Origin of the sequence: Pseudoalteromonas sp. A25 (assembly GCF_009176705.1) — a bacterium.
Classification (GTDB): domain Bacteria; phylum Pseudomonadota; class Gammaproteobacteria; order Enterobacterales; family Alteromonadaceae; genus Pseudoalteromonas.
Genome location: NZ_AP021846.1, coordinates 3,322,501 through 3,380,171 on the forward strand (window position 1 = coordinate 3,322,501; position 57,671 = coordinate 3,380,171).

General features: G+C 42.0%; 56 protein-coding genes (2 of these 56 only partly in view). 13 read left to right on the forward strand and 43 right to left on the reverse strand.

The window, feature by feature from the left end; genetic code table 11:
- From GDK41_RS14330 to GDK41_RS14340, 3 genes are all read right to left on the reverse strand, one after another.
- A protein-coding gene (locus tag GDK41_RS14330) for a methyl-accepting chemotaxis protein (RefSeq protein ID WP_152087047.1) crosses the window boundary here: on the reverse strand, positions 1-703 show its 5' end (the start). Its footprint begins 1,178 nt before the window's first position; 703 of the gene's 1,881 nt are visible here — the first part of the coding sequence; the start codon lies at positions 701-703; the stop codon falls past the left edge of the window.
- A 319-nt stretch (positions 704-1,022) separates the two neighbouring features.
- A complete protein-coding gene (locus GDK41_RS14335; RefSeq protein WP_152087048.1) occupies positions 1,023-2,075 on the reverse strand; it encodes an MJ1255/VC2487 family glycosyltransferase in 1,053 nt (350 codons plus the stop codon).
- Positions 2,072-2,596 carry a phosphatase PAP2 family protein gene (locus GDK41_RS14340; protein ID WP_152087049.1) on the reverse strand — a complete coding sequence of 175 codons (525 nt, stop codon included), beginning with the start codon at positions 2,594-2,596 and terminating at the stop codon, positions 2,072-2,074. Before GDK41_RS14340 ends, GDK41_RS14335 begins: the two co-directional genes overlap by 4 nt.
- 160 nt (positions 2,597-2,756) lie before the next feature.
- On the opposite strand from GDK41_RS14340, the gene rraA reads away from it, so the two are divergent.
- Positions 2,757-3,257: a ribonuclease E activity regulator RraA gene (gene rraA / locus GDK41_RS14345; RefSeq protein WP_152087050.1), complete on the forward strand. Its 501-nt coding sequence runs from the start codon at positions 2,757-2,759 to the stop codon at positions 3,255-3,257.
- A gap of 5 nt (positions 3,258-3,262) precedes the next feature.
- On the forward strand, positions 3,263-4,318 hold the full coding sequence (locus tag GDK41_RS14350) for a formimidoylglutamase (RefSeq protein ID WP_152087051.1): 1,056 nt from the start codon (positions 3,263-3,265) through the stop codon (positions 4,316-4,318).
- On the opposite strand, the gene GDK41_RS14355 is transcribed toward GDK41_RS14350, so the two are convergent.
- Together GDK41_RS14355 and hutI are read right to left on the reverse strand one after the other, a co-directional pair.
- Complete coding sequence (locus GDK41_RS14355; protein ID WP_152087052.1) at positions 4,315-6,084, reverse strand: bifunctional diguanylate cyclase/phosphodiesterase; 1,770 nt, start codon at positions 6,082-6,084, stop codon at positions 4,315-4,317. The genes GDK41_RS14350 and GDK41_RS14355 overlap by 4 nt on opposite strands.
- Positions 6,085-6,106: 22 nt before the next feature.
- A complete protein-coding gene (hutI, locus tag GDK41_RS14360) occupies positions 6,107-7,333 on the reverse strand; it encodes an imidazolonepropionase (RefSeq protein ID WP_152087053.1) in 1,227 nt (408 codons plus the stop codon).
- A gap of 109 nt (positions 7,334-7,442) precedes the next feature.
- On the opposite strand from hutI, the gene hutC reads away from it, so the two are divergent.
- Positions 7,443-8,162, forward strand: a complete 720-nt coding sequence (hutC, locus tag GDK41_RS14365) for a histidine utilization repressor (protein ID WP_152087054.1) — start codon at positions 7,443-7,445, stop codon at positions 8,160-8,162.
- Positions 8,163-8,199: 37 nt separating this feature from the next.
- Here the strand turns inward: hutC and GDK41_RS14370 are convergent, their stop codons facing one another.
- The 3 genes from GDK41_RS14370 to ompR are packed head-to-tail and all read right to left on the reverse strand — an operon-like array spanning position 8,200 to position 11,024.
- Complete coding sequence (locus GDK41_RS14370) at positions 8,200-8,967, reverse strand: NADP-binding protein (RefSeq protein ID WP_152087055.1); 768 nt, start codon at positions 8,965-8,967, stop codon at positions 8,200-8,202.
- A gap of 24 nt (positions 8,968-8,991) precedes the next feature.
- A complete protein-coding gene (gene envZ, locus GDK41_RS14375; RefSeq protein ID WP_152087056.1) occupies positions 8,992-10,296 on the reverse strand; it encodes a two-component system sensor histidine kinase EnvZ in 1,305 nt (434 codons plus the stop codon).
- Positions 10,297-10,304: 8 nt separating this feature from the next.
- Positions 10,305-11,024 carry an osmolarity response regulator transcription factor OmpR gene (gene ompR / locus GDK41_RS14380; RefSeq protein WP_152087057.1) on the reverse strand — a complete coding sequence of 240 codons (720 nt, stop codon included), beginning with the start codon at positions 11,022-11,024 and terminating at the stop codon, positions 10,305-10,307.
- Between the two features lie 192 nt (positions 11,025-11,216).
- Between ompR and greB the strand changes: the two genes are divergently transcribed.
- Both greB and GDK41_RS14390 read left to right on the forward strand, forming a co-directional pair.
- On the forward strand, positions 11,217-11,690 hold the full coding sequence (gene greB, locus GDK41_RS14385; RefSeq protein ID WP_152087058.1) for a transcription elongation factor GreB: 474 nt from the start codon (positions 11,217-11,219) through the stop codon (positions 11,688-11,690).
- A gap of 93 nt (positions 11,691-11,783) precedes the next feature.
- Complete coding sequence (locus GDK41_RS14390; RefSeq protein ID WP_152087059.1) at positions 11,784-14,102, forward strand: Tex family protein; 2,319 nt, start codon at positions 11,784-11,786, stop codon at positions 14,100-14,102.
- Between the two features lie 36 nt (positions 14,103-14,138).
- Here GDK41_RS14390 and GDK41_RS14395 read toward each other — a convergent pair whose 3' ends face one another.
- From GDK41_RS14395 to bioH, 3 genes are all read right to left on the reverse strand, one after another.
- The gene (locus tag GDK41_RS14395; RefSeq protein ID WP_152087060.1) at positions 14,139-15,038 is read right to left on the reverse strand and encodes a putative metalloprotease CJM1_0395 family protein; all 900 of its coding nucleotides are present in this window, start codon (positions 15,036-15,038) and stop codon (positions 14,139-14,141) included.
- 14 nt (positions 15,039-15,052) lie between these two features.
- Positions 15,053-15,361 (reverse strand): hypothetical protein, encoded by a 309-nt coding sequence (locus GDK41_RS14400; RefSeq protein ID WP_152087061.1) that lies wholly within the window; start codon positions 15,359-15,361, stop codon positions 15,053-15,055.
- Positions 15,362-15,463: 102 nt separating this feature from the next.
- A complete protein-coding gene (gene bioH / locus GDK41_RS14405; protein ID WP_152087062.1) occupies positions 15,464-16,201 on the reverse strand; it encodes a pimeloyl-ACP methyl ester esterase BioH in 738 nt (245 codons plus the stop codon).
- Between the two features lie 72 nt (positions 16,202-16,273).
- Here bioH and GDK41_RS14410 point away from each other — a divergent pair, with 72 nt between their 5' ends.
- Positions 16,274-16,948 (forward strand): ComF family protein, encoded by a 675-nt coding sequence (locus GDK41_RS14410; protein WP_152087063.1) that lies wholly within the window; start codon positions 16,274-16,276, stop codon positions 16,946-16,948.
- Here GDK41_RS14410 and GDK41_RS14415 read toward each other — a convergent pair.
- On the reverse strand, positions 16,925-19,465 hold the full coding sequence (locus GDK41_RS14415; RefSeq protein ID WP_152087064.1) for a M14 metallopeptidase family protein: 2,541 nt from the start codon (positions 19,463-19,465) through the stop codon (positions 16,925-16,927). The genes GDK41_RS14410 and GDK41_RS14415 overlap by 24 nt on opposite strands.
- A 147-nt stretch (positions 19,466-19,612) precedes the next feature.
- On the opposite strand from GDK41_RS14415, the gene nfuA reads away from it, so the two are divergent.
- Positions 19,613-20,188, forward strand: coding sequence for a Fe-S biogenesis protein NfuA (nfuA, locus tag GDK41_RS14420; RefSeq protein WP_152087065.1), 576 nt, complete (start codon positions 19,613-19,615; stop codon positions 20,186-20,188).
- A gap of 3 nt (positions 20,189-20,191) precedes the next feature.
- Positions 20,192-20,467 (forward strand): hypothetical protein, encoded by a 276-nt coding sequence (locus GDK41_RS20395; RefSeq protein ID WP_152087066.1) that lies wholly within the window; start codon positions 20,192-20,194, stop codon positions 20,465-20,467.
- Here GDK41_RS20395 and dinF read toward each other — a convergent pair.
- Positions 20,412-21,743, reverse strand: a complete 1,332-nt coding sequence (gene dinF, locus GDK41_RS14430; RefSeq protein WP_152087067.1) for an MATE family efflux transporter DinF — start codon at positions 21,741-21,743, stop codon at positions 20,412-20,414. The genes GDK41_RS20395 and dinF overlap by 56 nt on opposite strands.
- Between dinF and GDK41_RS14435 the strand changes: the two genes are divergently transcribed.
- Positions 21,723-22,757, forward strand: a complete 1,035-nt coding sequence (locus GDK41_RS14435) for a polysaccharide deacetylase family protein (protein ID WP_152087068.1) — start codon at positions 21,723-21,725, stop codon at positions 22,755-22,757. The two genes, dinF and GDK41_RS14435, sit on opposite strands and share 21 nt — an antisense overlap.
- Positions 22,758-22,760: 3 nt before the next feature.
- Here GDK41_RS14435 and GDK41_RS14440 read toward each other — a convergent pair whose 3' ends face one another.
- The 13 genes from GDK41_RS14440 to GDK41_RS14500 all read right to left on the reverse strand — a co-directional run bounded on the left by GDK41_RS14440 (position 22,761) and on the right by GDK41_RS14500 (position 35,135).
- Complete coding sequence (locus GDK41_RS14440; RefSeq protein WP_152087069.1) at positions 22,761-23,789, reverse strand: protein-glutamate methylesterase/protein-glutamine glutaminase; 1,029 nt, start codon at positions 23,787-23,789, stop codon at positions 22,761-22,763.
- An 8-nt stretch (positions 23,790-23,797) separates the two neighbouring features.
- A complete protein-coding gene (cheD, locus tag GDK41_RS14445) occupies positions 23,798-24,415 on the reverse strand; it encodes a chemoreceptor glutamine deamidase CheD (protein ID WP_152087070.1) in 618 nt (205 codons plus the stop codon).
- The gene (locus GDK41_RS14450; RefSeq protein ID WP_152087071.1) at positions 24,408-25,229 is read right to left on the reverse strand and encodes a CheR family methyltransferase; all 822 of its coding nucleotides are present in this window, start codon (positions 25,227-25,229) and stop codon (positions 24,408-24,410) included. Before GDK41_RS14450 ends, cheD begins: the two co-directional genes overlap by 8 nt.
- A 58-nt stretch (positions 25,230-25,287) precedes the next feature.
- Positions 25,288-27,966: a methyl-accepting chemotaxis protein gene (locus GDK41_RS14455; protein WP_152087072.1), complete on the reverse strand. Its 2,679-nt coding sequence runs from the start codon at positions 27,964-27,966 to the stop codon at positions 25,288-25,290.
- A gap of 22 nt (positions 27,967-27,988) precedes the next feature.
- Positions 27,989-28,495, reverse strand: a complete 507-nt coding sequence (locus GDK41_RS14460) for a chemotaxis protein CheW (RefSeq protein ID WP_152087073.1) — start codon at positions 28,493-28,495, stop codon at positions 27,989-27,991.
- On the reverse strand, positions 28,495-30,588 hold the full coding sequence (locus tag GDK41_RS14465) for a chemotaxis protein CheA (protein WP_152087074.1): 2,094 nt from the start codon (positions 30,586-30,588) through the stop codon (positions 28,495-28,497). The genes GDK41_RS14460 and GDK41_RS14465 overlap by 1 nt, the downstream gene beginning before the upstream one ends.
- A gap of 16 nt (positions 30,589-30,604) precedes the next feature.
- Complete coding sequence (locus tag GDK41_RS14470; protein WP_070990989.1) at positions 30,605-30,967, reverse strand: response regulator; 363 nt, start codon at positions 30,965-30,967, stop codon at positions 30,605-30,607.
- A gap of 9 nt (positions 30,968-30,976) precedes the next feature.
- Entirely contained in the window at positions 30,977-31,249 is a 273-nt protein-coding gene (locus GDK41_RS14475; protein ID WP_152087075.1) for an STAS domain-containing protein, read from the reverse strand.
- A 139-nt stretch (positions 31,250-31,388) separates the two neighbouring features.
- Entirely contained in the window at positions 31,389-32,003 is a 615-nt protein-coding gene (locus GDK41_RS14480; RefSeq protein WP_152087076.1) for an SCO family protein, read from the reverse strand.
- Positions 31,991-32,893 carry a heme o synthase gene (gene cyoE / locus GDK41_RS14485; RefSeq protein WP_152087077.1) on the reverse strand — a complete coding sequence of 301 codons (903 nt, stop codon included), beginning with the start codon at positions 32,891-32,893 and terminating at the stop codon, positions 31,991-31,993. The genes GDK41_RS14480 and cyoE overlap by 13 nt, the downstream gene beginning before the upstream one ends.
- Positions 32,890-33,906: a COX15/CtaA family protein gene (locus tag GDK41_RS14490; protein ID WP_152087078.1), complete on the reverse strand. Its 1,017-nt coding sequence runs from the start codon at positions 33,904-33,906 to the stop codon at positions 32,890-32,892. The genes cyoE and GDK41_RS14490 overlap by 4 nt, the downstream gene beginning before the upstream one ends.
- A 9-nt stretch (positions 33,907-33,915) precedes the next feature.
- On the reverse strand, positions 33,916-34,416 hold the full coding sequence (locus tag GDK41_RS14495) for a transmembrane cytochrome oxidase associated protein (protein WP_152087079.1): 501 nt from the start codon (positions 34,414-34,416) through the stop codon (positions 33,916-33,918).
- Positions 34,413-35,135, reverse strand: coding sequence for an SURF1 family protein (locus tag GDK41_RS14500; RefSeq protein ID WP_152087080.1), 723 nt, complete (start codon positions 35,133-35,135; stop codon positions 34,413-34,415). The genes GDK41_RS14495 and GDK41_RS14500 overlap by 4 nt, the downstream gene beginning before the upstream one ends.
- Before the next feature lie 11 nt (positions 35,136-35,146).
- Between GDK41_RS14500 and GDK41_RS20470 the strand changes: the two genes are divergently transcribed.
- Positions 35,147-35,449, forward strand: a complete 303-nt coding sequence (locus GDK41_RS20470) for a DUF2909 family protein (protein ID WP_152087081.1) — start codon at positions 35,147-35,149, stop codon at positions 35,447-35,449.
- On the opposite strand, the gene GDK41_RS14510 is transcribed toward GDK41_RS20470, so the two are convergent.
- Genes GDK41_RS14510 through coxB form a run of 4 tightly spaced genes read right to left on the reverse strand, consistent with a single transcriptional unit; the run spans position 35,355 to position 39,495 of the window.
- Positions 35,355-36,227 carry a cytochrome c oxidase subunit 3 gene (locus GDK41_RS14510; RefSeq protein ID WP_152087082.1) on the reverse strand — a complete coding sequence of 291 codons (873 nt, stop codon included), beginning with the start codon at positions 36,225-36,227 and terminating at the stop codon, positions 35,355-35,357. The two genes, GDK41_RS20470 and GDK41_RS14510, sit on opposite strands and share 95 nt — an antisense overlap.
- Before the next feature lie 9 nt (positions 36,228-36,236).
- Positions 36,237-36,788, reverse strand: a complete 552-nt coding sequence (locus GDK41_RS14515) for a cytochrome c oxidase assembly protein (protein ID WP_152087083.1) — start codon at positions 36,786-36,788, stop codon at positions 36,237-36,239.
- The gene (ctaD, locus tag GDK41_RS14520; protein WP_152087084.1) at positions 36,788-38,371 is read right to left on the reverse strand and encodes a cytochrome c oxidase subunit I; all 1,584 of its coding nucleotides are present in this window, start codon (positions 38,369-38,371) and stop codon (positions 36,788-36,790) included. Before ctaD ends, GDK41_RS14515 begins: the two co-directional genes overlap by 1 nt.
- Complete coding sequence (gene coxB, locus GDK41_RS14525) at positions 38,368-39,495, reverse strand: cytochrome c oxidase subunit II (RefSeq protein ID WP_232056570.1); 1,128 nt, start codon at positions 39,493-39,495, stop codon at positions 38,368-38,370. The genes ctaD and coxB overlap by 4 nt, the downstream gene beginning before the upstream one ends.
- 585 nt (positions 39,496-40,080) lie before the next feature.
- Here coxB and GDK41_RS14530 point away from each other — a divergent pair.
- On the forward strand, positions 40,081-41,229 hold the full coding sequence (locus tag GDK41_RS14530) for a M23 family metallopeptidase (RefSeq protein WP_152087086.1): 1,149 nt from the start codon (positions 40,081-40,083) through the stop codon (positions 41,227-41,229).
- A gap of 27 nt (positions 41,230-41,256) precedes the next feature.
- Here GDK41_RS14530 and GDK41_RS14535 read toward each other — a convergent pair whose 3' ends face one another.
- The 6 genes from GDK41_RS14535 to queA form a co-directional block, all read right to left on the reverse strand.
- Positions 41,257-41,793: a hypothetical protein gene (locus GDK41_RS14535; RefSeq protein ID WP_152087087.1), complete on the reverse strand. Its 537-nt coding sequence runs from the start codon at positions 41,791-41,793 to the stop codon at positions 41,257-41,259.
- A gap of 203 nt (positions 41,794-41,996) precedes the next feature.
- Positions 41,997-42,941, reverse strand: coding sequence for a protein translocase subunit SecF (secF, locus tag GDK41_RS14540; RefSeq protein ID WP_152087088.1), 945 nt, complete (start codon positions 42,939-42,941; stop codon positions 41,997-41,999).
- Between the two features lie 9 nt (positions 42,942-42,950).
- The gene (gene secD, locus GDK41_RS14545; protein ID WP_152087089.1) at positions 42,951-44,810 is read right to left on the reverse strand and encodes a protein translocase subunit SecD; all 1,860 of its coding nucleotides are present in this window, start codon (positions 44,808-44,810) and stop codon (positions 42,951-42,953) included.
- A gap of 30 nt (positions 44,811-44,840) precedes the next feature.
- The gene (gene yajC / locus GDK41_RS14550) at positions 44,841-45,179 is read right to left on the reverse strand and encodes a preprotein translocase subunit YajC (protein ID WP_152087090.1); all 339 of its coding nucleotides are present in this window, start codon (positions 45,177-45,179) and stop codon (positions 44,841-44,843) included.
- A 31-nt stretch (positions 45,180-45,210) separates the two neighbouring features.
- Positions 45,211-46,335, reverse strand: coding sequence for a tRNA guanosine(34) transglycosylase Tgt (gene tgt / locus GDK41_RS14555; RefSeq protein WP_152087091.1), 1,125 nt, complete (start codon positions 46,333-46,335; stop codon positions 45,211-45,213).
- Positions 46,336-46,536: 201 nt separating this feature from the next.
- Positions 46,537-47,577, reverse strand: a complete 1,041-nt coding sequence (queA, locus tag GDK41_RS14560) for a tRNA preQ1(34) S-adenosylmethionine ribosyltransferase-isomerase QueA (protein WP_152087092.1) — start codon at positions 47,575-47,577, stop codon at positions 46,537-46,539.
- Between the two features lie 251 nt (positions 47,578-47,828).
- On the opposite strand from queA, the gene GDK41_RS14565 reads away from it, so the two are divergent.
- Positions 47,829-50,339 (forward strand): EAL domain-containing protein, encoded by a 2,511-nt coding sequence (locus GDK41_RS14565; protein ID WP_152087093.1) that lies wholly within the window; start codon positions 47,829-47,831, stop codon positions 50,337-50,339.
- 152 nt (positions 50,340-50,491) lie between these two features.
- Positions 50,492-50,689, forward strand: a complete 198-nt coding sequence (locus GDK41_RS20405) for a hypothetical protein (protein ID WP_152087094.1) — start codon at positions 50,492-50,494, stop codon at positions 50,687-50,689.
- A 2-nt stretch (positions 50,690-50,691) separates the two neighbouring features.
- On the opposite strand, the gene GDK41_RS14575 is transcribed toward GDK41_RS20405, so the two are convergent.
- From GDK41_RS14575 to GDK41_RS14605, 7 genes are all read right to left on the reverse strand, one after another.
- Positions 50,692-51,615: a hydrogen peroxide-inducible genes activator gene (locus GDK41_RS14575; RefSeq protein WP_152087095.1), complete on the reverse strand. Its 924-nt coding sequence runs from the start codon at positions 51,613-51,615 to the stop codon at positions 50,692-50,694.
- A 145-nt stretch (positions 51,616-51,760) separates the two neighbouring features.
- Positions 51,761-53,029, reverse strand: a complete 1,269-nt coding sequence (locus tag GDK41_RS14580; protein ID WP_152087096.1) for an inorganic phosphate transporter — start codon at positions 53,027-53,029, stop codon at positions 51,761-51,763.
- A 34-nt stretch (positions 53,030-53,063) separates the two neighbouring features.
- Positions 53,064-53,741, reverse strand: coding sequence for a TIGR00153 family protein (locus tag GDK41_RS14585; protein ID WP_152087097.1), 678 nt, complete (start codon positions 53,739-53,741; stop codon positions 53,064-53,066).
- 139 nt (positions 53,742-53,880) lie between these two features.
- Positions 53,881-54,582: a phosphate signaling complex protein PhoU gene (gene phoU / locus GDK41_RS14590; protein ID WP_152087098.1), complete on the reverse strand. Its 702-nt coding sequence runs from the start codon at positions 54,580-54,582 to the stop codon at positions 53,881-53,883.
- 24 nt (positions 54,583-54,606) lie between these two features.
- Positions 54,607-55,434, reverse strand: a complete 828-nt coding sequence (gene pstB / locus GDK41_RS14595) for a phosphate ABC transporter ATP-binding protein PstB (RefSeq protein ID WP_152087099.1) — start codon at positions 55,432-55,434, stop codon at positions 54,607-54,609.
- Positions 55,435-55,463: 29 nt separating this feature from the next.
- Positions 55,464-57,113, reverse strand: coding sequence for a phosphate ABC transporter permease PstA (gene pstA / locus GDK41_RS14600; RefSeq protein WP_152087100.1), 1,650 nt, complete (start codon positions 57,111-57,113; stop codon positions 55,464-55,466).
- A 17-nt stretch (positions 57,114-57,130) separates the two neighbouring features.
- On the reverse strand, positions 57,131-57,671 hold the 3' portion of the coding sequence (locus GDK41_RS14605) for an ABC transporter permease subunit (RefSeq protein WP_152087101.1). The gene runs 1,694 nt beyond the window's last position; only the last 541 of its 2,235 coding nucleotides appear in the window; its start codon lies off the right edge, out of view; the stop codon is at positions 57,131-57,133.

Genomic DNA, 57,671 nt, shown 5'->3' on the forward strand with positions numbered 1-57,671 from the left:
GGTTTAATCCTAACTTAACTTGGGCTGTAACGAGTGCAGCAAACTTTGATTCGTATACCACCAAGAGGCGCAATAGGTCATTTTGGTAACTAGTAGGTAAATCGGCCGATTTAATTTGAGCAGAAAACTGAGACACTAGCCCAGAAAACTTGGTGAGATACTTGGTATCTAAACGCAGCATAAAGTCTTTTTCTGCACGACGTAACTGTAGCATCATCGCCAACAACTCATAATTTTCGCGTTCTTTCAGCAACGTTTCTACTTCATGCACCGCAGCGCGCAACTCCCCATACAGCGCGTCTTTGGGATGTAAGCCGATTTCTTTTTGCAGTTTCACTACATTTTTAAAGTTTGCATAATACTGGCTTGCCAAACGAGCAAATTCGTCTAGTTGTTCATTATCAATATCAAAATCGTTGAATGTTTGCTCTAATGAGATAAGTGTTTGTTGAAGGCTGTCATATTCTTTTTCATACTGATTCAGCGCACTTTCCTCTTTATAAAATAGAAAGTTTTTCTCATGCTTTCTCATTGTAAGCTGATGAATATCTAGCTCTTTTGAATACTGAATAGCATTATTGAGCTGAAGCATCGTTTTTGCTTCATAGATGATTACAATCAACATAACAATTAACGATACACCCACCACCAGCGCGTTTAACTGCAAACGGCGTTTTATCGTAAGGTTTTCTAATAAAGCCATACTGTTACCCAAAAATTTTAAATCTTGAGCATAGTATAGCTGAGAACTAAATTTACCGCTTTAGATAGTGTTGCAAGTTGCAAAGAACCTACCTTAACTAACCTCAGCTGCGGATAAGAGTTTTGATAGCTCAGAAGAGAGACATTGCAACCCCTTCAATATCCAATGACGATATTTCGCTCACTATCAAGGCATTTTCGTGAAGTAATAGCGAGCTATTACAAATGAAAATAACGAAGAGAGTGAGTGAAATAGCTTTATTGGGCAAATTCTCTTATGTGCAGCTGAGGTTAACTATCCAGTTCAACACTTAACTCTGTTATGCTGCATTCGACATATGGTAGTTAACCGTTTGCCAAAGCTGTACATGCAACTGCTCAATGTCATGCCACTGCTTACTAGTTAGCCACCTTACCAATGGGGCTGGATCTGACGGGAAATGAACCGCCTGCGCCATCGGTAGTTCCAAAAACTCTTCTAGCGCATTTGAATTCAAGTAATGCATCACGCTAGCTCTTCCCATACTCTCAAGCGTCAACGCGTTACTTAACTGCTCAAATTGACCATTTAACGGCTTTAGCAGCAGTTTTTTACCAAACTTCATTGCTTCACTTGAAAGCTCAAAACCGGCATTGGCAACGATGCCGCTGGTATTTGCTAAGTCTTTCAAAAATCCGTCTCGACTTGGTGAACGCAAATGAATATTAGCCAAAGATTGATTCTGTGCATCAGGGTGATAGCAATAAAACTCTTTATCAGGAAAATCTTGCAACAACTCTATTATCTTACTTAGATCTTCGAAAGGTAAATATACCAAAACCTTGTTTGCTACAGACTGACACTGCTGTTCGGGAACTTGATAGGGGATAAAAGGAGGAATAATATTCTTCGCAAACGGCTGCCAATGAACCCCTAAATGAACATCGGCTGGTGCAAAATTTTTCAACAATGTGCGTTTTAACAGCCCTGCGCCTTCTATCGGAACCTCTGGAAATAAAAATGATGCTTGATGGCTCATCGCAATAACAGGCACCTTGGCCAACTTACCAGCCCATGCAGTAACTGGCTCAAAATCATTGAAAATTAGATCATAATTCGAAACATCTAGACGACGAACATCTTTATATAATTGCCTCAACTTGAGCTTTTTTAACGTGTCAAACTTGTTTACTTGTCCGTGCTGTGTCGAAAAACTCACTCCATTCCTGCTTTGAAAATCACCAAATACTTCCATATCAAAGTATTTATCTGTTGATCTTCCTGAGAACAAATAATCAACCTCAACACCATGCTCAGCAAAACATGTAGCCATTATCCGAGCTCGGGTAATGTGGCCATTGCCAGTTCCTTGCACTCCATACAGTATTTTCATAGCATTCCTATTAACCCTATTGCTAAACTCGCACAACCGACACCCATTAGTGCACCGACAACCACATCTAATGGGTAATGCACACCTACCACTACTCTTGAAAGTGATACTCCAACCGCCCATATCACAAGCGGAATCGATAAAACCGGAAGTTGCTCAGCTAAGCATGTCGCATACAACCAGGCTCCGGCACTATGCCCTGAGGGCAAACTAAACTTATCCCCTGGTGTTAATAGTGCTTTTTGTGAAAAGCAGTCACATGGTCGAACACGTGCGATACGCTTTTTGAGATAAAAATATAAAGGTCGCTCTAAAGCAAATGCGAGTACAGCAGTTAATGCAAATGTCTGCCCTAATTGTTCAAGAAAAATGGCACACCCAATTGCCAACAACACATACAACCCACCATTTCCACTTTTGGATAAACCGAGAGCAGCGATTCGCCACCAATGCTTGGGACTAGGGGTAAAAACTGCAAAATATAAAGCTGTATCAAGCTGTGCTAGTTTACCTTTCATCATACTTAAATCTCATCTTGTCGATAAATTCAGCATAGAAGAGCTAAATAACAAAGCCGTGACAGTTTTAAGACACTAATATGTAAGTTACTGTTTGCCATTGCTAAGGTAGTATATGGGAGTATACTGGCCTGACTTATGTTATTTTCAGAGGATAATAGTTATGGATTACAGCACTTCGGATTTATGTGACCACTTTGCTGATGTTGTTGATGTACTCGAGCCAATGTTCATTAACTTTGGCGGTCTAAGTTCATTTTGTGGCCGTATCACAACCATTAAGTGCTTTGAAAATAACGAGCTGATTCAAAGCACGCTTGAACAAGACGGCACAGACCGCATTCTATTAATAGATGGCGGTGGCTCCACTAGAAGAGCGCTTATTGATATTGACCTTGCAGAACTGGCAATGGAAAATAACTGGCAAGGCATTATCGTATACGGCGCAGTTCGTCATGTGGATGAACTAGAAGAGTGTGATATTGGTATTCAAGCTATCGCATCTATTCCAGTCGCAGCCGATAGTGTAGGCTCAGGCGAGCAAGGTATCCCAGTCAATTTTGCTGGTGTTTCATTCTTTGAAGACGACTTTTTATATGCCGACAGCACAGGCATCATAATCTCAGCTGAAGAGCTGCTTTTGGAAGCAGAAGAGCAAGAATAATCGCTATGACAGAACATTTACATGTCTACAGTGAGGCTGATATAAGCAGCCTCACTGCAAGTAGAGACAATGAACTTCGTTACTGGCAATCCCTGTCATTTTTAGAGCCCAACGCAAAACTCGATGTTGCGCTCAAAGATGCAGCTGCATTTGGTATTAAATATGTTCTAGTCGGGATCAAAGAAGATTTTGGACCAAGAGCAAACTGTGGCAAGGGGGGAGCAACTCTTGGATGGCAAGCTTTTTTACAGCGTTTCTTGAATTTACCCTGTAATGACTTTTTAACACCTAACAATGTATTACTATTAGGTGAAATAAACTGTGATGACTTGCAGCAACAAAGCAACAGCCTCGACAATTCACAACCTGACCAATTGAAAAAACTTAGAGAGCTGTGTGATCAACTTGATGCCCGCATAGCAGGCGTACTAAATAAAGTCTTTGCCGCAGGACTTGAACCCATAATCATCGGTGGTGGACACAACAATTGTTATGGCATTTTGCAGGCCTTATCAAAAGCATCAGGTGAACCTTGTCATGCCATCAATTTTGATCCACATGCAGACTTTAGGGCTTTAGAAGGGCGACACAGCGGCAACGGTTTTCACTACGCGCATGAGCACGGCTACTTGTCTGACTACCATGTAGTAGGACTGCATGAGCAAAAAAATAACCAAACGATCTTAAAAGCGTTACGAGATGCCAAGTATAGCTATATTAGCTATCAAGATATTTTAGTAAGTCGGCAATATTCTTTAACTGAAGCGTGTGAAATCGGCCTAAAGCGGTTCGCTAACCGCGCTCCTTTAGGCGTAGAAGTTGACGTAGACAGTATCAGTTACATGCCTGTTAGCGCTTTTACAAACTGCGGCTTTAGCGTCAATGACGCTGAACACTTTGTTTACTTGGGTGCGCTACAAACAAACGCTAGGTACCTTCACCTTTGTGAAGCAGCACCAGGCAATCATCCTCAAGGTGTAACACAAGGTATGCTTGAAGCAGGACAGGTGCTAAGCGGCTTGGTTTGTAGTTATTTAAGAGCGAAAAAACAGCAGTTTTAGTTGCTATTATCGGACGTCCATTTATGTAGCCAACCCATGACACCTTTACTGCTCATGGGTTGTGCCAAAAAATGCCCCTGCATAGCATCACATTCAAGCTCCTTGGCATACTCAAACTGAGCTTTACTTTCAATTCCCTCACAAAAGACCTTTAAGCCTCGTTGTTGCTGCATTGAGACTAAGCTTTGACAAACAGCGCGTGCACCATTTGGTTGAGGTTGAGCCGTAAGAGAAGACGATAGTTTTATAAAGTCGACTTGTAACTCTGATAACGTATCTAACTGAATCGGCGCTTGCCCAAATCTATCTATACCAATATGAATACCTAGCCGGCGCAATTGGTCAATATTATCAAGTGATTGATAGTCTAGCCTAGGTAAAAGATTAGCAGGAAACTCTAATAAAATATCACCTGCTTGTAAGTAATGCTCTAATAAGATGTGATCCATAAAGCGGATAAAGTCTTGCTGTAACATTTCTGAGCCAAAAATATTAATACTCAGCGGTACTTGAAAGCCTTCCATTTTTAAGGCCATTGCGATTTCAGCAGCACGTTCAATTACAAATCGAGCTACCGGCAGTGCAAGACCTGCCAAACGAATATCTTCAATAAAGCGCTCAGCGCTGAGCAGCCCCAGTTTAGGGTGCGGCCATCGCAACAAAAGTTCTAAGTAGGCGAGTTTGCCATTTTGTTGCGAAAAAGCAGGTTGGAAAAAGATTGCCAAATCTTGGTCAACTTTAATATTTGCCAGCTCTCTTAAACGCGTTTGCTGCTCAATTTGGCTAATTTGCATTTGTTGTTGATAGGCACATATCGATTGATTTGGTAGTTTATCAAGTGCCAAATAAGCACACGCTATCAAACTATCTAATTGCCCTAATTCTTCGTCGCAGTTTACAAAGCTGACTCTTGCCGAGATCTCGAGCGTACAGCTACCAACTTGAAAAGGCTTAGCGACACAGAGTAAAATATCATCAATTAATTGTTCGTGAAGATACTCGAAACGCCCTAAGCGACATATAAAAGCAAAATGTAATCCCCCTAAGTGTGCAAGTCGACTTACTGAATTACCATTTGGAATAGTAAAGATATCTCTATTGTTTAGTTGTTGCTGAACCCTATTTGCAGACTCCGCTAACAAAGTATCGCCAAACTCTCTCCCCAGTTGCATATTAACCTGTTCAATCCCCTCCAAAAACACCAAGACCAGTATTGCAGGACCGGGGTCGAGTTTTCGCTGCTCCTCATAAGCACACCTTAAAGAAGCGCGACCAGGGATCCCTAATTCATGTGCAAATTGTTTATGTTCATTAGTCACCGGCTGCTGCTTGTTTTGTGCTTCAATCCAAGTCGCATAGAGCAACCCAAAATAAACAAATAAAAGCGCAAAGGCAGCATTATTGATGGGCCATTGAAACAATAAGTAACCACTCAGAAAAACAACGTAAAGAGCAATACTGCCAGCAACTAATTTACTCAACCAAAGAGCAGAAAATGAAAACGAATATGTTAGATAGACAACGAGGATAACGGCGAATAAAAACATCGCCACAGGTACATTTGAGAGCAGCAATAGCAACGCAATCACACAAAGAGCTGCATGTAAGCCTTTGAGCAAAACCTCTTTGGTAATAATGCATAACATAATGCCAGCGGTTGCTACCCCACCCATTAACACTGCATGAACCGACGATACCGAATGCGTCGTAGATTCAGAGACTGAGGGCAAAAAAGAGGTAAACCATATTGATAACTCTGCTAGCACCCGCTGACCATTTTATGAACGGTTAATATTGAATAAGTTTACCCGAGATCCATAAATTTGACAGGTCACACACACCAAATTGATAACTTAACTGCGCTGGATGCTCAATATCCCACAAAGCGATATCTGCCCGCATCCCCTCTTTTAGCATCCCCCTATCGTTCAGCCCAAGCGCTTTAGCAGCATTGACGGTCACCCCTTGCAACGCTTCTAGAGGCGTCATTCTAAATAATGTACAAGCCATATTTAACATCAGTCGAAGTGAGCATAATGGCGCAGTTCCGGGGTTAAAATCACTAGCAATTGCCATAGGTACTTGATGCTTTCGCAACAATTCAATGGGTGGTAATTGCGTCTCTCTTAAAAAATAAAATGCACCGGGTAAAACCACCGCGGTTGTACCGGCATTAGCCATAGCAATTACGCCTTGTTCATCTAAATATTCAATATGATCTGCTGATAAACCCGAAAACTGTGCGACTAATTCACTGCCATGTTGGTTAGAGAGCTGCTCCGCATGACATTTAATCTTTAACCCCAACTGCTGCGCTTTAGTAAATACTTTTTTCGTTTGCTCATAACTAAACCCTACGTTTTCACAAAACACATCAACCGCGACGGCAAGGTTCTGTTCAGCAACCTGAGGAAGCATCTGCTCACAGACTAAGTCAATATAATCATCAGCTCTATCTTTATACTCTGGAGGCAGCGCATGCGCACCTAAGAATGTACTTTGAATATCAACAGGATGATGTTCATTAAGCAATTTATTCACTTCCAGCAGCTTCAGTTCATTGGCGCAATCCAGTCCATAACCTGACTTACTCTCTACTGTCGTCACCCCTTCGCGTAATAGGCTGTTAAGACGTGCTTTGCCTTTAACAAACAATTGCTCAAGATCAGCCTCTCTCGTTGCCCTCACTGTACTGGCAATTCCTCCACCTTGTTGAGCTATTTGTTGATAAGACACTCCATTTAAACGCTGCTCAAATTCTGTAGCTCTATTTCCTGAAAAAACGATATGAGTATGACAATCAATTAATCCAGGTGTTATCAGCTGACCCTTACCATCATGAAGAGGGGTTGCTAAAGCGTCAAACTCTGGCAAGTCACTTTGCTGTCCTAACCATGCTATTTTGCCATTTTTGATCATAATAGCCCCTTGCTCCACCAAGCCATATGGGGCGGCAATCTCAGGGTTCATGGTGGCAAGCTTAACATTGGTGATAACTAAATCTACTTCAAGCATAACGGTCTCACTAACAGATAAAATTTGGTACGAGTGTAGCAAGCTTACTTGTATATACAAGATAAGTGTGCCATGTTTATTGCTATAAAAAATTCACAGAGTTGCTTAGATGGCTGAAACTGAACCAAAATTTGTGCAAATTAAACAGCATATCATCCATAACATTCGCGCAGGTATTTGGCTAGAAAATCAACGAGTCCCCTCTGAAAACGAGCTCGCCGAGCAGTTTCGAGTCAGCCGTATGACCGCTCGCCGCGCAGTTAGTGAATTAACTGACGCCGGAATATTAACCCGCACCCAAGGGTTAGGCACATTCGTAGCCAGTTTTAAATCACAATCATCGCTACTGGAGATAAACAGTATCGCTGATGAGGTTCGCCAACGGAATAACCAATACTCCTGCACTATTTTATCTTTGGAATCTATTGCTGCTCTTGCTCCTATCGCCATCGCATTGGGCGTTGAAATCAATAGCCAAGTCTATCGCAGCGTGCTGCTGCATAATGAAAACGATATACCTCTGCAAGTTGAAGAGCGGTTTGTCAATCCTGCTCTAGCACCCGATTATTTACAGCAAGACTTTGACACACTCACGCCTCACGATTACCTATCTAAGGTCGCGCCATTAACAGAGGCAAGGCACACCGTTGAAGCGATTATGCCCAGTGGCGAAGTATGTGAATGGCTTGGACTATTTAACGAGGAACCTTGCTTACAAGTTATTCGACGCACTTGGTCATCGATGGGGATCGTGAGTTTTGCGCGTTTGATCTCCCCCGGCAGTAAGTACCGCCTAGGTGGACACCTTACCTTTAAGCGAGCAACATAGCCAGGCGCAGGTTCGAGGCACAAGTCGCTTGAGGGTTCTATATTTCATGCTGATAGCTAAAACCTAATGCAGTAATACCGCTGCCATCTACTACTCTAGCAACCGCTTCATCACTTGCAAACGTCGGTAGTGCAGACCCCCAATGCGCGCATTTTTGTTGATAGTAACTTAGCCGTGTTGGATGGGATGGATGGCAGACGTTATAGATATCTTCGGCCTGCTGCCAATTCTCTAAAACACAGAAGATGGCGTTGAGTACATCTTGCTGGTGTACCATATTCACTAAACTTTGAGATGAACTGGTTAGCTGCTTAGCTGCAACAAAGCGACCTGGCTCTCTACTTGGTCCAACAAGCCCAGCCAAACGCAGTAGCTTGCCACCGTGACCAAGCACCATTTTTTCCGCCTCTACGAGTATACTCTGCCTAGGGCTTAGGTTCACATTAAACACGTCACATTGCTCGGTATATGTCTGCGCTTCACTGGGGTAAACACCTGTACTAGAACACAATAAGAAACCCTTTCGCTTAAAGCTATTACTAAGCGATAGAGCTTTGTTAAGTAATCGCAAGTAATTACTCTCTTTTTGCCTAGCCCGCGGTGGAACTGCACATACCCACCAAGCATTTTCTAACGAAATCGTACTCTCTAATTTATCATCGTTAAGACAAAAAACTCGCTCATAACTTTCACTGTTATTTCTCAGTTGTGTACGAGTTCCTTCAACTTGCCAACCTTTCGCTTTAGCCTGCAAGCATAATGGCTTACCTAACCAACCGGCTCCTAAGACTACCAATTTATTCATCAGATTTTTTTACCTCAAAAACACTTATGACTTATAGGTGGGTAAAAAGACCTCGGCACTCAACCCACCACCACGTCTATTTCTAAGTTTTACCTGCCCACCATGCGTCGTAACAATGCGCTTTATAATCGCTAAACCCAATCCACTACCTTCACTGCCTCGAGCCTGATCACCTTGTTTAAAAGGCTCAAACACACTCTCCAACTCACTTTCGGGAATACCAGGGCCGCGATCTTTTACTTTTATAGCGACATTTTTTTCACGGGGATCATAGTGTGTACTAACTTCTATTGCATCGTCTGAGTAGCGTATTGCATTTTCAATCATATTCGTCAAAACACGTTTTAACGCAACAGCATTCATCATGACGTCTGGGTTTTCTGAAGCCATTGACAAACGAATCGTTCGCTTGTGCTTTTTCTCCGCTTGAACTACATCTTCAACAAGCGTATTCAAGTCCTCAACAGCCATTTCCCCGCTGTGATGGTGGCGAAGATATTCAATAAATTGATCAATGATGGCGTTCATGTCCTCAATATCATCGATGATCCCTTCTTTTAAATAATCTTCTTCATCGGCCATCATTTCTGTCGCTAAGCGAATACGCGTTAAAGGTGTACGCAAGTCATGAGACACACCTGCCATCAATAATCTCCGATCGCTTTCCAGTTCAGCGATCCCTTTAGACATTTGGTTGAAAGCACGAGTTACTTCGATAACTTCGGTAGACCCTCGCTCGACTAGGCGCGTAGAGAAATCACCAACACCAACACGCCCTGCCGCCATCTGTAGCGCTTTCAATGGCCTATTTAAATGACGAGCAAACCACCACCCACCCAATACACTTAAAAAACCGATACTAGACAGATAAAAAACCAGAAACTCAAGTTTGGTTTCACTCAAACCTGTTAATGGTACCCTTACCCAGTAGCCAGGTGCCTGCGGGGCTTCAACCCAATAAACAACAGGGTCACCTTGACTAATACGCACGCGTGCTGAGCCATTTAGTTGCTCCGACATGCTTTTCGATAACAAGCTATATTCTTTTGCGCGGTCTAGGCCATTAATATATGCCTGACGCTGTGTCATCACCTCGATACCGGTAATTTCAAAAAACTTTTCCGATAACTCTGCGTTGACCTCTACACCTTCCTCCCAATCGATAAAAACGGTTTTAACTTGCTTTGCCAGCATTAAGTTGACTTGTTCAAAGGTGGGTTTAAATACGTAAAGCGTGACCGTTATATAAGAAACAATCTGATTTAACAGTAATAGTGCCCCAACAAAAAACACCGTTTGCCCAAAGGCACTTCTTGGAAATAAACTCATAAAAGTCGCTATTTTTGACCATCCGGTACAAAGACATACCCCAAGCCCCACACGGTTTGAATATAGCGAGGGTTTGCTGCATCTTCTTCTATCATTCGTCTTAAGCGCGATACCTGAACATCGATACTTCGTTCCAGGGCACTATAATCTCGACCGCGGGCAAGATTCATTAGCTTATCTCGACTCAATGGCTCTCGAGGGTGACTAACTAATGCTTTAAGTACAGCAAATTCACCGCTGGTCAAAGATAAAACCTCATCCCCTTTGTGCATCTCTCTAGTCGCCAAATTTAGCTTGAAAATGCCAAATACGACTTCATTTTCTTGCGCAGAAGGGGCGCCAGGTACTTCCTTCGCTCGGCGGCGCAAAATCGCTTTTATACGAGCTAGCAGCTCGCGAGGATTAAATGGTTTTGGAATATAGTCATCTGCACCTAACTCCAGACCAATGATACGATCCACTTCGTCTCCTTTGGCTGTGAGCATAACGATAGGGATTTCATTTTCTTTTTGTCTTAAACGACGACAAATTGATAACCCGTCTTCGCCTGGTAACATCAGATCAAGCACCATTAAGTGAAAGTTTTCGCGCTCTAATAGACGATCCATCTGTTCGCTATTCGCGGCGGTACGCACGATAAACCCCTGTTCTACTAGATAGCGTTCAAGCAAGCTGCGCAAACGCATATCGTCATCGACAACTAGTACCTTAGTAGTTTCATTTCCCATACGATGTTCTTCTTGTTATAAAATACTTTAACCTAATATAATTGAAAAACAGCAAACTAGACACCATACCTTTTAAGAACTTTTGTTACTGAACGTTACAATTTACCGTAATTGAACAAATTGAGCACAATCTTGCCGCTGTTTAATAGCATGAGCAATAGCGGACTCAATAAAATCAACTAGATACAAGATATGAAGACCAACCTAATCACCCCTGAAGGGTACAGACAACTGCAACAGGAACACGACCACCTGTGGCATGAAAAACGCCCCGAAATAACCAAAATTGTATCGTGGGCTGCAAGTTTAGGTGACCGCTCTGAAAATGCAGATTACACTTTTAATAAACGTTTGCTTCGTCAGATTGACCGACGTGTAAGATATTTACGTAAACGCCTCCCAGACTTAAAAATTGTCGAGTATTCAGAGCAACAAGCAGGCAAGGTGTATTTCGGCGCTTGGGTCGAAATCGAAAATGAACAACAAGAAGTGAAACGTTTTCGCATCGTTGGTCCTGATGAAATTTATGATCGTAAAGATTACGTCTCTATTGATGCCCCCATGGCCCGAGCGCTATTGGGCAAACAAGTAGATGATGAATTTACTGTTCGCACCCCCGAAGGAGACAAAACGTGGTTTGTGAATAGTATAGAATACAGCAGCTGAGGTTCTTATCTACAGCTGCTATGATATCATTCAAATCATTCTCGCTCATCACGCACAAAGAGCGTATATAATTGAACTTTATAAGGATTTTGCATGAGCAACATCTCGGCTCGTTTAGCTCAGGAGCTAAACGCCAAAGAGCAACAAGTCATCGCCGCCACCACTTTACTTGATGAAGGTGCAACGGTACCGTTTATCGCACGTTACCGTAAAGAAGTGACAGGTGGTCTTGACGACACACAGCTGCGTTTACTTGAACAGCGCCTTGGTTACCTAAGAGAGCTTGAAGAGCGCCGTGCCTTTATTCTCAATACCATAACTGAACAAGGTAAACTATCCGATACCTTGGCGGCAGATATAAACAATGCACAAAGTAAAACCGAGCTTGAAGACCTTTACCTACCCTATAAGCCTAAACGCAGAACTAAAGGTCAAATAGCCATAGAAGCAGGCTTAGAGCCGCTAGCTGATGCGTTATTCAATAACCATGATTTGAACCCAGAGCAGCAAGCTGCGGACTTTATCAATGCAGATAAGGGCGTTGAAGATGAAAAAGCGGCTTTGGATGGCGCTAAATTTATTTTGATGGAACGCTTTGCAGAAGATGCAAAATTACTGGCTAAATTTCGCCATCACCTGCAACAAAATGCACAACTAGAAGCAAAAGTCATCTCAGGCAAAGAAGAAACCGGTAGTAAATACCGTGATTACTTTGAACATAGTGAAAAGCTCGCCAAAGTGCCTTCGCATAGAGCGCTTGCAATGTTGCGAGCGCGTAATGAGGGAGTGCTGCAATTAGCCATTAATCCAGAGCCTGATGTGGAAGATGCACAACAGTTTTGTGCACAACTTATCGCAGATCATTATCAATTAAATATCAGTACGGCAAATGCCAGTAAGTGGTTAATGAGTGTTGTGCAATGGACATGGAAAGTAAAACTTGCATTACATTTAGAAAATGAATTTTTAGGGACTCTGCGAGAGCGCGCAGAAACAGATGCCATCGATGTATTCGCGAAAAACCTCAAAGATTTGTTGATGGCGGCACCTGCAGGGCCTCGCGTTACAATGGGCATTGACCCTGGACTTCGCACAGGCTGCAAAGTTGCCGTGGTTGACGCAACAGGAAAACTACTAGCAACTAATACTATTTTCCCTCATGCGCCACAAAACCACTGGGACAAGTCGCTAAGAACCCTAGAGCAGGTTTGTCGCCAGTATAAAGTAGAACTAATAGCGATCGGTAACGGCACAGCTTCACGCGAAACAGACAAACTTGCCGCTGAGTTACTTAAAGCTGCTAGTGAGTTAAAGCTAAATAAAATTATGGTAAGTGAAGCTGGGGCGTCTGTTTATTCAGCCTCAGAGTTTGCAGCCAATGAGTTTCCTGATTTAGATGTGTCATTACGAGGCGCAGTATCAATAGCACGTCGATTACAAGATCCACTAGCCGAGCTAGTAAAAATAGAACCTAAGTCAATTGGCGTTGGGCAGTATCAACATGATGTATCGCAAAGCCAATTAGGCCAGAGCCTGACTTCTGTCGTAGAAGACTGTGTAAACTCTGTTGGTGTCGATGTTAATACCGCATCGGTTCCTTTGCTGACACGTGTATCTGGTTTAAACAAGACCTTAGCAACAAACATCGTTAAATATCGTGATCAACATGGCTCTTTCTCTAGCCGAACTCAATTGAAGAAAGTCGAGCGATTAGGCCCTAAAGCGTTTGAGCAAGCAGCCGGCTTTTTAAGAATTATCAATGGTAAAGACCCACTTGATAGTTCTGCGGTTCACCCAGAAGCATACCCTGTTGTTAAACAGATATGCGAGGTGAAGCAAGTATCAGTATCAAGCCTTATTGGTAATACTGAGTTACTCAATAAGCTTGTGGCCAATGACTTTACAAGTGAAAAGTTTGGTCTACCGACAGTTACCGACATCATTAAGGAACTAGACAAGCCAGGGAGAGATCCACGACCTGAGTTTAAAACCGCCACATTTAAAGCGGGCGTAGAAACAATCAACGACCTAAAAGTGGGTATGATTTTGGAAGGGGTTGTTTCAAACGTAGCTAATTTTGGTGCTTTTGTAGATGTAGGCGTACATCAAGATGGCTTAGTGCATATTTCAGCAATTACGAATAAGTTTATTTCAGACCCCAGAGAAGTTGTCAAAGCTGGCGATATCGTTAAAGTTAAAGTGATTGAAGTAGATGCAGCCCGAAAACGAATAAGTTTTACAATGCGTTTAGATGATGAGGTACACAACACGCCAAAGTCACACCAACCAGCATCTAACCCTAAAAAGGCTACGGCATCAAAACCCGCCAATAAATCGAAACCAAAACGAGACTCTGGTAATGCGGCAATGGGGAACGCATTTGCTGAAGCATTCGCCAAGTTGAAAAAGTAAAAAAAAGCCGTATCGATTGATACGGCTTTTTATTAACTAAACGCTTAGTGACAAAGCAGAGGGCTTATCGGGTGAGGCCACATGCTGATAAAAATCGTTTATCCTTAGTGCTCTAGCTTGGATCTGAGGATCTCTATCAATTGGCAGCGCAACCGAATATGGATCTGCGCTCTCCTCTAACCGTGCTCTGTCCCCTTGAGCAACTTGCCCTTCCTCTCCTTCAGCGCCTTTTAATCGACGAGTTTGATACGTTGCTACCCCTGAACGAGATTGCTCATCATCGCCGCTAATTCGCTGCTTTGCCAACTCAGCTTGAGCTGCAGTTAATTTTTGTGTCGCGTCGGCCGCAATCGCGCGGTCTGCACCTGAAGGCTCAGCGGGCGCTAACGCTGCAGCTCTAACCGTTTGCATTTTATCGATCGTCTGTTGCGGATCGCCTGGGATCTCAGCAACATCTATCATCACTTCTCCGCCTACGGCATAATTGTTACCGTCGGGACCTCGCTGATACTCGTAACTGGGAGAGCCCGCATATTGCCCTCCCACTCGCGCATGCGCTTGCTCATGCATACGTACTTCTTGGTCTCGGGCCTTGAGCTCTTGTATTTCTTGCTGTTTTACTTTTTCTTCATTTTCAGCGCGCGTGTCTTGCTCTTCACCATCTTGCTGTTTACCTTGCTGACGGCCTTCCTGCTCCTTCTCTTCTATGGGTTTATCTTTACCATTTTGAGAACGAGAACTGTACAACGGAGAATCGTCAGGAGAGTTTGCTTTCGCTTTGTCTCCCTCATTTGCGCTTTTGTGTTCAGTAAAACTAGCTGCGGTAGACGGTGCTTTGGGTATTATTTCGCGCACCTGATTGTCACGTCTAGCCGTTTCGGTGTAGACGTTTGCGGTATTGAGGTTCATCGCCGGTGGAGGCGTTACGATGTTCATAACATACTAAAACATTAAACTTTTATATCTATCAAAGTTCCTAAAACTTCATCTGCAGTGCGTATCGTTTGTGTATTTGCTTTGGCATTAAACTCTTCAACTTTCAAATTCACAAGCGCTTCATCTAATCTCGCTGGTTGAGACACCGGTGCAGTTGTGGCTTCATCAGAGCTCGCAGCTTTGAGTTGACGTTGTTGAGCTTGTTGATCATCAGTTTGATTTTGCACTGTAGCACGATTTACTTCAGCGCTCGCTCGCTCAACCCCCTGACTGGCTCTATTAAAACCTTCTAGGCCGGTATTTAACACGTCACCTATTGGCATGTGGTTCTCCCGATATAGATACACATGGTTAATTATTGCGCAAATCTCAGTAAAAATAAAGTATGATTAAATAAAAAGTCCACCAGCCAAAAGCGCTAGATTTTAAAGTATTGATTTTAGGTAAGATAAAAATTCTCGGCGGTGAGAAATAAATGGCGCATGAGACGCCTTGCTCAATATTTTATAGCTAAACCTTGGGTTCAACTCAGACATCCTTGCAGGCACTTGCCGTGGCACTAACGCATCTAAACGCCCAAAAATACCGTGCATTGGCAAAGATAAACAACCAAATAAAGCCCTCAAATCCTGACTTTTTAACAGTTCAAGGCCAACACTTAAAGCACGCTCATTGGCTGTAGGCTGGGCTTTTAACAAGGCTCGTAGTGCTTTAATATCTTCTTTGGCATGCTCACTGCCCATTGCTTGTATGGCTAAAAATCGCTCTATTGTCTTAGATGTGTCTTGAGCTAGTTGCTTCATGAAGTCATTAAGAATTTGCTCACTGATCCCAGCCCAATTCTCAGCTTCAACAAAACAAGGAGAGGACGCAACAAATACAATTTTAGACACCTTTTCGGGATAATGTTTTGCTAAGTAAAGCGCAAACAATCCACCTAAAGACCACGCAACTATTATGCTGTCATTTTCAATTTGTGCTGCAAGCAACTCTGTAGCAGATGCCAAATTATACTCTGTGTGTGGCACACTCGCGCCCCCAAAACCCGGTAGGTTCAAACACTTTATAGCCCCGCTATATGTTTCTTTTAACTCCTCTACGCATAACTGCCATACCGCTTTATTCATCCCCCATCCATGTAAAAAAACTAACTCACCTTGCATTATTGCTTTCCCCAACCAAAAATGAAGGTAATGATAACGCCTTAAAGCTCTAATGTAACGAATGGACTCGATATGCTGCTCAACTGTTTGTTTTCCTCTCGCTGTGCCTGCTGCCAAGCGCTAATAAACCATAATCACAGCCTGTGCAATAATTGCTTAGTCGATTTTCCTTTTTTCAGTCCTTCGCAAAACAACTTACTATTAAGACCTGATGTTAAAAGAGCGATATCTTTAAAATATTGCAATGGACTATTTGCATGCGGCTGGTATCAAGGTTGGTTACAAGATTGGCTAAGTAAATATAAGTTTCATAAACGCACTTATCTAAAACAACTCTTGATACAACTCATTCGCTACCAAATGCAGCGATTTTGGCAAAATGGAGGGTTTATACCTGACATATACTTTTTTATACCACTATCTCAAACGAGGTATGTAGCGCGAGGGTACAATCAGGTTACACAAACTTGGTTGCCAGCTTTACCTACAGGCAGTCAGGTAAGCCAAGATTTAGTAAGAAACAAAATAACTAAACCACAAAGTCAACTCTCTAAAACCGAGCGTCGCCGCAATGTTAAAAATGCTTTTTGTTTATCAACTAATATCCAAGGTAAGAAAGTGGCCATTATCGACGATGTTGTTACAACGGGAAGCACAATGGATGTCGCAGCGCACGCTTGTTTGCAAGCTGGCGCTGCGCAGGTTTGGGCTTTTGCAACCAGCTTAACGCCCTTGAACAGTAAGTAGTCCCCCAAAGAACAATGCGTTATTTAATATTTTGCTCGTGCCATACCAGTATCCTCTAAATACCGGGTTATCGGTCATCCCGATAACACTTCCTTGGCCATAGCGATGCGCAATCAAACTGGCATTTTCGGCAATTTTCGATACGTTTTCCGGCGCGCTATATCCAGCCATTAAAGGGCTGCTGGTATATTTTCCAACTGTTATAAATGGCTGATCCGCAGGTTTCAACAGCCAAGTACTATTTTTAAATACAGGCAGTGTCGCACGCCCAAGGCCAAAGCTTAATGGGTGAGTCAGATCAATATCTGTAGCAAATATAGCACCTGCTATACGTTGCTTTGCCGATAACTTGTCACGATCTTGGTATGCCAACTCATGAGTATCGAATTGCTCCGTCATTTCTTTTTTCGAAATGCTACTTGCTTTTAGAAGCTGATTGTCCACTAACCATTTGGCACCCCTTTTATGCCCCCAAATAACGCCCCCCTGTTTAACCCACTCCTTTATTTGGGATGCAAGCAAATCATTTAGGTGATCATATCGCCCATCAACTAATATGATATGGGAATAATTTTTAAGTTTTATTTTTGCAAGCCGACTTTGCTCGATCATGGTTGGTGCTAAACCTAGATGCCTATCTAAGTGATACCATACCTCGCCAACTTCATACTGACTTACCCCTTCGCCTCCAACAAGCAGTACTTTTGGTGCTTTGAGGGGTCGCATAAACCGTGAGCCTAAGTCAATTCCTTGCGTTGTTAAACCACTTTTAATGCCATGTATATCAATGTCGTAACGATTGCTAGCAGTCGTTAATATATCTAGCCACTTTGAATTTTTTTGCAACCCAGCAGGAACCACTATGCTGCCAGGCGCAAAGTGTCGCTCTTTGGTGTTTGTAGCTGCAGAGAATCCGCTAAGTGCCACGCGCGCATCGATGCCTTGAGAAAGTAAAAAGTTGAGCATCTTAGGCGCATTGAATTGTTGCCACGAAAACCCGTAAGCATATGCATTATCCAATTTTCTTCTAGAGCGCTCTGTTTTTGGTGCCCAAGGCTTATCAGCTAACTTTAAATTACGTGAACTTTTTAACTTCTCAAAAGGCAGGTTAAACGCGTGCGCGAGAGTCCAGCCTGAAACATCGTAAAAAGTATTGTCTTTAAAAGACGTCTGCTCAGAAAAAATGGCTTTCAGTAAACGATATTGTGATTGCTCCAAGGGAATAAACACATCCCCAGCAAGATAATCTTTATAACTCTCTTGTAATGGATACACCTCAATGTGATGCTGCTTTAAGAGGTCTAAAAACGCTGTTAACTTTTGCTTATCCCCATTGGCAGCAACTATATATCCTTTAAAATCATCATTCTTTGCTAGCTTTTTTGCTGATTGGTAAAACTGCTGCTGATAGTTTTGTAGCTGTACCTTATTTTGCAAAACCCCTTCGAATGTAGACAAACTAGTTGTAAGCTGGTTTTTTATGGTATCTGAAAAATTGAGCGTTCCATTTATGGTGTTTTGAACATGACCTCTGCTACTTGCTTGTTCAAATAGTATCCCAACAGCACCGTTGATATCGGGGTAGGTAGAGCCTTTGCCGTAATAAAAATCATCAAAACTCTCTTGTGTAAAATAGAGTTGCCCTTGGCTATCTAACGCTTTTGCATGAAATTGAGCCAAACTGTTTGTTAATTCAATATTCTTACTTGGCGTCAACGGGTGTGTACGAGACGGGATCCCCGGTTGGAAAAAATAGGTGCTGTTTGCTCCCATTTCATGGAAATCAGTCAACACATTGGGTTTCCATTTATGAAATTGTGCAATTCTTGCTTTAGATTCAGGATGCTGAAGTAATAACCAATCTCGGTTTAAATCAAACAAGAAATGATTCGTTCGTCCCGACGGCCATGACTCAACATGCTCCCTGTGCATGGGATCGGATGATAAAACGTGCCCCCGATTACTATTAGCCCATTGGGCAAAGCGGGCTAAGCCATCAGGGTTTAAGGAGGGGTCAAGCAAAATCACCGTATTGGCAAGTAACTTATCAATCTCAGCTCCTTGGGCCGCGGCCAAATAATAGGCCACCAGCATGGCTGCGTTACTACCTGACGATTCATTGCCGTGTACGCTATACCCCATCCAAACTATGGCAGGGCCTGCATTGTCTTGTCCTTTTGAGCTTAGTCTTGTGATGTGATCTTTTCGAATCGTATCAATATTTTCTAACTGCTTTTTAGCGCTTATTGTCAACAACAATAAAGGGCGCTGTTCATGACTATAGCCTATTGTTTCAATCTTTATCCGATCACTTTGTTTGGCCAATACCTGTAAGTATTGGACAAGTTGATCATGCCTTACATGCCACTCTCCCACTTCATAACCCAGTACTTCACTGGGCTTGGCAATGGATGGATCAAACGTGACTGAATCTGAAAAGTAGAAGTCCAGTGGTTTTGCAATGGCGCAAAGTAAACTTTGTAAACCGACAAAAACAACAAAAAATATCAAGCGCATGAAAAAAACACCTTGTTAATTATGATTAACACACGCTATCAGGGCATCACAGTCATGCCAAATTTTTACGTTCAACACTGGCGACAATACGATGAGGGGAGTATCATAGGCATTATCCGAGTAATTTAGTCAAGTATAGTCAGAGTTATGATCACAATATCAGAATCAGCCCAAACGCATTTTGCCAAACTACTTTCAGATCAAGCAGCTGGTACCAACATCCGAGTGTTTGTTGTAAACCCAGGCACATCACAAGCTGAATGTGGCGTTTCTTACTGTCCAGCCGATGCAGTAGAAGAAACCGATATTCGCCTCTCTTTTAATGGCTTTGATGCCGTAGTAGATAATGAGAGTGCACCATTTCTTGAAGATGCAGAAATTGATTTTGTGACAGACAAAATGGGAACACAGCTAACGCTTAAAGCACCAAACGCAAAAGCTAAAAAGCTGAGTGACAATGCATCGCTGCACGAAAAAGTAGAGCATATGCTTACCACCGAGGTTAATCCTCAACTGGCGAATCATGGTGGCCAGGTGAGTCTTGTGGAAATTACCGCAGAAGGTATTGCCGTTGTTCAATTTGGTGGAGGGTGTAATGGCTGCTCAATGATTGATGTCACTTTAAAAGAAGGCATTGAAAAAGAAATGATAGCCAAGTTTGACGAAATAACGGGCGTTAAGGATATTACTGAGCACCAATCAGGTGAGCATTCATATTACTAAATAATGCTAAAACAGCTAGTTTACAAATTAGGCCAACACCCTAAGCTAAGCCTCAAACGATTCTTCATCGGTTTGGGGCTTTTCGCATTGGCAGTCGGAGCGATTAGCTACGGCTATTATTACCAACCAATAGTACAACTGCTCGGGTTGGCCTTATTAGTTCCAGCGGTGTTTTTCGCGCTATGGGGCTATATTGGCATTTTTGCCAACCGCTTTGCTCAGGTTATAGTAGCAATGTCTCCTGACGACAAAGCTGACGATAACGATAGTACAAGCTAGCCCCTCTAAGTGCCATAAAACAGGTCATAGCAAACCATAAGCCATGGTTTTGCCATGTTGTGGTCACTAGTAGAGGTAAAAAGAACCCTAAAGTGGTCGCAAAAAACATACTATTACGCATTTCTTTTGCACGTGTTAACCCAACAAAGATACCATCGAACAAAAAACATCCCATCGCTATCATTGGTAATACGATGAGCCACGGCAGATAGCTTTGAGCATGCAAGATAACTTCTGGAATATCAGTCAGTAACTCAATAATTTTATAGCCAAAAATGGCAAACGTTAAAGAATATAAGAAGGCAAATACGCCTCCCCAAAATACACTCACATTTACCCATACTTTTATTTTTGTTGTATTTTTCTCTCCTTTTGCATGCCCTACTTTTGCTTCTGCAGCATAAGCTATGCCATCAAGAGCAAAACTAACAAGCATTAAAAAATTGAGTAATACGGCATTGGCAGCGAGTGTCAGTTCGCCGAGTCTCGCGCCATAAAATGTCATAAAGCTAAAACACAACTGCAATAACAATGAGCGCAAAAAAATATCTCTATTTAATGTCAATAACTTCGATATTTCGCTCCTTCGAGGGATATGCCACAACCAGGCTATTTGATTACCCGCAAACAATCTTTTTACAAGCACAAGAGCAAACAGCAGTGCACAATAATCTGCTATCAAAGAAGCCCAAGCAGCACCGGCAACTCCCCAATCGAAGCCCACAACAAACAATAGATCTAGCGCTATGTTGACTAAGTTTGTAACCAACACTAGGTAGAAAGGCCCTTTACCGAAATGCATCCCTAGCATAAAGCCAAGTAAAACAAGGTTAGATACAGCAGCAGGGGCACTGTAAATTCGTATTGAAAAATACAAATGTGCTTGCTCAACAACCTGTGCTTTTGCACCTGACAAATGCTCAATTGCAGCGAGCCAAATGGGCTGCAAAGCAATTATGACTAAAGCAAACCCCAGCGCTAGTATTAGGCTACTTTGCAATAGAAACGTCAGCTTTTTTGCGTCTTGGCTACCATAAGCTTGCGCGATCACCCCCGTGGTGCTCATTCTTAAAAAGCTCGCGAGCCAAAACAACACTGAAATGCTACTAGCACCGAGAGCAATACCTGCTAAGTAATGTGCTGAAGACATATGTCCAATTACAGCCGTATCAACCAGCCCTAGTAGTGGCACTGATATATTTGATAAGATCATAGGACCTGCCAACAACAATAGACTCAAGTGGTAAGATTTATAATGGCTAAAAAAATGCTTCATTTAATGGCTCTGATGTTATTTTTAAAGGTAAATTATGCAGGCGCAGCGGTGATCTTACAGTATCATCATGTCAGCGAAAAGTTGCCACCTGTTACTTCTATTAGCGCAGAACAGTTTACTGAGCATATGGATTATTTGCGCAAAGGGAACTTCAATGTCATAGCACTCGATGAAATGCTAAAAACATTGCAAGCAGGCAAAAACTTACCTGCAAAAAGTGTCGCTATTACCTTAGATGATGGCTACAACAACAACATAGAACAAGCAGCTCCGATACTCGAGAAGTTCGGTTTTCCTTATACTATATTTGTTAATCCTAAACTTATTGACGAGCAACAGCATTACCTGATGAGTTGGGAGCAACTAAGAAAATTATCTAAAAAAGGCGCTTTGATCGCAAACCATAGTGCAAAACATGACTACCTGCACCAACATTTAGAAGGTGAAACACAAGAGCAGTGGCACGATAGAATTGCAAAAGACATCACCTGGTCGGAGCAAAGAATAGCATCAGAAGTTGGTCACAATGCTAAACTATTGGCTTACCCTTATGGTGAGTTTAGTAAAGAATTACAAAACTTGGTTCGCTCGCTAGGGTTTGTTGGTATAGGCCAGCACTCTGGTGCTGTTGGTAAATTTACAGATTTTACACGAGTGCCCAGATTTCCAGCTTCGGGAATATATGCAGCATTATCTACTTTAAGCGTAAAGCTTAATTCACACCCCTTCGATATAAATAAGCTCTCTTATGAAGACTCAGTAAGTACTAACAAGCAGCCAACACTACTGATCGATTTTAAAGACAGGCAATTTTCGCAACATCAATTTACTTGTTATGTGTCAGGCCAAGGGATCGCAACTACAAAATGGCTAACACAAAAACAAGTAAGTATCAGTGCCAAGCAATCACTTCCTACCGGGCGCTCACGTTATAACTGCACGGCACCGTTAAATAGTGGGCAAAGCAACGAATTTTATTGGTTTTCACAACCTTGGGTAGTCACTTCTCAGTAACTATTATTTCTTACATGCCGTAAGTAGTGTATTAGTCACTTCCTGAAGCGGCACCACTTGACGTGCGGCTTGTAACTCAATCGCTGCACGCGGCATTCCCCATACCACAGATGTTTTCTCATCTTGAGCAACCGTGTAAGCGCCCGCTTGATGCAATCGCAACATGCCTTTTGCACCATCACTCCCCATTCCCGTTAAGAGAGCTGAGTATACAGCGTTGCCAAACGGTAACAAAGAATCAAACAAAACATCCACCGAAGGTTTGTGCCTATTAACGGGTTCAGAATCATCGAGTTCACACAGTAACTTATTGCCCTTTTTAACAACCTTTAGATGTTTATCACCTGGCGCTATAAATACATGCCCCGGCAACAACTCATCGCCTGTCTCCGCTTCTTTTACTTTCACTGTGCAACACCTATCCATTCTTAAAGCAAAAGACGTACTAAAAATGGGGGGGATATGTTGCGTAACCACAACGGGTGGGGAATTAGCAGGAAGTTTGATTAAAACCTCTTTAATGGCTTCTGTTCCGCCCGTAGATGCGCCAATCGCTAAAACCGCACCGCTTTTAAATTGCATACTTTGAGTTTTTGCATGACTAGACTGATTTGCCAGTGCTTTAAATGCTCGAACTCGTGCGTTAGCTGCAACTCTTATTTTCTCATGAACAGATTGGGTATACCCTTTGAGTTGACCTACGACATCTGAAACAGGTTTGGCAATAAAATCAACCGCGCCAATTTCTAGCGCCTCAATCGTAGCTGGTGATCCCTGCTGTGTTAAAGTGGAGATCATAACAACAGGCATGGGTCTTAGCCTCATCAAGTTACGTAAAAAACTTATCCCGTCCATTTTTGGCATTTCAATGTCCAAAGTTAGGACGTCAGGGTTTAACGATTTTATCATTTCTCGTGCTTGATATGGATCTGCAGCAGCCCCCACAACCTTGATGTCGGGTGCTTGGTTCAATATCTCCGTCAAGATCCCCCTGATCAAAGGAGAATCATCAACAATGAGTACTTTGATCATGCTCACCTCTAAAACAGCTCAATATCAGTTTGAGCATCTTGAGCCTCAATATCATGTAAGTAACGAACTTCTCTTTTCTCAATTGTATCATTATGCATTTCTCTAAGCTTTTTTACTTGTGCTTTACCTGTTTGGGGGTGAAACATCACCTTCCTCGGCCAAGGGCCGCCAACATCATGTGAAACCAAGTTTAAACCTTCTTCTTGTACATAAGCATTGGCAAAACGTATATTGCCAATTCCAATATCAGTCATACTACGTATTATTTTACCACCACCAAACAACTTTATTTTTAAATTCGCGCGCGATGCGCCGTTTTTGATCACTTCATTAATCAAATACTCCATCGCCCAATTTCCATAACGACAATTTAAGTCGTCAGCATGAATATCTTTTATGTCTTTTGCGCCTGGCAACATAAAGTGATTCATTCCACCAATTCCACGCGTATCATCATAAACACACGCCGCGATGCATGACCCCAACACAGTAGAAATATACTCATCGTTCTTCGACACATAGAACTCACCAGGCAATACTTTTGCTATTATGGTCTCACGACCAGAGTCCCAAAATCGCTTTACGTGCTCAAATCCAGCAAGAACCGGCGCTAAATCCCTACTCATAAGCGACCTTTTGATACATAGTTTTGCCCAAATTTTTAAATTCTGTATGTTCTTTACCCATGGTTTCTGAATGCCCAATAAAGAGGTGCCCGCCAGGGGCTAATATGCGGTGATACCCTGCAAACAGGTTATCTTTTGTATCTTTATCAAAATAAATCAGCACATTTCTGCAGAAAATAAGGTCAAACGGTCCTTTCATAGGCCAATGCTCTAATAAATTAAGACGCTTAAAAGAAATCATAGACTGCAAGCTGGGCTTAACTTTGTAAGAGTCACCACTACTATTTTTTAAAAACCACTTTTTCAGACCTTTCTCGTCTAAACCGTTAATACTGCGGGCACTGTAAACTCCTTCTTGAGCCTTTGCTAAAACACTCGAATCTAAGTCTGTAGCAAGAATTTTTACATCCCAACCACTAGGAAAACGCCCTTGAATGGTCATGGCTATGCTATAGGGCTCCTCACCTGTTGAGCATCCTGCAGACCAAATTCGTATTCTTCTAGTAGATGCATTTTTTTGTATTAATTGCCCAATAATGACATTAGATAAGTACTCAAAATGATGATTCTCTCTGAAAAAAGACGTCAGGTTTGTCGTGATCGCATTAATGAAGCTACTAAACTCATCAGCAGAGTCATCATCTATAAGCTCTATATATTGCTTGAATGACGTTAAATTGTTAGCCCTTATCCGACGTGCAATACGAGAGTAGACCATTTCTTTTTTATGTGGCCCCAGCACAATCCCGCAAGCTTGATACACACGTTTTGAAAGTTGTGCAAAATCATCATCATCAAAAAGGAATTCCCTCATATGCTATTCCCCTTAGAGAGTATTCTAACGCGGCGGCTTATCGCCGCCGCTACACTTGTTAGAACTCTTCCCACTCTTCAGAGCTGTCAGAGAATTTATTACCAACAGACGATGGTTTTGACTCAATCTTATTTACTTGTGCCGTTTTAGGCTTAGACAGCGAAGCGCGGTTAGAGGGGGCATGTGTTGCAGCTTGAGAAGGCAACATACCGTGCTCATTTGCCCCATCCACAATAAAGAAATGTAGTAATTTACGCATATCATTTGCTTGCTCGGCCATAGACTCGCCTGCAGCAGATGCCTGTTCTACCAACGCAGCATTTTGTTGAGTCATTTCGTCCATTTGAGCAACAGCTTTATTGACTTGCTCAATCCCAGAACTTTGCTCTACTGAGGCCTCTGCGATATCAGATATCATCTCAGTGACACGTTTTACTGACGCGACGATGTCTTTCAGCGTGGCACCTGATTCATTAACAAGTAAAGTGCCATCTTCTACTTTCCCTACACTGTCTCGAATTAAGTCTTTGATTTCTTTTGCCGCACCCGCAGAGCGCTGCGCTAGATTGCGTACTTCACCTGCAACTACCGCAAACCCTCGGCCCTGCTCTCCCGCTCTGGCCGCCTCTACAGCAGCGTTTAAAGCGAGCAGGTTAGTTTGGAAGGCGATTTCATCAATAACGCCTATGATATCTGCAATTTTCTTACTCGATTCATTAATAGCCGACATACTCTCTACTGCACGACTAACAACCTCACCACCCAAGATCGCTTTATCACACGTTTCTTCTGCGAGTCCATTGGCAACTTTAGCATTGTCCGCATTTTGTTTTACCGTACTGGTCATCTGCTCCATACTAGAGGCCGTTTCTTCCAGTGATGACGCCTGCTCTTCTGTTCGCTGGCTCAAATCGGCATTACCTTGAGATATCTCTTCTGCTCCACTGGCCACTAACCCCGCTGAAGCACTGATCTTGTTAATCACTTCTGTTAACTTATCTGCAGTACTGTTTGCATCGCGTTTTAACTTATCAAATGCCCCATCGTATTCGCCAGTAATGCGCTGAGTCAGGTTTCCATTTGCAAGGGCATCAAGCATTTGCGCAGTATCAGACACGGCATCATCAACAATGCCAACCAGCTCATTAAGTCCTTTGACTAAACGTAGGTAGAAGCCGTCTTTTCCTTCCTCACTCAATCGGCTACTTAAGTTACCGCCCCCCGCAGAGGTAATGAGGTCATTAAGTTCTTTTTCAATCGCGACCTCATTGGTTCTATCATTCCACTCAACAACCGTGCCTATGCGTTCGCCTTCATCATTAAGGATCGGGTTTGCAATTAACCCAAACGTACGTCCACCAACGGTAATTTCTGTTTTATACGCCGTAGTTAACTTGGCTAGAAGGCCACGTTGATGAGCAGGATTTTTATGGAAAACATCTACGTTTGCACCAATTAATGCATTCGCATCAAACTGAGGTAGGTCTTTACGCAAGTCGCTTTCAGCATTGCGCATCATGTTTTGTACAGCCTGATTCATATAGACAATATCATGCTCATGATTAGCAATCATGGTATTGGTTGCCACATTATCAAGGGCACGCTTCACACGTAAGTTTTCGTAAGCTGTTTCTCGGTCTTTGCGCTCTTGCTCTAAACGCAAAGTTTTATCCTCCCACTCAACTACCGTCCCTAAGCGGTTATTTTGCTCATCAAATACCGGGGTTGCAATTAACCCAAACGTGAAACCCGCCACTTGAATATCAGTCTTGTATGTATCAGTTAACCCTTCAAGTAGTTTGCGTTGGTGGCTTGGGTTAACATGAAATACATCTATACACTCACCAATGAGCTTCTTAGTGTCGAAATTAGGCAGAGCTTGGCGAAGCTGTGCTTGATTGTCACTGAGCATTTCCAATACAGAGTGATTAGCATAAACAATATTGCAATCTTCATCAGCCAACATAACATTCGCTTGGCAAACGTTTAACGCACTCGTAATCCTCGCATTGTTCGCTGCTAATGTGGCTTGCTCTTGCTCAAATGCAAGCTTCTCAGTCACGTCTTTCCACTCAACTAATGTCGCTATTCGCTCATTTTTAGAGTTAAACACTGGTGTTGCAATTAAATCAAAAGTTAAACCCGCGACTTGAATCTGTGTTGTATATACTCGACTTAAGGTTGCCAATAAGCCTCGTTGATGCGCAGGGTTTTGATGGAATTCGTCTATATTCGTGCCAAGCAAGCTATCCACATTAAAACTAGGCAAGCTCTCTCTCAAACGGCTTTCGTTTGCTTTGAGCATTTTTTTCACAGAGTCATTTAGGTAAGTAATATTTAAGTTAGGATCTGCAATCATGATATTTGCTTGACAGGTCTGTAACGCATTGAGCAAACTTTCTACGTGGTTTTTGTCTTCACTTTCACAGACTTCAACATCAACGCTTTCTATACGTGTTAGCTCTGGTAAAGCGCTAAAATCCAGTCTTGAAATCGCATCTTTGTCGGTCAAGCGTAAATATGGAATAGCCGCATTTAAGCATACTAACTTGCGGGTTAATCCATCTAAAAACTGTTTAAGGTATAAAATGGTGCCTAACGTTACCGCGATTGGAAACCCGATAACTAAGCCATTTTCAGCACTGATTGTCGCTCCCGATAACTGGAAAGCGCCGATTATGGCAGCAACCAGCACTACTGCAATAATTAATAACTTATTATTGATTTCACTTTGCATGCTCTCACCTTTTCCTTTAATTTCAACCTTGCGCAACGTGTTTTGCGTTAAGGTCCAGCACTTTTGCTAAATTCAGCAAAACCACCATTTTTTCACCTACATTGACTAGCCCATGAACGTATTGTGCATTGTCAGAATCTTGAAAATCAGGAACATCTTTTGCCTTTTCTTCTGAAATGCTGTAAACGTCAGACACAGCATCCACAACTAATCCCATAACCTTTTGTTGCTCACGTATCTGCACAGATACAACAATAACAACCGTCAATGGTCCGTAACGGATACTGGGAATACCAAAACGCAGCCTCAGATCAACTATTGGTACGATAGTTCCGCGCAGGTTAATTGCCCCTTTCACAAAGTCGGGAGCATTTGGAATTGCCGTCACATCCTCCCACCCACGGATCTCTTGCACAGCTAAAATATCGAGTCCATACTCTTCACCAGCCATCATAAAAGTAAGGTACTGATTCTCATCCTGTTGCTTACCTAGACTGAGTTGTTGATTTAGTTCTACGTGCTCACTCATTAAGCCACCTCACTTCCTTGCTGCTCTACCAACAACTCTTGAGTACCTGGGCGCTTTAACCCGCTTAATTTAATAAGCCCTGAAATATCAACAATTAAAGACACTCGTCCATCTCCAAGTATTGTCGCTCCAGAGATGCCATCTACCTTCTGATAGTTAGCTTCTAAACTTTTAATAACCACTTGTTGCTGAGCAAGAAGATCATCGACAAGGATGCCAACCTTGTGATTATCGCTTTCCACTACAACCAACAAAGTCTTATCTAACTCTTCAATTGCGCCTTGATGATTGAAAATGTCATACAAGCGTAAAATTGGAATATATTCGTCTCTGAGTCGCAGTACATCTAAATCTTTGCCCACTCGACTCACTTTGGTTATATCTATTTGTAACGACTCAACAATAGAGATAAGAGGAATAATATAAGTATGTTCCGCGACTTGAACTAATTGCCCATCTAGAATGGCTAAAGTTAAAGGCAACCGAATGGTAAATGTAGAACCAACACCTCGAGCCGATGACACTTCAACAGACCCATTTAGCGCTTGAATATTGCGTCTAACAACATCCATTCCTACGCCTCTTCCAGAAATATCACTCACTTCATCAGCAGTCGAAAAGCCTGGCATAAAAATAAGTTCATTGACTTCATCGGCAGATAACTCATCGTGCTCTTGTATCAATCCATTAGTGATCGCTTTGTCACGAATTTTTTCAGTATTTAACCCCTGTCCATCATCCATGATCTCAATAACAATATTTCCACCTTGATGAAATGCGTTAAGCGTCACTGTTCCTACGGGCTCTTTTCCTGCGGCAATCCTTTTTTCTGGCGTCTCTAAACCATGGTCAAGCGAATTTCTAACCAGATGCACCATTGGATCAGAGATTTTCTCCATCACCGTTTTATCTAATTCAGTTTGTTCACCAAGTAATTTTAGTTCGACTTGCTTGTTTAACTTTTGCGAAATATCTCTTACTAAACGCGGGAAGCGACTGAAAACAAAGCTGATAGGAAGCATGCGGATCCGCATCACGTTTTCCTGTAGATCTCGCGTATTGTGAGCCAACTGGGCGAGCCCTTCTTGAAGTGCCGTTATTGTTGACTCTGTGATTTCTTGCTCTCCGATTTGACTCAGCATCGCTTGAGTTATAACCAACTCCCCCACCATATTGATTAATGAGTCGACTTTATCAATCCCCACACGTATCGAAGTAGACGTTTCTGTGTTCTTTTGTGGGTCTATTTTTTTTGTATTCTCTTTACTGGGTGTGACTGTGTTTGCCTGCGGTTCGGACGCTTTGACCTCAGGCTCTTGCTTATCTTCCGATTGTACTAGCTCATTACTATGAACCTGTAATGCATTAGACGAAGATTTGTCAAAAATACCACCGCACACATTAATATGTATCTCAGCATCATCCTCAACCCACTCAAATATTTCTTCAATGGCCTTTTGTTCTTTATCTGTAGTTAGAAAAAAACGCCAACTTAAAAAACATTCATCAGGGTGAAGCTGTTCAATATCTGGTATCGCATCATGAAAAACCTGCGTTTCAATCTCTCCTAATTCACCCAGTTCACTGATCATGAATAAGGGTTCATTCCCGGTTTTAAATAAGTGGGGCTTAGGCTTAAAGTCAATTTGATATGTACTTTGAGTTACTTCTTTTTCATTCTCTACTGCACTTGCAGAAGACTCAGCAATACCCAGTATTTCCTCAAACTTTTCGCGTAATGCATTGGCTTCAGCTAAATCAGGCTCTTGCTCTGCCTGCAGTGCTCGTAGCAAAGTTCTCAAACAATCAACTGACTTTAGGAGTAAATTAACATGCTCTGTTGTAAGGACTCGCTGTCCATCTCTAACTTGATCGAGCAACGTTTCTAATACATGAGTAAAGTCTGATACCGATGTAAAACCAAACGTTCCACTTCCACCTTTAATTGAGTGCGCAGCTCTAAATATCGTATTTATCGTTTCATTATCTTCTTTGCCTGGTTCTAAATTTAATAATTCAGACTCCATGGCATCCAGACCTTCAAAGCTTTCTTCGAAAAATACCTCAAAAAACTGGCTAAGATCTATGCTCATAACCCAGCTCCTCAGTTTAGCGAATTACTTTTTTCAACACCGCTAATAACTGCTCGGGATTAAAAGGCTTTACAATCCAACCTGTTGCACCAGCTGCTTTGCCTTCTGTTTTTTTGTCCAAACCAGACTCTGTAGTAAGCATTAACAGTGGTGTAAATTTATAATTAGGAAGGTTACGTAGCTCTCTGATCAACGTTATACCATCCATGACAGGCATATTTACATCGGAGATCACAGCATCAAAACCTTGTTGCTTTGCAATACTTAACGCTTCACTGCCATCTCGCGCCTCAGTAACATCAAAGCCAGCTTTTTTGAGTGTGAAGCCAACCATTTGTCTCATTGATGCTGAATCGTCCACAGCTAAAATTTTCTTCATACCAACCCCTTAATTATTACCATTTAGAGCTAAAAACTCCGTTAACCCAAGCTCATCGACCGAGTTGGAGAACGCTTGACTGTAACCATGCCAGAGAATTTTATGACTAATCGCCAGAAGGTGTTTTTGTAATGCACAAAACAACTGGATCGATGCGGTATCAACCCGGATGACTTCAGATATATCAACACATACATCCTGATCTACTGCTAACTCTTGCAGTACTAACTGATGTAATTCTTCAACTTGGTTAATCGCTAACTCTGAAGGGAGCTTTAACATATATGGACACAGTTTCTAATTATTAACTCATAAATTTAGCTTAGACGCAGATAGCGAAAAAGCCACAAAACTTATGCGAAGAAAGACAAATTAATGAAGGTGTTAGATATAATCAGGGATGTGAGCGCACCAACTAAAACTAATTGGTGTGCTCAGATGCGATTAACTTAAAATCGCGGACAATTAAATCAGCGTCAACTAATGGTACTTCCCCGGGCAAAAACTTAGCTTTGAATATAGCGCTCAAATTCCCTTGAGGGTTTATCAAAGCAACTGAGGCACTATGATCAACATAGTACTCAGGCTCATCTGAATTGTTTATTGCGTATATCAGCCCCATATTTCGCACTAAAGGAAACAAATCAGCATGGCGATTACTTAATCCCTTAAACTGGCTATTAAAGTAATCAATATATACTTTTCGCTTTTGTGCATCATCACGTTTCGGATCTACGGATATAAACCAAACATTCACTGGATACTCTGATTTCAGTTGCTCGTAAACATTGCTCAACTTTGCCAAGGTCATTGGGCATATATCTGGGCAACTAGTGTATCCCAAAAACACAAATGTCCAATTGCCCTGCAAGTCTTCGTTGTTGGTCACATTCTGGTTTTGATCGTAAAGTTCAAACGCATTCAGCTGCTTTGCAGTTTTATAATGTAGGGTATGCTCTGATAGCGGCTGTTGTTTCGAGCAAGATACTAATGCAACCAGAGCAAATATCAGCCACTTTTTCACTACAACCACCATTTATCCAAAAACAAGGCAACAAAGAGTAACAGCAAATAACTGATAGAAAAACGAAAAAGTGCCATAGCTTGCTGTTCACATTGGCTCCTGTATAGGCCCACACTTTTTGCTATAAACATGGCATTGAGTGCTATTGCGCACAGCAAATATACCCATCCAGACATACCAATAAGGTAAGGTAATAAACACACAATCGCTAATAAGATGCTATACGCAATAATACACAGCTTGGTAAATAAAATGCCATGGGTCACAGGTAACATTGGGATATTAGCCCTTTGATAGTCATTTTTGCGAGCAATTGCTAAGGCCCAAAAATGTGGTGGTGTCCAGGTAAAAATGATCATCACTAACAACCAAGGAGGAGCACTCAAGGATCCCGTTTCACTCACCCAACCAAGTAAAGGCGGCATTGCTCCTGCAAGCCCACCTATTACAATATTTTGCGGTGTTGCACGCTTTAAAAACAACGTGTAAATCACGGCGTAACCAACCAGCGCACCTAATGTCAGTAAAGTGCATAGCAAATTACTCCATATGACTAGCATGGCACATCCGAGAATAGCCAAAAAGAACGCAAACATAAGTGCGCTACCAATACTAAGTTGCGCACTAGCTATTGGTCGATGCCGTGTTCTGGCCATCTTCTTATCAATCTCTCTATCCACAATGTGATTCACTGCAGCGGCAGAAGCTGAAAGCAAGCCAATACCTAGCAAACTCATAACTTGAGACAACCACTCCCTTTGCATATCTGGCGCAAGAGCCATTCCAATCCAAGCTGTGAGCACCAGCATCAAGACGACTTTTATTTTACAAATTGCTAAGCAATTCATTAAAAACTGGACAGAACTTAGGTGCCACTTTTGAGAAACATTTAATACTGTCATATCGAAACTCCCTGCCTATTGGCCAATAAAAAGCATAATCTAACCATGGTAAGTAATAATAAGGCGGCCATAATGTTGTGAAAGAGGGTCAGTAATAGTGGAAATTGCAAATGAACAATCAGGCCACCAAGCGCTAGCTGTGTCACCAATACAATACAAACCAGCTTCACAGATCTACGAATTTGCTCACTTTGATGCGTACTATAAACTTTCCAACTTACCCAAAAAATAGTAACGGCAGTCACTATCGCCCAAACTCGATGTAAAAAGTGAATAGATAACCTTGTTTCAAAAGGCAATACCCCAAACTCATAGTTACTTTGTCCCACTGGCAAGTGGAAAAGGCTTTCTATCGAAAATAACTCAATATTGTTGCATATAGGCAGTCCGGTACAATGTGGAGCGGCATAGTTAGCAGCAACCCAACCGCCCAATGCAATTTGTATAACCAGTACACCTAAAGCGAACGCAGCCCACAAAAATGAGTAACCTTGTTGAGATCTTTGAATAGTGCCAGGTGGCATTTGAGTACGAAAATACAATAATACAAGCAAGGAGAGAATGGTAAAACCGCCTAGTAAATGCCCCATTACCACAAAAGGCTGCAAGTTCATGGTAACTGTCCACATTCCTAACATACCTTGGAATAACACTAATATGAGCAAAGCTATTGAGTGTTTAAATGGCAAACCATACACACTGTCCTTTTTATTAAAGCGATGTTTTACCGCCACAATGCACAATATGACAATCATAAAGCCAAGAAATGAGGCAAAATAGCGATGGATCATTTCTATCCATGCTTTTTCAGGTTCAACTTGGGCATTAGGAAACTTTTGCTCCACAATCGACAACTCATGGGTTTCATTTGGCACCGTTAAAAATCCATAGCACCCGGGCCAATCTGGACATCCAAGACCTGCATTACTCAGCCTAGTATATGCTCCCAAAGACACAACGACTAAGGCCAATACACAACTTGCTAATATCAGTAATTTATATCCTTTACTCATCTTCACCCCTTAGCTACTACGCGCGTATTTCAATAACTTTTTTAAGTCTTTCAAAAGACCTTTATGCTCAATACGATTTTTTTCTTCATCGTTAAAATATTGATATTGCAGTACTATTAAGCCTCTATGATCTACCAAATATAAGCTTGCTGGGCGCAACTTTGCATCTAAGCCATAATTTAGGTAGTTATTAAGAGAAAACTCCTCAGTAGTGCGGTTGAGCACCGCCAGAGCAACATCCTTTTGATGTTTTCCAAGCGCAACATAAAGATTTTTAAGCGCCTCAAATTGTGCATCACATTGACTTTTACAAGAATCGGGGGCGTTGATAGCTATCGTCCACAGCGTATCATCACTTGCTTGAAAATGTGGAATACGTAATTCAGATTGCAAAAATTGACCATGGTTTGTTGTATGTTCAGGTAGCCACTCAAGCTTAATAGCTGTATAAGCCAAAGCAAGAGGGATCAAACAGCACACTATAAAAATACCTAAAGGTCGTTGTATCATGTGTTTTTTCCTTTTTTTATAGCAAAGTAAGCGATGATAGCTGCGGCGAACGCTATAAGTAGCCACTGTAAAGCATAAGCCATGTGCTTCTGTGCAGGCATCACCACATGCTGATAGTGCGGTTGAGCTACTAGCGCTTTATTACCTTGTTGATATGCAACTACTGGATAGATAGTTTCTGTTGATGCTTTACTCAAAAACTCTAGGTCAATGTATTGCAAAAGCTGAGGCTGCGTTACATTCATATTAGGGTGAGATGCCAATGTAAATCCGGCTAAGTCTTGGGATTTTATCTGTATATTTATCGATACTTCTTTGTTAGATAACGTAACCTTTGGGATTTGACGTCCATTTTTCGCAGCTATAAAGCCAAGGTTTAATAGCAGCTTTTTACTCGATTTATCATCTTTAAGCTTAAACAGCGTCAGTACATCAAAGCCTACTTGGCCATCCAATACTTGGTTATCTAAAAACCATACAAAAGACTCTAAAAAGTGCCCAGTTATACTAGTAGACAAGCCATTGTTTTGCTCTGCAGGCAACGTAAAAACCTGCGTTGCCGTTAGCTCTAGCTGTTGCTCCTGTTGAAGTGTAAGGCGCTCCTTATCCAATGCCCTTTGCCATTGCCAAAACGCCAACGATAAACAAACAACAACAACTAAAGTGACTAACACCAAAGTAATTATTGAACTAAACTTGAGCTTAACTCGTTGTTGCATAAGGACTCACTATGCTTATTAAATTTATTATTATTCTTTTACTACTGTTTATTATTTTTAATTTATTTAGCGCATTATTTTTAATGCTAAAAAACCCTAATGGCGGGAAGCCAATGTCGCATTATCTAGGTCGTCGAGTTATATTCTCCGCAATCGCATTAATCATTATCATCGTTGCCGCTAAATTGGGTGCGATTAAACTAAACCGCACCCCAACTCTTAAAGCACATATACAAAAACAAACAAGCACAACCACACAACATCAACAAAGTGCCAGTACCACGCAGCAGCTTGAAAAGCAAAATGCTGTTTAGCGTCTAAATGACCTTTAAAAATTCGCAGCAAAACAATGAGCAGTAACACAGTCCCCAAAGTAACGTGCAGACCATGAAACCCTGTCAGCATATAAAAAGTGTTACCGTAAATACCTGCTTGCAATGTGAGATCTAAATCTTTGTAAGCGTGCATATATTCAAGTACTTGCAGTGCTAAAAACACACAACCCAACAGCACCGTAGCACCTAAAAAGAGTTTGATCTTTGCGCGTTCATCTCGCTCCATGGCTACATGTGCGAAATGAATGGTCACAGAAGAGCTAAGTAATATAAGAGTATTGATCAGAGGTAAGCCTTGCCAACCCATCGCTTGGGTTGTCTCGCCAGAAGGTGTCGATAGCAGTGGCCAAACAGCCTCAAAAGTAGGCCATAACACCTCGTGTGTCATAGCATTATTACCAGCTCCACCTAACCAAGGTACAGAGAGAACTCGCGCATAAAATAACGCGCCAAAAAATGCACAAAAGAACATCACTTCAGAAAATATAAACCAACTCATGCCTTGACGAAATGAACGGTCCATTTGCGCTGAGTAGAGCCCCGTTTGAGACTCATGAATTACATTTTTTATCCAGCCATAAAGCATATAACACAAAATGGCGAGACCTAAATATAACACATACTGCCCATAGGCTGATTCACTCGATAGCTGCATAACCGTAAGGCCAGCACCTATCGCTATTAAAAACATCGCCACCGCACCAACTATCGGCCAATGGCTTTGCTCGGGTACATAATACTGCTCATATTTTTCCATCTTTATCTCCTAGCCTGCCTTTTGCTTAGCCAACACCGCGTTGCTAGCCGTAGCTTCGCTAATATCAAACACGGTATACGACAGGGTAAGCTCTTTAATTTCTTCAGGTAACTCAGTATCAACATAAAATACTAACGTGAACTCAACCTCTTGATTTGCTGAAAATGGCTGTTGGTCAAAACAAAAGCAAGCCATCTTGTGCAAATATTTGGCAGCTTTTCCTGGGCTGACCGAGGGTACCGCCTGCATAACTCTTGATTGAGCACTGAGATTTTTAGCACTGAACTTTACTTCAGCCATCTCTCCTGGTTTCACATTAACGCTATACTGATGTGACTTCACTTCAAATGGCGCATTTCGCTGGCTGTGTGTTGTAAAACTAACATCCACAGCCCGAGAAGCCTGCACTGTTTCACTTTTTTCTGCCACATCAAGTGAAGGCTTGCCATTTAATCCTGTTACATCACAAAACACGTCATAAAGGGGCACCAGAGCAAAGGCAAACGCAAACATACCTATTACCACAAGTACCAGCTTTTTTAACAAGCTTGCGTGCGACATTACTTCACCTCTGGCGGTGTTGAAAAGGTATGATAAGGAGCTGGAGAAGGAACTTCCCACTCGAGACCTTCTGCACCATCCCATACTTTACTCGGTGCTGGCTCTCCGCCTTTCGCACATTTATAAACAACCGCAACAAACAGTAATTGTGACAAACCAAAGGCAAACCCACCGATACTGATCAGCGCATTAAAATCAGCAAACTGTAGTGCATAATCGGGGATCCTTCTTGGCATACCTGCAAGGCCCACAAAGTGCATAGGGAAAAACAGCACATTAACACTCACCAGCGAGAGCCAAAAATGCCATTTTGCCAATACTTCGTTGTACATATGACCCGTCCATTTGGGCAACCAATAATACGCACCAGCCATAATCGAGAAAATCGCCCCAGTAACGAGCACATAGTGAAAATGGGCCACGACAAAATAGGTATCATGATACTGAAAATCTGCAGGAGTGATCGCGAGCATTAACCCGGAAAAGCCGCCCAGCGTAAACAGTACAATAAATGCGATAGCAAATAACATCGGAACTTCAAAGCTAATTGCCCCTCGCCACATTGTCGCAACCCAGTTAAACACTTTTACACCTGTCGGCACTGATATCAGCATAGTTGCGTACATAAAGAAAAGCTCTCCGGCGAGTGGCATCCCCGTTGTAAACATATGGTGTGCCCATACAATGAATGACAACAGTGCGATTGACGATGTGGCATATACCATCGATGCATAGCCAAATAACTTTTTACGGGAGAACGTAGGAATGATGGTAGAGATGATACCAAACGCAGGCAAAATCATGATGTACACTTCGGGATGTCCAAAGAACCAGAAGATATGTTGGAACATCACAGGATCGCCACCGCCTGCGGCATCAAAAAAGCTTGTACCAAAATACTTGTCAGTCAAAACCATCGTGACGGCACCAGCAAGTACAGGCATTACCGCTATTAATAAAAATGCGGTGATTAACCAAGTCCAGACGAATAATGGAAGTTTCATCCAAGTCATGCCCGGCGCTCTCAAGTTCACAATAGTTACAATGACATTTATTGCGCCCATGATGGAGCTAATCCCCATAATATGAACGGCAAAAACAAATAAAGCGGTATTATCATTACTGTAAGTGGTAGACAATGGCGCATAAAAAGTCCAACCAAAAGCAGGGCCACCGCCTTCCATAAATAATGAAAACAACAAAATTGCAAATGCGAATGGGAGTATCCAAAAGCTCCAGTTGTTCATTCTCGGTAAAGCCATATCTGGCGCACCAATCATCATCGGTACCATCCAGTTTGCAAGCCCAGTAAAGGCAGGCATAACGGCACCAAATACCATGATTAAGCCATGAACAGTGGTCATTTGATTAAAAAAATGCGGGTCGACTAATTGTAATCCAGGTTGAAATAATTCAGCACGTATGACCATTGCCATCGCGCCACCGATCAAGAACATCGTTAAAGAAAATATTAAATACAAAGAACCGATATCTTTGTGGTTAGTTGTATATAACCAACGCTTAAACCCTTTAGCAGCATGATGTTCATGATGATTGTGTTCAGTTTGTGCCACAGTACTCATTTGCCAGCCTCCTTATTTGCATCGATGCGTGCTTGTACTTCGCTTGGTTGTATTACCTGATCTAAATCATTTCCCCAACTATTACGCTTAAAGGTGACAACACCTGCAATCTCTTTGATTGACAGTTGCTTAGCAAAGGCTTGCATTGCCGTGCCTGGTTGACCATGCAAAATAATATCTATGTGATCTTTTACATCACCCATTACCAGCGGGCTCCCTTTAAGCGCAGGGAATACACCGGGTAGCCCCATACCAGTAGGCTGGTGACACGCCGCGCAGTAGGCCATGTAGACTTTTTCTCCCGTCTGCATAAGCTCTTCCTTGCTTAGCGTTTGGTCTAATAACGCTGCACTTGCCGCAGCAGCGTCAAGCTTTTCTTGTTTCGCAGCACTGAGCCACTGCTCAAATTCTTGCGGCGAGCGCGCATCAACAACAATGGGCATAAAACCATGATCCTTACCACATAATTCAGCACATTGACCACGATAAATACCCTCTTCATTTACCCGCGTCCAAGCCTCATTAATAAAGCCAGGGTTTGCATCTTTTTTAACCGCAAAATCAGGTACCCACCATGAATGAATGACATCATCTGACGTCATTAAAAAGCGAACTTTTCGGTCAGTGGGTATCACTAGAGGTTTATCGACCTCTAATAAGTAGTTTTCAGATTTCTCTTCCAAGTCATCGATTTGTGATTTAGGAGTTGAGAGTACCGAATAAAAGTCGACATCGTGCCCCATATATTCATAGTGCCACTTCCATTGCGAGCCAGTAACTTTAATGGTCAAGTCAGCCTTGCTCACATCTTCCATAGCAATCAGGGTCTTTGTTGCGGGTACTGCCATTGCGACTAATATCAAAAATGGGATGGCCGTCCAAAGAACTTCAACCTTAGTGCTTTCATGAAATTGCGCAGGCTGAACCCCTTTTGACTTTCGATGATGAATCATAGCCCAAAACATCACAGCAAAAACAACCACTCCAATTGCGCAGCAAATTAAGAATATGGTCATATGAAGCTGATAAACGCTTTGACTAATATCTGTGACACCTTCACGCATATTATATGCGCTATTGCCATAGGTTACTAAAGGACTAGTAAGCAATAAAACACTTACCATCGATAGGTATTTGTTCATTTGACGTCTCCTGCGTTATCCATTTGCTACCTGAGCCAAACGATGAATAACCATTATTATTATTTGGATGACTGTCTAAACATGTGAAAACATCTCACAAGTCAACTACACGACAACTAAACAATTAGTCAATAAATGAACAATTAGCAAGTTTTGGCTGTTTTTGAAATAAAACTTTGGAAGTGATTGATTGCTAGACAAACTAATTATTGATTCATTACATTCAAATACACACTTAAGGTGCTGAATATGTGCTTTTATACTTACTTTTAAGATACTTCAATGCCCAATGGGGCTTAGAATCGAGTTTGGTTACTCATTTCCCAAGTTTTCATAGGGTAAACTCATATAAAAATAACAAAAAGTAAACAATTTTATATTTATTAAACTTTATGCTCGCGGTTTCTACCATTTTATTAAGCCATTTAAATCAATATCTTGAAGACTTAACAGAACATTTCGGCGTAAAGAAATCACAACACTTCGCCCAAAACCAACGCCAAAATACTTACAATTAATTTACAAAAACTCCTATGCTTACTTTCTCTTGGTGAAAAAGGATACAACATGAAAACTCAAACTTTATTTTTACTAACCACACTCACACTCTCTAGCAGCGCTATAGCTCAAGGCCAACATAGCCATGTTAATGAGTTCAGTTTTGATAAAAATGCTATCAACTCGCTGCCACTCAGCGCATTGCAAGTAATAGATGAACACGCATTTTTGTTTGCAGATGCATTGCAGAATTTTGATTTGCGTGGTTTTCTATTGAGTAATGCACCACATTTAGAAGAGAAAACAGAAGTAATTCTACACTGGGCGGGATATAGCAGCATCAACCCAAAGCTACTGCTAGCAATGATGGAAGTTCAAAGTCAGATATTGAGCGCCCCAAATAAACAAAACTTCTCGAAACCTTTTACAACGCTTTCGTCCCAAATGGGTTTTGACAACCAGATTAAAGATATAGCCCTATCTCTGAGTAAGCGTTATTACGCTTATCAACAGTACCTAGAAGAAAATGCATCCAGCTCAAAACCTGTAACCAACGCGAGTACCGTTGCACTTACTAGTTTATTTGACACGCAAAATTTAAATAATTTACTCAAGCAATATGAACACTTGTTCAACAAAGAAAGCTTGTTATTTACCGCCAACGCTGCCACCAAACCTCAACATGTCGAGCCTCAGGAACACTTTACTATGCAGCTCCCTTGGCCTTCGGGTTATGCTTGGTACAGCGGTGGGGCACATTCGAATACTGGGTCTGGATACCCCTACTCTTCATTAGACTTTAATAATGGTTCTGGAGGCTGGGGAAGTAACACTCCTTGGGTTCAAGCCGCACATGGCGGTACTGTGACAAGGTATTCATCATGCAGTATTCGAGTTACTCACTCTAGTGGCTATGCAACCCAGTACTATCATATGGATAGTTTACAATATCAAAGCGGTGACGTTATCTCATCGGGATCTTGGCTGGGCCGATATGCTTACAATAAAAACCAAGCTCTATGTCAAGGCGGCAGCTCAACAGGACCACATGTTCATTTTTCACTCCTCAATAATGGTCGCTTTATTTCTTTACACAACTGGTATATCAGTGGCTACCGAATTGATGTTGGCAATAGGAATTATGATGATAATTGCTGGAATTTCTATTTTGAAAAAAATGGAAATGTAACCTGTGCTTGGCAGCGCTTATACAAATAGGCCCATTTAATATCTGCAACTCGTATCCTACAGGTGTGCTGTAGTAACAAGACTATGCTTTACTTGCGCAATATGAGCCTGTAGTTCAATCATATCTATTTGAATGGTTTGCGGCCCATCTGAATTTGGGCCTTTTTGTTGTGCATAAGACAACAAGATAATTGGCTGTACTAATAGCTCTTTTAGATGGTAGCAAATTGGTGCTTGAAATTGTGGGAGATTACTTTGTATCGAGGTGTTAGAGTACAAGGTATGTACGGCATTCTCTCTTAACTCTTCAGATATAACAAGCAGTTGCGAGAAATAGTCCGCACACATTGGTCGTCGCTCAGTAAATATCGCAATGACCGTTTGCGCTGTAGCATATAACTCATCGCTATAAGCGACCACTTTCTCTCGACTTTCTTCATTGTACAATGCATTGTGTAATTGATTTAGCTGTTCATCATAGCGCTGTAACAAAGTGGCTAAACTCACTTTAATGTGTGGTTTTGCTGTTGACGCGTTGTCTTTGCACGAGACAACGAAAAAACACGCCAATACGACAACCCATTTTAGTTTCATTACCCTGTTTCCTATTGAACTTTAGGTTTGTATTAAGGGGGGTTAAGAAATAAATATTTTATTTAATATCATAACGTTGTTAAGGAAAAAGCACAGATCAATACAAACCAACGCTACACTGAAAGTCCGCAAAATAGCGAGTTGATAGTTTTTAGTTCCCATAAAAAAGGCCGCAAACGCGGCCTTTCAAATCAAAAGGAGTACTAAGGCATTGCGTCTAGATCTGCGCCTTCTTTTTCAACTTCTACTGGGATCAAGTCCTCTTTGCTCACACCCATCGCAACGGCAACTGAGCTGGCAACATAAACTGAAGAATAAGTACCAATGAAAACACCAAATAGCAATGCAGTAGCAAAACCATGAATGGTTTGTCCGCCCCATACAAATAGTGCTACCAATACCAAGATAGTAGTAATTGAAGTAACTAACGTACGATTAAGAGTTTGCGTTAAAGAGATATTGATGATCTCCAACGTGTCATCAATACGTACTTTTCTGAAGTTCTCACGGATACGATCTGACACTACAATAGTATCGTTCAGCGAGTAACCGATCACCGCCAAAATCGCTGCTAGTATCGTTAAATCAAACTCTAAATCCAATAATGAGAACAAACCCATGGTCAAGATAACATCGTGAAATAGTGCCGCAACAGCACCAACAGCAAAACGCCATTCAAAGCGAAATGCAACATATATCAAGATACAAATCAAAGCGGTGAGCATCGCTAAGCCACCCTGCTCTTTCAAGTCTTCACCAACACTTGGCCCAACAAACTCAATACGGCGCATCTCTACACTGCTATCAGCTTCTTTTAGCGCGGCTATAAGCTGATTACCAATGACTTCGGCTTTAACATCGTCACCACGAGGTGCTAAACGCACCAATACTTCTTGGCTGGTACCAAATAGTTGCACTGATGCATCTGCAAAACCGTTGTTAGCCAATACATCACGAATATTTTTTAGATCCGCAGGTTGTGCAAAACCCACTTCAACCGCGGTACCGCCCGTAAAATCCAAACCGAAGTTCAATCCTCTTATGGCCATTGAGGCAATTGAGGCAACTATCAGCAAAGCAGAGAAAGCCATCGTAAGCTTTCTCGCCGACATAAAGCGGATAGTGCCTTTTAAGTTTAATAACTGCATACCCGTCTCCTAGATAGAAAGCTTCTCTACACGTTTACCACCAATACATAGGTTGATCACCGCACGGGTGCCAACGATGGCTGTAAACATGGATGTGATAATACCAATTGCCAGTGTTACAGCGAATCCTGCAATTGGCCCGGTTCCTACAGAGAACAGAATAATTGCCGCGATCAGCGTTGTAATATTGGCATCGAAAATGGTGCTAAATGCGCTGTCATAACCATGGTGTACCGCTTGCTGCGGGCTACGTCCATCGAGTAACTCTTCGCGAATTCGTTCGAATATAAGTACGTTTGCATCTACCGCCATACCAACAGTCAATACAATACCTGCAATACCTGGTAAAGTGAGCGTTGCACCTGGGATCATCGACATCACACCAACGATCAATACAAGGTTTGCAGCCAATGCTAAATTAGCCACTAAACCAAAACCTTTGTAGTAAGCCAACATGAAAGCTAGTACGAACGCAAAGCCAAGTGCGACCGCGGTCATGCCCGCATCAATATTTTCCTGACCTAAGCTTGGCCCTACTGTACGCTCTTCTACGATTTGAATTGGCGCCACTAAAGCACCTGCACGTAGTAACAAACTTAAGTTATGTGCTTCAGCTGGGTTATCGATGCCGGTAATACGGAATGAATTATTTAAACGCGCTTGAATGGTGGCAACATTTATCACTTCTTCCACTTTAATCGGTGGCAGAGCTTTGCCATTAGCATCTTTTTTACCTGATGGTTTGTATTCAATAAATACCGTAGCCATGCGCTTACCGATAGCACGCTTAGTGAATGCATTCATTTTTGCACCCCCTTTGCTATCAAGGTTGATGCTCACTTGCGGGCGTTGGTACTCATCCATTCCAGATTGGGCACCAGTAATATGGCTCCCTTCTAGAATAATGCGCTTTTTTAATACCACGGGATAACCATCTTTATGATTAATCACTTCAGTGCCTGGCGGTATACGGCCCTGAGCAGCGGCTCTTACATCTGCGTTTTCATCTACTTCACGAAACTCAAGCGTTGCAGTAGCCCCTAAGATTTCCTTCGCTCTTGCTGTGTCTTGTACACCCGGAAGTTGCACGATGATACGCTCAGCACCTTGACGTTGTACATTTGGCTCAGCAACACCTAGCTGGTTAATACGGTTACGAATAATTGTTTCGTTTTGCTTGATAGCATAGTCACGAATTTCTTTGAACTTTTGGTCGCTCAAACTGGCGTAAAATGCGACATCGTTGCTGCTATCATCAATAAAGTTATATAGTGGGTAGCGACTCTGTAAAAAACGTTCTGCGGCGTCTTTATCACTTGCATCACGCATAGTTACCTGCAACCTGTCACTACCAGCTACACGACGCACTGAGCGATAGCGCAATTTTTCACCACGTAAATCACTCTTAAAATCTTGCTCCATCGTTTCAAGCGCATTATCAAGCGCTGTCACCATATCCACTTCCATAGTGAAGTGAACACCCCCACTCAGATCCAGACCCAACTTCATTGGATTACCACCCAAGTTCTTCAACCACTCAGGTTGCGCTGGGCTCATGTTAATCGCTGAAATGTAATCTTCACTTAAGTTAGCACGCAGAAGATCCTGTGCTTTGAGTTGCTCTTCAACATTTTTAAAACGGACAAGCACTTGACCCTTTTCAAGTGCTGATGACTTTACTGTGATGTTGTTCTTTGCAAGTGTGTTGTTAACTTGATCTAGTACGCTTAAATCAGCACTGGCACCTTTGGTGCCAGACACTTGTATGGCCGGATCACGACCATACAAGTTTGGTGTCGCATATAAAATGCCCACTGCTAACACAGCAAGTACCAGCAAGTATTTCCACATTGGATACTTATTTAACACTGGATTATCCCTTTGTTGTTATTATTTTTCTTAAAGTGACTTCATTGTACCTTTAGGAAGAACTGCCGATACAGCTGATTTTTGTACTGTTACTTCAGCTTGATCATTCAACGCAATAACGACAAAATCTTTGTCGTCAGACACTTTGGTAATTTTACCTACAAGTCCACCTTGCGTTAATACTTCATCACCTTTTGCAAGTGCACTCATCAGGTTTTTATGCTCTTTCACGCGTTTTGCTTGTGGACGGTATATCAAGAAATAAAATACCAAACCGAAAATAGCCAACATAATCAGCATTTCCATACCACCGCCCGCAGGAGCTGCTCCAGCAGTGCTGGCATGTGCACTAGAAATAAATAAACTCATAACAATTCCTCTTAAAATTTTATATTCAGTCTTATTCTGTTTCAGCCAACGGCGGCACTGTTTGCCCGCGGCGTGCATAAAAATCTTCCACAAAGGCATCTAACTTGCCTTCGCTAATCGCATTGCGCAACCCTTCCATAACACGCTGATAGTAGCGAAGGTTATGGATAGTGTTAAGACGCGCACCTAAAATCTCATTACACTTATCTAAATGGTGTAAATAAGCTCGCGAGTAATTTTCGCAAGTGTGGCAATCACATTCAGGGTCAAGTGGTCCAGTATCTGTCTTATGAACAGCATTACGGATCTTTACTATACCGCCGGTGATAAATAGGTGGCCATTTCGAGCGTTACGAGTTGGCATAACACAATCGAACATATCAATCCCACGACGAACCGCTTCAACAAGATCCTCTGGTTTGCCAACCCCCATTAAATAGCGCGGTTTGTCTTCTGGCATTTTATAAGCGCAGTGATCCAAAATGCGGATCATATCTTCTTTTGGTTCACCCACTGACAAGCCGCCCAAAGCATACCCATCAAAGCCGATTTCTTCTAACCCTTTTTGCGACTCAGCACGCAACTCAGGATACATACCACCTTGTATAATGCCAAACAAAGCTGCGGGGTTATCACCATGCCCTTCTTTCGAGCGTTTAGCCCAACGCAATGACAACTCCATTGAATCTCTAGCTTCTTTTTCAGTGGCTGGGTATGGCGTACATTCATCAAAAATCATTACGATGTCTGATCCCAAGTCACACTGCACTTCCATCGCTTTTTCTGGCGATAGCATGATTTTCTCACCATTGACTGGCGACTTAAACAGCACACCTTCTTCGCTAATCTTACGCATCGCCCCTAAACTGAACACTTGGAAGCCACCTGAATCTGTCAAGATTGGTTTGTCCCAGTTCATGAAGTCATGCAGATCGCCATGTTGCTTAATAATTTCAGTACCAGGGCGCAGCATCAAGTGGAAGGTGTTGCCTAAACAGATCTGTGCACCCGTGCCTTTTAATTCGTCAGGTGTCATGCCTTTCACCGTGCCATATGTACCAACAGGCATAAAGGCGGGTGTTTCAACAACACCCCTGTCAAAAATCAAGCGACCACGGCGCGCTTTACCATCGGTGCAGTCTAATTCAAATTTCATTATTACCTCAAAGTCGGAAAAACAGTCCAACGTTAGTAGTTGCTAACAACAAGTAAGTTAACAATCAGGTGAAAAAACCGCTCAATTCTACCTTGTTTAACGAAGCAATTCTAATTATTGGGTCGAAAATCCTGTTTTAAAGGCACAAGGGAGTAAAACGAAGTAAACAAATAAAAAGCCCAGCTTTTGCTGGGCTTAAAACTAAGTGCGAGATTGTTTAGTTAAAAACATTGCATCACCATAGCTAAAAAAGCGGTACTTCTGTTCTATTGCGGTGCGATAAGCCTTCATAATATGCTCTTGGCCTGAAAATGCGCTGACTAACATGATCAATGTGGACTCAGGTAAATGAAAGTTGGTTACCATGGCATCCACAACTTTAAACTCATAGCCTGGGTAGATAAAAATGTCAGTATCTCCTGTAAACGCTTTCAATAAACCATCATGGACTTTTGCAGCAGACTCTAATGAGCGCACAGATGTCGTTCCTACGGCAATAACTCGACCCCCTTTCGCTTTTGCAGCCGCAATGGCGTCAACAACTTGCTCAGGTACTTCAATATACTCAGAGTGCATGACATGTTCATCAACCGACTCTACACGCACTGGTTGAAACGTCCCCGCTCCCACATGCAGGGTAATAAACGCCGTCTCTACACCTTTATCTTTAATCTGCTGTAATAACTTCTCATCAAAATGCAATCCTGCGGTCGGTGCAGCCACTGCTCCTGGCTTTTCGTTATATACGGTTTGATATCGCTGTTTATCTTCTTCTTCATCGGGTCTATCGATATATGGCGGCAAAGGCATATGCCCGATTTCTTCTAAAATCTCAAACACCCCTTGCTCAGCAGTAAACTGAAGCTCAAATAACTCACCATGGCGTGCGAGCATGATAGCTTCTGCTTTTTCCTCAAGGATTAATGTAGCCCCTTCTTTGGGCGACTTACTTGATCGCACATGCGCCAATACTCGATGCTCATCAAGCACACGTTCAACTAATACCTCAACCTTGCCGCCAGTGGATTTCTGGCCGAACATTCGGGCAGGGATCACCTTGGTGTTGTTGAAAACCATAATATCATTCGGCTGTAAGAAGTCTAAAATATCAGTAAAAACCTTATGAGAAATTTCACCGCTGTTGCCATCAAGAGTGAGCAAACGACTACTTGAACGCTCTTTTTTGGGATGACGGGCAATTAATTCATCAGGAAGTTCAAAACTAAAATCAGCTACGCGCATGGCAACATCTCATGTAAGAAAATTGGCGCCAAGTCTAGAGATCCTAATAGGGTAAATCAAGTGCTTGTAACCTTGCGAAAATAGCATTAACCTAGCAGCGTTGCTGCAAAGTTTGGTAAATCAACTGGCTAGTAATAGGTAAAGCTCTACAGTAAGTAACAATTGGTAATCTAAATCAGTCAGTTAGAGCTATTTTTTATATTGAGGTGACGTTTGTTGTTTGTTAGTAAATTAGAGTTAAGGCGTTAAACGTGGCCAGACAATTAAATTTATTGATTGTAAACTCTAGTCAGCAAGAGCGAGATACAATAAAAAACACTCTACAAAGCCTTGATGTATTCACTTTTATTGAATGTGAAGACAGTCAAAATGCATTGCAGTTATTAAAAAAGCAAGCGGTTGACGTCGTGATAACAGGTCTTGATGTTGGCAAAATCGACGGTTGGCGCTTTTCGCGCATGGTTCGCTCTGGACTACTAAAAACCCCAAAAAATACACCAATCGTCTTGATCCCACCGATATATTGCGAACGTATCGCTGAGACAACAGCAAGAAGCTACAGTATTGACGCAGTGTTACCTTTTGAGCGTCATCGCCAACTACCACATACTTTGGCAAACGTATTATCAACTCACTTAGAAAAAAGTAGTCGTTTAAGCTTGTTATTGCTCGAACCTAATCAACAAAGGGCTGATGAAATTTGCCAACATCTTTCTTTGAGTTTTGCCTGCACACATGTCAATACAACTAATGATGCTTTGTCTCTTTTTCGACAAAATAGCTATGCAATCATTTTACTAGATGCGACAGCTACCCGCGCGCATGCAACAAAAGAGCTTGTCGATAACATATTAAAATACAACCCTAACCAAGCAATTGTAACCATCATCGACAGCAGAGATGCTGACTATGCGGAACAACTTCTGCTACTGGGGGTCACCGATTTCGTCCGCGAGCCCTATGATATTTCAATTTTGAGTAAAGTCTGCGACCACGCGGCACGCCGAGAAGACTTTATGGTGAGCTACGCCGAATTTGAAGAAAAGGTGTCGCAACTCAGTCGCAGCGAGCAAAATTACAAAGAGCTGTTTTCAGCACACCAGCGCATTTTGTTACATCTTAATACCGTTGTGATGGAATTAGATCAACAAGGCTTGATCCGCTTTATCAACCCAGCCTGGGAAGCATTATCGGGCTTGGGTATTAAATCAAGTCTCGGCCAGCCTTTATATAAATTCGTCTCGCAAGAGTATCAACTTGAGTTACAAAATACGTTAGCTCTGGTTATCAGTGAACAAAAACAACAAGCAAAAATAGAATTACAAATCAATAATCAAAATCACTGTCAAATTTGGGTTGAGTGTCGCTTTCAATTAATCAACAATAGCACCAGTAAGACCACCGTGACTGCCACACTAGATAACATTCACGAGCGCAAACAAGCCGAGTTACAGCTACGCCATCTCGCGCTGCATGATACATTAACAGGGTTACATAATAGGTACTTCTTCGACCAACAACTGCAAAAAATCTGTTCCTCTATCACCGAACAAAATAACATTGAGCATGCTTTGCTATATATTGATTTGGACCACTTCAAAATTATTAATGACAGCAAAGGGCATCAGCAAGGAGATATCGTTTTAAAAGAAGTCGCTCAACTGTTTGGTGAAAATATAAGTGATGAACACCTTATTTTTCGGATCGGGGGAGATGAATTTGCCATTATACTCAGTAACACCAATTTATTGGACGCTCATATTGCTGCTGAAAGTATATGTATGGCTATAGAAAAGCATAAATTTCACTCTGAAGAAAATAGCTATTCAATTAGTTGTTCAATTGGACTAACTCAGCTCACTCTAGACAACCATGATGCGAATGAATGTTTGAAACAAGCCGATATAGCGCTATATGTAGCGAAAAACTTAGGGCGTAACTTAGTTCACTGCTATAGCAAAGAAGACGCGCATAACAGTACCTTGCAAACAGGTTTAGAATGGGGACACAGTGTACGAGAAGCCCTACAAAACAACTTAATTGAACTACACTACCAACCCATCTGGGATCTTAAAAATAACACCATAGCTTATTTTGAGGCGTTATTGAGGTTGGTTGTCAAAGACGAGCTTATAAACCCAAATCAGTTTATCCCGGCTCTTGAGCTTCTTAACGATACATTTTTAATGGATCAATGCGTTATTAGGAATGCTATCGCTGCCGTTGCGCAGCATAAGGAGCTCAACCAGGTAGCGATAAACTTATCAGCGCAGTCTTTCTTAGATGAGCGCTTGCTACCGCATATTCAAGCTTGTTTAGAAAAGTATCAAGTCGCTGCGCAGCGTATCATTTTTGAGATCACTGAATCTGCGAGTATTAACAACCTCAGTGCAACTCAAGCTATGATTGCCAAACTCAATCAACTTGGCTGCCACTTTTCTATTGATGATTTTGGCACTGGATTCAGCACGTTTAGCTACCTCAAACAACTACCAGCACAGCATGTAAAAATCGATGGTTCATTCGTACGAGATATGTTGAATGACCCGATAGATTTGGCTTTAGTGAAGGCTGTACACGAAATAAGTCACTCTCTAGACAAGCGCTCGGTGGCCGAATATGTTGAAAATGTAGACATATTCAATGCATTAAAAGAAATTGGTGTGGATTATGCTCAGGGCTTCTACATTGCACGTCCAATGCCTATACATGAACTAAAAAAAGCAATCCCTACTATTTTATCTAATAAAACAACCCGATAACAAATTAATACAAAAGTCGCCTTTTCCTTCGCGCATATTAATCTATAATTACTCTAATCAGGGTTGTCCAGCTAAGTCGTTGATTTTTGCATTTTAACTGGACATTCAATGGATTGAGTTACATCGCCTTATGGACGTCTAGGAGTGTAATTATGAATCAACTAGTAACTTTTTTATTTTTAATCAATATATTAATAGCACTTCAGTGCTATCGTAACGCTCGAAGTAAGGGTTACCCGTGTAAGTTGTTTACTGTGTTAGGACTCATTCCTTACTTCAACTTGGTTGTTTGGGTCTACTTACTATTTCTGCCAAATTTGATCAACGCGAACAAATTTGAGCCTTCTTGAGATTAATTTTGCGGTTTTTTCTGTGCACACTGTGTTTGAACAAACTCACCTACCTGTTCGCTAAATAAGCGAAAGTCTCGGATCCGGCCTGTCGTTTTACGCCAAAGTAAACCTATTTCTCGGTATGCATCACCCAAGGAGTTATTCGCGACCATAGGCTTCCCCTGCAATATTCCAGCATTAAGCGCCATTTGAGGCAAAAATGTAACGCCATTTTGATATTCAACCATACTTAACAGGGTGTGCAAATTAGCAGCTTCAAAAGGGTTAATACAATCACTTCGGTTTAGATGGCAAGCACTTAAAGCATGGCCAGTCATACAATGCTCTCTTTCGAGTAAAAAAACGCTTTTATCTGGCAATAAATTAAAGTCCGTTACATTATCAGCAACATCGTAATCACGATGATGCACCAAAGAGAAGTGGTCTTTGGCTAGCACCTGGGTATGAAAGCGCTCTGTATGATATGGTAGAGCCAGCATGGCCATATCTATGTGCCCATGTTCTAACTTATCTAGTAGCTTATCACTCGTATCTTCAACTAAAACTAATTGTAACTGAGTAAACTCTTGTAAGCAGAACTGATAAAGTGGCGCAGCAATAAAGCTAGCAACGGTTGGGATAACTCCAAGAGTTAGTTTTCCTGACAACGGGTGTTTATAGCTTTTTGTCAGTTCCTTAACACTCATTGCATCATCAATAATTTTTTTCGCTCTTGCTACCACTTCTTCACCAATATCGGTAAACATTAAGCTTCGATTTTCACGCTCTATTAATTGGCAACCTAAAGTTTCTTCTAATGTCTGTATGGCACTACTGAGTGTTGATTGCCCGATAAAACAGGCCTGCGCGGCTCGGCCAAAATGCTGATGTTGATGAACTGCAACTAAGTACTGAAGTTGTTTAATGCTAGGCAGGTTATTCACTGTGCTCTAATTACTAAAGTAAATGATAACCACAGTATAACCTTGATGTTTCGGTAGGAAAACCTTATCGCGAAGGCTTAAAAATAAAAAGACCCCAGTACTAACGTACTGAGATCTTTTCAAGCTAAAAGTCTGTCTTTCTAAGTTAAACGCCGAACGCTGCTCTTAGAACATAGAATATAACAATAGCAAGAGCTGCGCCTACTGGCAATGTGATAACCCAAGAAACTACAATGTTTCGGATCACGCTCATATTCAGTGCTGCAATACCACGTGCCATACCGACACCTAATACCGCACCCACGAGTGTTTGCGTTGTAGAAATAGGTAGACCTGTACCAGAGGCTATAACAACCGTTGAGGCAGCAGCCAATTCAGCAGCAAAACCACGGCTAGGCGTCAAATGTGTGATACCTTCACCAATCGTTTTAATTACCTTTTTACCTAAAATAGCTAGACCCGCAACAATTCCTAATCCACCAAGAGGTAAAATCCACCACGCAAGCGCTGCTTTTTTCGCAATCACACCATCGTTCTCAACGATGTTAACGACCGCTGCAAGTGGCCCAATCGCATTGGCTACATCGTTAGAACCATGCGCAAACGCCATACAACAAGCTGTTAGAACCATTAATACAGCAAATACCTTTTCAACATTATTAAATTGCATTTGCTTATCGGCTTTAGGATCCATTTTCAAGCGCGCGATAGCCATCTTACCGATTAAGCCAACAGCAACTGCTATACCAATTGCAAGCGCATAACCTTCAAATGTTCCTAAGTTAATTCCTATGTGCTTCAAACCTTTTTTAATCGTTACAAGTGCCATTACAAAGCCAGCTAACGCCATGTAAATAGGTACGAAACGTTTAGCGTTTTGTAAAGGAGCTGACGTATCAAAAATCAACTTCTGTGCACTCATAAAAATCAGATAGGCTATAAATCCAGAAATCGCTGGCGTAACAATCCAACTACCAACAATGCCTGCAACTTTGCCCCACTGTATCGCTTCGCTACCAACGGCAACAAGGGCAAAACCAATAATTGCACCAATGATAGAGTGTGTCGTGGATACTGGCCAACCAAGCATAGAGGCCAATAACAACCAGGCACCCGCAGCAAACAGCGCTGAAATCATACCTAAAACCATAAGTTCAGGAATATCAGCGAATGGTGTGGCATCAATAATACCTTTACGAATTGTGGAGGTTACCTCACCACCGGCTAAATAAGCGCCAGCAAATTCAAAGACCATAGCAATCAAAATTGCTTGTTTAATTGTTAGCGCTTTAGAGCCAACAGATGTACCCATCGCATTGGCAACGTCATTTGCGCCAATACCATAAGCCATAAAAAAACCAACAGCTGCTGCTAAAAGCACCAGCATTGTGCCGTAGGATGCAATGATATCCATTGTAAAACCTTACTATAAACGTCTTAATTTTAAACTAGCGTGCGAGCATTAGCTCTAATCGAGAGCCTACACGCTCTGCGATATCAGCAAGTTCACCAACCCATTCGATTATTTTGTATAAAAACATTACATCAACCGGGTTCAATCCTGCTTCAACTGCACGTAATTCTTGGCGGATTTTAATTTGCATGTCATCCGTATCTTGCTCGATCGCATCCAATTCGACCAACATGTTTTCTACCAAAGTGACTTCACGACCACGAAAACCGGTTTCTAATAACTCATCAAGCTCATTGATTGCTTTAGAAGCTTGCTTAGTTGCATCAACACAACGTTGCAAGTAGGTTAAAAAGTCCGCTTGGATAGATTCTGGGATCACCATTTCACGACCGACAACACGACCAGCGATATCTTTTGCTTTGTTCGCGATTTTGTCTTGGTGAGTGATAAGTTCAAGTAGATCGGTTCGCTCTACTGGCATGAATAGACCACGAGGTAATTGTAAACGAACTTCTCGTTTCAATTTATCCGCATCGCGCTCTAAATTTCGGATCTGAACACGTAGTGTTTCGGCTTCGTCCCACTCTCCTTTAAATACGTGATTAAAAAATGGAATTAAAGCTTTACTCGCTTTATGAACGATTTTTATGTGTTCTTCTACAGGCTTTATAGGAGATTTTGCAAAAACCCCTAAAAATGCATTAGTCGGCATAATTGACCCTTAAATCATATTTATATGCTTTGCGGGGCTAATTTTACAGCATTGAGCCGCTTTGTGAACGATTTTTATCGATAAGGTAGAATAAGTTGACCTCAACACACACTGTTTAGGTCAACTTATTTTGTGTGTGCTATAGAGATTTTTCTATATCTTCTTGAGATGTATGGCGAATATCCTTCCCATTAACAAAATAAATGACATATTCAGCAATATTCTGGCAACGATCACCAATGCGCTCCAAAGAGCGAACAGACCAAATCAAATCCATTATTTTTGGAATTGAACGTGGGTCTTCCATCATATATGTCATGATCTGACGCGTTAATGCCTCATATTCTCTATCTACTTTCGCATCCTCTTTGTGCACTTCAAATGCGCGCTGAGCATCCATACGTGCAAATGCATCTAGCACATCATGCAACATTTTAGATACCTGACGACCCATGTTTTCAATATTAACTAACAAATCCTGTTGATCTTTAGTAAAAGAGTCCAATGCCACGCGCGCAATACGTTCCGCTTCATCACCGATGCGCTCTAAATCAGCAATAGTTTTTGCAATAGCAACAACCAAACGCAAGTCACTCGCTGCTGGCTGTCGTTTTGCTATGATGCGTGTACACTCTTCGTCAATGTTAACTTCCATGGCATTAACCTGGTAGTCATTCTCGCTCACCTTACGCGCTTTTTCCGCATCACACTCATTCACAGCATCAAGCGCTAAGTTAAGCTGTTGCTCAACTAGCCCTCCCATACTTAAAACATGATTACGCACACTTTCTAGCTCTTCATTGAAGCGACCAGATATATGCTTATTTAAATTATGATCCATATTAAATCCCCTTCAATCAGCCTATTAACCGTAACGACCCGTAATATAGTCTTCTGTTTTCTTCTTCGATGGGGTAGTAAATAGCGTGTTAGTATCCGCATATTCGATAAGCTCACCCATGTACATAAATGCGGTCTGATCTGACACGCGAGCAGCTTGTTGCATGTTATGCGTTACAATAACCACCGTATACTTATTTTTTAAGTCGTTAATAAGCTCTTCAATAACCAATGTAGAAATTGGATCTAGTGCGGAGGTTGGTTCGTCCAACAGCAACACCTCAGGTTCGATAGCAATAGAACGCGCAATGACCAAACGTTGCTGCTGACCACCAGAAAGACCAAATGCGCTATCGTGCAGTCTGTCTTTTACCTCGTCCCATAATGCAGCACCACGTAACGACTTTTCAACTACCTCATCTAGCTTACGTTTGTCTTTGATACCTTGTAAGCGTAAACCATAAACCACATTTTCGTATATTGATTTAGGGAAAGGGTTTGGGCGTTGAAATACCATCCCAACATTACGGCGTAATGCAGCGACATCCACACGCTTATCGTAAATATTTTGACCGTGCAAAATAATTTCACCTTCGATACGACAAGTATCAACTAAGTCATTCATACGATTAATGCAGCGTAGCAATGTTGACTTACCACACCCTGATGGCCCGATAAAGGCCGTAACCTGTCCTTTTGGTATTAGCATATTGACATTGCTAAGCGCTTGCTTATCGCCATAGTAAAGATCGAGGTCTTTGATCTGCAGAGATGTTTGCTCTGGAGTCAAATTTGCAAGATCTAGCTTTTTTTGGCCATTGGCCTGATTAACTTCTGGAGCTACTGTAATCATTACTTTTTACCTACTTAAAATCTTTACTATTACTGTTCTAGTGATCTGAACTTTTCACGCAAATGGTTACGAATGCCGATAGCAGTAATATTCAACGCGATGATCACGGTCACTAATAAGAATGCGGTCGCGTACACCAATGGACGTGCGGCTTCAACATTCGGACTTTGGAAACCCACATCATAAATGTGAAAACCCAAGTGCATAAATTTACGGTCTAGGTGAATATATGGAAAGTTGCCATCAAGCGGTAGCGTAGGCGCCATTTTTACCACCCCAACCAACATTAACGGTGCAACTTCGCCTGCCGCACGTGCTACAGCTAGTATCAACCCTGTCATAATCGCAGGGCTAGCCATTGGTACTATGATGCGCCAAAGTGTTTCTGCTTTAGTCGCCCCCAAAGCCAACGAGCCATGACGCACGGAGCTGGGAATACGTGATAAACCTTCCTCTGTCGATACTATCACAACAGGTAAGGTCAATATCGCTAGAGTGAGCGCAGACCAAATAACGCCTGGCGTGCCAAAAACAGGACTCGGCGCAGCTTCACGATAAAATAATTCATCAATTGAACCACCGAGCATATAAACAAAGAAACCTAAACCAAATACCCCATATACAATGGATGGTACACCCGCTAAGTTGATAACCGCGATACGGATCATTTTAGTAACCGCGTTTTTCGCCGCATACTCATGCAAATATATTGCCGCTATAACACCAAATGGCGTTACTATCACAGCCATAAGCATTACCATAAATACGGTACCAAATATAGCAGGGAATACACCGCCTTCAGTATTCGCTTCACGGGGATCATCACTAATAAACTTGCCAATTTGAGTAAAGTAGTGAGCAACTTTTGCAAAATAACCCATATCATTTGGGAACCAAACATCTAATACTTGGTATAGAGGTAAAGTTACTTGCTCACCACGCATGTCACGCACTACTACTTGGTCACGCTTAGCTTTCTTACGCAGAGCAAACAAACGCTCTTCAAGCACTTTATAATCATCACGCAGTTGCTCGCGTTTTGACTGTAATTCGGCTACACGTTCATCCGTTAACGCATTGTCCAATACATAGCCTTTCTCTTGAAGACGCAATCGCTCTAGCTCATAGTTGATATGCCCGATATCACCGTTTTGTAGGTCTAACGCTTCTTCGTTAAGCTCAACTGCACGCTCAACCAACTCATAGAGGCGCTCAGTCGCGTTCTCTTTAACAACTTTGCCATCTTCAATAACCTGCTCTACATAACCATAGAAGTTACCATTTTTGCTTCGTTCAAAAACGGCTAGGCTTGCAGGCGCTGATTGCTTTTTGATATCTGTTGACAATACCCATCTAAAATCAAGCTCTACATACTCACGGTTACCTGTTTTAAGCAATAGACGCTCGATAAACTCTTGATCATATTCAGATAGGTCAAACCCTGCAGCTTCCAAGCGAGATTTAGGTACTTGCTCTCGGTCATAAATTTCACCAATAACAACCTGCTCACTAACCGAGCCTTGTAGGTGTAATTCAACTACTTGTGATGGCCAGAAAAAGGATAAGCCTTTCCAAGCAATCATCGCCAATAAACCCAGCACCGAAATTAAGCTAATACTAACGGCACCACCTGTCATCCAGATCCAAGGAGACCCTGACTTAAACCACTGTTTTACCATGTCATGAACTCCAATAATTACATTGAACTGTATTTTTCACGCAGTTGCTGACGCACAAATTCAGCCACCGTGTTAAATACAAAGGTGAAAATAAATAACACAAATGCCGCTAAGAAGAGGATACGATAGTGTGAGCTACCGACTTCAGACTCAGGCATTTCTACCGCGATATTGGCGGCCAAAGTACGCATACCTTGGAAAATACTCCAATCCATAATTGGGGTATTACCCGTTGCCATCAAGACAATCATGGTTTCACCAACCGCTCGCCCTAAACCCATCATTACAGCAGAGAAAATCCCCGGACTCGCCGTGAGCAGTACGACACTGATAAGAGTTTGCCATTGCGTAGCTCCTAAAGCTAAAGAGCCATTAGATAGATGTTTAGGTACACTGAAGACCGCGTCTTCCGCGATAGAGAAAATAGTTGGAATAACAGCAAAGCCCATCGCGATACCGACGACTAATGAGTTACGTTGGTCAAACGTCAGGCCTAACTCGTTGGTTAAATATTGACGAACATTGCCACCAAACATCCAATCCTCAACACCGCCACTA

What these genes read in the sequence shown, in the direction of transcription:
- hutC (WP_152087054.1), top strand. Translation starts at nt 7,443, where the DNA reads ATGGCTGAAACTGAACCAAAATTTGTGCAAATTAAACAGCATATCATC.
- dinF (WP_152087067.1), bottom strand. Translation starts at nt 21,743, where the DNA reads ATGAAGCATTTTTTTAGCCATTATAAATCTTACCACTTGAGTCTATTG.
- nfuA (WP_152087065.1), top strand. Translation starts at nt 19,613, where the DNA reads ATGATCACAATATCAGAATCAGCCCAAACGCATTTTGCCAAACTACTT.
- GDK41_RS14415 (WP_152087064.1), bottom strand. Translation starts at nt 19,465, where the DNA reads ATGCGCTTGATATTTTTTGTTGTTTTTGTCGGTTTACAAAGTTTACTT.
- secF (WP_152087088.1), bottom strand. Translation starts at nt 42,941, where the DNA reads ATGCAGTTATTAAACTTAAAAGGCACTATCCGCTTTATGTCGGCGAGA.
- cyoE (WP_152087077.1), bottom strand. Translation starts at nt 32,893, where the DNA reads ATGACAGTATTAAATGTTTCTCAAAAGTGGCACCTAAGTTCTGTCCAG.
- GDK41_RS20405 (WP_152087094.1), top strand. Translation starts at nt 50,492, where the DNA reads ATGAATCAACTAGTAACTTTTTTATTTTTAATCAATATATTAATAGCA.
- GDK41_RS14370 (WP_152087055.1), bottom strand. Translation starts at nt 8,967, where the DNA reads ATGAATAAATTGGTAGTCTTAGGAGCCGGTTGGTTAGGTAAGCCATTA.
- GDK41_RS14435 (WP_152087068.1), top strand. Translation starts at nt 21,723, where the DNA reads ATGGCTAAAAAAATGCTTCATTTAATGGCTCTGATGTTATTTTTAAAG.
- ctaD (WP_152087084.1), bottom strand. Translation starts at nt 38,371, where the DNA reads ATGAGTACTGTGGCACAAACTGAACACAATCATCATGAACATCATGCT.
- rraA (WP_152087050.1), top strand. Translation starts at nt 2,757, where the DNA reads ATGGATTACAGCACTTCGGATTTATGTGACCACTTTGCTGATGTTGTT.
- GDK41_RS20395 (WP_152087066.1), top strand. Translation starts at nt 20,192, where the DNA reads ATGCTAAAACAGCTAGTTTACAAATTAGGCCAACACCCTAAGCTAAGC.
- pstA (WP_152087100.1), bottom strand. Translation starts at nt 57,113, where the DNA reads ATGGTAAAACAGTGGTTTAAGTCAGGGTCTCCTTGGATCTGGATGACA.
- envZ (WP_152087056.1), bottom strand. Translation starts at nt 10,296, where the DNA reads ATGAGTTTATTTCCAAGAAGTGCCTTTGGGCAAACGGTGTTTTTTGTT.
- GDK41_RS14470 (WP_070990989.1), bottom strand. Translation starts at nt 30,967, where the DNA reads ATGAAGAAAATTTTAGCTGTGGACGATTCAGCATCAATGAGACAAATG.
- coxB (WP_232056570.1), bottom strand. Translation starts at nt 39,495, where the DNA reads ATGGTAAGTGTTTTATTGCTTACTAGTCCTTTAGTAACCTATGGCAAT.
- GDK41_RS14495 (WP_152087079.1), bottom strand. Translation starts at nt 34,416, where the DNA reads ATGATACAACGACCTTTAGGTATTTTTATAGTGTGCTGTTTGATCCCT.
- GDK41_RS14510 (WP_152087082.1), bottom strand. Translation starts at nt 36,227, where the DNA reads ATGGAAAAATATGAGCAGTATTATGTACCCGAGCAAAGCCATTGGCCG.
- GDK41_RS14580 (WP_152087096.1), bottom strand. Translation starts at nt 53,029, where the DNA reads ATGGATATCATTGCATCCTACGGCACAATGCTGGTGCTTTTAGCAGCA.
- GDK41_RS14535 (WP_152087087.1), bottom strand. Translation starts at nt 41,793, where the DNA reads ATGAAACTAAAATGGGTTGTCGTATTGGCGTGTTTTTTCGTTGTCTCG.
- bioH (WP_152087062.1), bottom strand. Translation starts at nt 16,201, where the DNA reads ATGCAAGGTGAGTTAGTTTTTTTACATGGATGGGGGATGAATAAAGCG.
- GDK41_RS14515 (WP_152087083.1), bottom strand. Translation starts at nt 36,788, where the DNA reads ATGTCGCACGCAAGCTTGTTAAAAAAGCTGGTACTTGTGGTAATAGGT.
- cheD (WP_152087070.1), bottom strand. Translation starts at nt 24,415, where the DNA reads ATGAGTAGGGATTTAGCGCCGGTTCTTGCTGGATTTGAGCACGTAAAG.
- yajC (WP_152087090.1), bottom strand. Translation starts at nt 45,179, where the DNA reads ATGAGTTTATTTATTTCTAGTGCACATGCCAGCACTGCTGGAGCAGCT.
- GDK41_RS14480 (WP_152087076.1), bottom strand. Translation starts at nt 32,003, where the DNA reads ATGGTGGTTGTAGTGAAAAAGTGGCTGATATTTGCTCTGGTTGCATTA.
- GDK41_RS14335 (WP_152087048.1), bottom strand. Translation starts at nt 2,075, where the DNA reads ATGAAAATACTGTATGGAGTGCAAGGAACTGGCAATGGCCACATTACC.
- greB (WP_152087058.1), top strand. Translation starts at nt 11,217, where the DNA reads ATGAAGACCAACCTAATCACCCCTGAAGGGTACAGACAACTGCAACAG.
- phoU (WP_152087098.1), bottom strand. Translation starts at nt 54,582, where the DNA reads ATGGATCATAATTTAAATAAGCATATATCTGGTCGCTTCAATGAAGAG.
- GDK41_RS14455 (WP_152087072.1), bottom strand. Translation starts at nt 27,966, where the DNA reads ATGCAAAGTGAAATCAATAATAAGTTATTAATTATTGCAGTAGTGCTG.
- GDK41_RS14460 (WP_152087073.1), bottom strand. Translation starts at nt 28,495, where the DNA reads ATGAGTGAGCACGTAGAACTAAATCAACAACTCAGTCTAGGTAAGCAA.
- GDK41_RS14400 (WP_152087061.1), bottom strand. Translation starts at nt 15,361, where the DNA reads ATGCCAATAGGTGACGTGTTAAATACCGGCCTAGAAGGTTTTAATAGA.
- hutI (WP_152087053.1), bottom strand. Translation starts at nt 7,333, where the DNA reads ATGCTTGAAGTAGATTTAGTTATCACCAATGTTAAGCTTGCCACCATG.
- GDK41_RS14465 (WP_152087074.1), bottom strand. Translation starts at nt 30,588, where the DNA reads ATGAGCATAGATCTTAGCCAGTTTTTTGAGGTATTTTTCGAAGAAAGC.
- GDK41_RS14440 (WP_152087069.1), bottom strand. Translation starts at nt 23,789, where the DNA reads ATGATCAAAGTACTCATTGTTGATGATTCTCCTTTGATCAGGGGGATC.
- GDK41_RS14390 (WP_152087059.1), top strand. Translation starts at nt 11,784, where the DNA reads ATGAGCAACATCTCGGCTCGTTTAGCTCAGGAGCTAAACGCCAAAGAG.
- GDK41_RS14500 (WP_152087080.1), bottom strand. Translation starts at nt 35,135, where the DNA reads ATGCAACAACGAGTTAAGCTCAAGTTTAGTTCAATAATTACTTTGGTG.
- GDK41_RS14395 (WP_152087060.1), bottom strand. Translation starts at nt 15,038, where the DNA reads ATGAACATCGTAACGCCTCCACCGGCGATGAACCTCAATACCGCAAAC.
- GDK41_RS14340 (WP_152087049.1), bottom strand. Translation starts at nt 2,596, where the DNA reads ATGATGAAAGGTAAACTAGCACAGCTTGATACAGCTTTATATTTTGCA.
- GDK41_RS20470 (WP_152087081.1), top strand. Translation starts at nt 35,147, where the DNA reads ATGCTTATTAAATTTATTATTATTCTTTTACTACTGTTTATTATTTTT.
- GDK41_RS14475 (WP_152087075.1), bottom strand. Translation starts at nt 31,249, where the DNA reads ATGTTAAAGCTCCCTTCAGAGTTAGCGATTAACCAAGTTGAAGAATTA.
- GDK41_RS14585 (WP_152087097.1), bottom strand. Translation starts at nt 53,741, where the DNA reads ATGCCGACTAATGCATTTTTAGGGGTTTTTGCAAAATCTCCTATAAAG.
- ompR (WP_152087057.1), bottom strand. Translation starts at nt 11,024, where the DNA reads ATGGGAAATGAAACTACTAAGGTACTAGTTGTCGATGACGATATGCGT.
- GDK41_RS14350 (WP_152087051.1), top strand. Translation starts at nt 3,263, where the DNA reads ATGACAGAACATTTACATGTCTACAGTGAGGCTGATATAAGCAGCCTC.
- queA (WP_152087092.1), bottom strand. Translation starts at nt 47,577, where the DNA reads ATGCGCGTAGCTGATTTTAGTTTTGAACTTCCTGATGAATTAATTGCC.
- GDK41_RS14450 (WP_152087071.1), bottom strand. Translation starts at nt 25,229, where the DNA reads ATGAGGGAATTCCTTTTTGATGATGATGATTTTGCACAACTTTCAAAA.
- pstB (WP_152087099.1), bottom strand. Translation starts at nt 55,434, where the DNA reads ATGATTACAGTAGCTCCAGAAGTTAATCAGGCCAATGGCCAAAAAAAG.
- tgt (WP_152087091.1), bottom strand. Translation starts at nt 46,335, where the DNA reads ATGAAATTTGAATTAGACTGCACCGATGGTAAAGCGCGCCGTGGTCGC.
- GDK41_RS14490 (WP_152087078.1), bottom strand. Translation starts at nt 33,906, where the DNA reads ATGAGTAAAGGATATAAATTACTGATATTAGCAAGTTGTGTATTGGCC.
- GDK41_RS14530 (WP_152087086.1), top strand. Translation starts at nt 40,081, where the DNA reads ATGAAAACTCAAACTTTATTTTTACTAACCACACTCACACTCTCTAGC.
- GDK41_RS14410 (WP_152087063.1), top strand. Translation starts at nt 16,274, where the DNA reads ATGCTGCTCAACTGTTTGTTTTCCTCTCGCTGTGCCTGCTGCCAAGCG.